Below are 54,740 nucleotides of genomic sequence, written 5' to 3' on the forward strand. Positions count from 1 at the left end.
TGGGGCCTGGCAGGGGGTGATGATCTTGGGCCCGTCGGGCGCGGGTAAGAGCGATCTGGCGCTGCGGCTGATCGCGCGCGGCTGGCGACTGGTCAGCGACGACTACACCCAGGTCTGGGCCTCGGACGGGGCCGTTCATGCGTCGGCACCGGCCTCCATCGCCGGTCGGATCGAGGTGCGCGGCCTCGGAATCGTGGCCGCCAGAACACGGCCGGTCTGTCGCGTGGCGCTGGCCGTCGCCTGTATGGCGGAAGGGGTCGAACGGCTTCCGGAGCCGCAGACACAGGCTTTCGCGGGGGTCGATCTGCCCCTGCTGGCGCTCGATCCCCGACCGGCCTCGGCAGTCGATGTGGTCGCAGCGGCGTTGGAGACGCTTTGAAACCCCGAAAGACGGGTCTATGACACGCCCCTTGCGGTCCATAGAGGGCGGCGTCCGGCCTCCCTTGCCGGGCGGGGGAATGCCTGGGACGGTTCGGGGCGGGATGCGAGTGAAGTCCTCATGATCGGTCTGGTGATCGTCACCCACGGCGGGTTGGCGTCCGAGTTTCTCTCCGCCATGGAGCATGTGGTCGGCCCGCAGCGCGGCGTCGCGGCCATCTGCATCGGGCCTGACGACGACATGGAGCGTCGGCGTCGCGACATCGTGGACGCGGCCGCGGCCGTGGACGACGGCGAAGGGGTCATCCTGCTGACCGACATGTTCGGCGGCACGCCGTCGAACCTGGCCATCTCGGTGATGGAACAGACGCGCGCCGAGGTCATCGCCGGGCTGAACCTGCCCATGCTGATCAAACTGGCCAGCGTGCGGGGGCGCGAGACGCTGGAATCCTGCGTGGCCCATGCGCAGGACGCGGGGCGCAAATACATCTCTGTGGCGTCCTGGGTGCTCGCAGGCGAAAAATGACCGTCACCGCGACCCTGAACATCTGCAATACGCGCGGTCTGCACGCCCGCGCCTCGGCCAAGTTCGTCAAACTGGCCTCCAGCTTCGAAAGCGAGATCCACGTCACCCGCGACGGCGTGACGGTGGACGCCCGCTCGATCATGGGCCTGCTGATGCTGGGCGCCGGCATCGGCTGCAGCATCGACGTCTCCGCCGAAGGCCCTGACGCCGAAGAGGCCATGGAAGCTCTGACCGACCTGGTCGCGCGGAAATTCGACGAGGATCAGTAGGGCGTCGTCATCCCCGGATATGGAACCACTTCGATTTTTGAGCGGTCCATTGCCAGGCGGCTGCTTTCAAAACGAATCTACGAAACGGCGGGGATCCAGATCTCGATCCTGGATCCCAGGCGAGCGCCGGTCAAGTAACGCGCCGATCCGCCGTGGGCCTCGGCGATTGCGCGGACCGCGGCCAAGCCCAGGCCGGTCCCGCCGTTCTCGCCTGACCCGTGTTTGAAGGCGGTGAAAACGGATCGGGTCATGGCGTCGGGCAGGCCTGGGCCGCTGTCCTCCACGGCGATGACGGCGAAGCGTTCATCGGTGATCAAGCTGACCGAGACAGGGCCGGGATCGGCGTGGCGACGCACGTTGTCGAGCAGAGCCAGGACAGCCTGCTGAATGCGGTCGCCGTCGCAAACAACCACAGTGGCCGGCGTCGTCCAGGTGATCGGATAGCCCTCCGCCTCAGCTTCCGTGCCGACCAGGGCGCGGACATCGTCCAATCGCTGACCCAGGTCCTGGGGCGTCAGGCGCAGTTGCAAACGACCGCTATCGGCCAGACTGACGACGCGCAAATCCTCGATCAGGCGGCCCAGGGCGTCGACCGGCTTGAGCAAGGTCAGGATCATCTCGCGGTCCAGCGGCAGGACGCCGTCGGCGGCCGCTTGCAGACGGCCTTTGACGATCGTGACGGGCGTTCGCAGTTCGTGCGCGATCGAGGCGTTCCACGTCGTCATGTCGGCGGCGAGCGTCTCCAGCCGCGCAGCCATCAGGTTGAAGTCGTCCACCAGGTCGGCGGTCTCCGAAAAAGACCGATCGCCAGCCAGGGCGCGCGCGGACAGGTCGCCATCGGCGATCGCACGCGCGGCGCCGGACAATGAGGCGAGAGGCATGACAAGGCGGCGGGCCAACTGCAGCCCGGCCACGGTCGCGCCGATCAGGGCCACGACGGCGGCTGACGCCAGAGCGACATAATCCACTGACTGCGGTCGCCAGGCCTGGGGCGAGGCCACCGCATCGGGATAATTTTCGAAGACCCAGCCGTACAGGGCGAATGCGCCGGCGGCGCTAAGTCCAAGCACCCCCAGGATGACCAGAGCCGTACGCACGGCGATGCGACGGCCGAGCGCGCGGGCGGCCCTCACGCCAGGACCTCGAGGCGATAACCCACGCCACGAACGCCGACGAGAACGCCGTCGGCGCCTGCGTTTCGTAACTTGAGCCGCAGCTTGCTGAGGTGGCTATCTACCGTGCGATCGAGCACCTCGTCGCCTTTCAAGCAGGCGTCGGCCAACTCGGCGCGGGAAAAAACCCGCATCGGATAGCGCGCCATGTGGGCCAGCATGCGGAACTCGGTCAGGGTCAGGGGCAGGCGCTGCGGCTTGTCCAGCCCGCACCACTGGACGATGTGCGCCTCCAGATCGATCTCGAGCGGACCCAGGCGGATCACGCCGCCTTGGCCCGATCCGCCGCTGCGTCGCAGTATGGCGTGGGCGCGCGCCACGACCTCGACCGGATTGAACGGTTTGACGACATAGTCGTCCGCGCCGATGCGCAACGCCTGAAGCTTGTCGATGTCCTGATCCAGCGCAGTGAGCATGATGACGGGCGTCTCGCCTCGGCGCCTCAGTTCACCGAGCACGCCCCAGCCATCGACGCGCGGCATGCGCACGTCCAGCAGCATCAGATCGGGCCGAAGGGCGGCGTGCAGGTCCAGAGCGATCTGGCCATCCAGGGCGCGGACGGTGCGAAACCCCTCGCGCACGAGATAGGCGTCGAGCACGGCGGCGATCTCGGGTTCGTCTTCGGCGATGATGACCAGGGCGCTCATTGTGTCTCCACGACATCGCCCAGCGATGGACGGCGATCCAGACCAGATGGGGTGTCTCCACGATTTCTCCATCAAGTCCACACCCAGGCCCCACGGCCCCGTGCGAAGCGGCCCCAAACCGAAACCGCTTTTGAGGTCCAATGAAGTTCAGCGCCCACCAGATCTTCGTCGCCGCCATGACCGCCGTGAACGTCGCCGTGCTGGCCGCCTGTGGCGTGTTCATCCTGGCGATGCTGTGAAGCGGAGGGATCTGCATTGGGCGCGGGTTGCGGCGGCCGCGAGCCTGATCGTGCTTATTGCGGGGTGCGCCAAACCGGTCGAACCGCCTGCGCCGCCCCCGCCTCCGCCACCTTCGATTCAGCTGGACGACAGTGTGGCGCAGACGGCGTCGGTCTATCTGGTCTTCATGCGGGATGTCGCCACATTCGAGGGCGGCTTCGTCGATGCGGAGGCGGTGCAGGCGGCGTTGCAGCGCGGCGCGACCTCCAACGCCGAGCAGTTGGCGCGGGGTCTGGTGGCCTATGGAGCGGTGCTGGCGATGCAGTCGCCGGACTTCGTTGCGGGGGTGCGGGCCTATGCCGCCGATCCAGCGCAGCGACGCGAAATTCTGGATCGTCTGACGGCCGACCCCGCCTATGCCGTGACCTTGCCTGGCGCAGAGGTGGCGGCCGGGCTGATCGCCGAGGTCATGGAGGAGGGCGCCGCAGCCATCGAGGCCGCAGCGGATCGGGTGGAGGCGGATGCCTATACGATCCAGGCGCGTAGCGATCCGCGCCGTCGATGGGCGGGCCAGCCCGTCGCGGACCGACAGGGGCGGCTGGAGCGTGCGAAGGCCGCGTCCGCCGCAATGCAGCTGGCGTCGGACGTCGAGAGCGAGACGCTGCTGAAGGCTGCCCACGCCGAACCCTCTCGGATCCCGACGTCGCCTCTGGCGGCTCCCTATAAACCGGCGGTGGCCCGATCCCTGTCCGTCGCCGCGCGGGCGCTGCTGGGCGAAAGCGTGAAAGATGACGGAAGTGACGGTGTCCTGCAGGATCCAAACGCCACCTTCTGCCTGCAGATGTCCAAGCTGAACCTGTTCCAGTGTCTGGCCGCCGCCAAGCCCAGCTACGAAGACATGTTCTGCATCGGCCGACACATCGTCAGGGACATGGCCGACTGCACCCGCACGGCGCTGAATGCCGTAGGATCTTGATGAAAGAGACGTGATCGAGGGCGACCGCCGCCGAGGGGCCGCTACAGCCCCAGCGCCCGTCGGATGTCGCGCCAGTCGACGTATTTGAAGTTCTGGGTTCCCACGTCGTTGACGTCGTCCTGGATAACGACAAGGCCGTCGGGGAAGGGGCCGACTTGACCGCTGGCGGCCGCCAGGCCGTCGGTGCCGGTGACGCCGTCGACCGCGCCGTCCACGATCTTGAACCGGCCCTTGTACTCCGGCGCCGGGCCGTCGATGCGCCAGACGGGGAAGGTGGAATCGCCTTGGCTGGAGGCGATCAGATAGCGGCCCGAGGGGTCGGTGATCGTGGTCAGGCCTTCCGCGTCGGCGACCAGGATGTCCTTGGCGATGGGCTGGATCAGGGTGCGGGCCGCGCCGGACGCCGGGTTCAGGCCATAGCGCCACAGGCCGACATTCTCCTCATTGATATAGAGGGCGTCGGTCGCTTCGTCGGCGGCGCAGCCTTCGGAGATGGTTCCGATCTCGGCGGTGCGGACCAGGCGCGCCGTGGGCTGGCCGGCGGCGTCCACGCCCAGGATGAACTGGCGAAGCTCGCCATCGTGCCCGACCAGGATGGCGTGAACCTCGGCGCCGCGCCGCGCAAAGCAGAAGCCGTAGGGTTCGACCACGTCGGTGGCGACCGCGCCCCAGTAGCGCACGCCATTCTGGCCGGTCCCGGCCGGGTCGAAGGTGTAGAGGGAGATACCGGTCTTGCCCGGCGTGCGGTCGCTGGCGCCCAGCACCACCTGCGGACGGCCGCCGACCGACAGGCCCTCGACCACATCGACATTGTTCAGCAGGCCCTCGGGCAGGAACTGCAGGATATTGCCGTCGAAGCCGTAGATGTAGAGGCCGGATTTCTTGTCCGTGCCGGCGACGAAGCCGGGCGTGGATTGGCCCATGATCGTGACCGGCGAAGCGCTGGCCCAGACGGCGGGGTCGTCGGCGGCGTCCTGACCCGCCGTGCCGACCGACGGGGTTTCCAGCACGGCCATAACCGGGGCGCCCGGACCGACGAAGCCCGCGCCCTCGCCCTGATAATCAACCTCGTGCGTGGCGCAGGCGGCGAGCAGGGCCAGGGCGGCGCAGGCGGTCAGCGAGCGGGCGAGGGAAGGGCGCATGTCGGTCTCCGGACGATCTGGACGCGTCCCTGTGGCCAAGCCGCGTGTGGGTCAACGGCGCGGGCGTGACGGTTCGGCGTCGGTTCGATGACTGATGTTCCGTCAAGGGATCAAGCGTCGCCGTTCCATCGGAAAACCGCGAACTGGGCGTCGTGGAATCGTCGCGGTCGCGTCGCCCCCAAAGGTTAAGCGGCCCCTCCATCGGCTGAAGCGAAACGTTGCTCGCCGAAGGGGACCTGACATGAAACTGAACCTGCTGATGGGCGCCGCGATCGCGCCGATGATCCTGGCGCCGCTGGCCATGCCCGCCCATGCCGATGTCGACGCCGTGGCCTCGGCGTCAGCTGCGGTCGCCGGCGACGTGATCTACGGCCGGGTGACTAACGCCGCCGGCGCGCCCCTGCCGGGCGCCGAGGTTCTGGTGCGCGGCACTAGCCAGCGGGCCGTGACCAATACCCAGGGCGAGTTCACCCTGCCGACCGCCAGCGGCTCCATGGTGCTGGAGGTCAACTATCTGGGCCTGCCCTCGACCAGCCAGACGGTCGTGACCACGCCGGGCGAAGACGCCAATGTCGCCATCGTCCTGGGCGCCCAATCGGCGACGGACGTGGCCGATGTGATCGTGACCGGCGTCATCACCGACGGCGTGGCCCGCTCGCTGAACCAGCAGAAGAACGCCGACGGCACGGTCAACGTCCTGTCGGCCGACGCCATCGGCCGCTACCCTGACCCAAACGTCGCCGAATCCCTGCAACGCGTTCAGGGCATCGCCATCCAGCGCGACCAGGGCGAAGGCCGCTACATCAATGTGCGGGGCGCGCCGGCCGCCTTCACCGCCGTGTCGGTGGACGGGGTCGCCATCCCGGCCGTGTCGCCGACGACCCGCGCGGTCGATCTGGACACCCTGCCGTCAGACATCGTCTCCAGCGTCGAGGTGTCCAAGACCCTGACGCCCGCCCAGGACGCCGATTCCATCGCCGGGGCTGTGGACATCAAGACCCGCTCGCCCTTCGACAAACGCCGTCTGGCGCTCAGCGGCTACGCCGGCGGCAGCTACAACGATTACGGCGGTTCGGACACACGCGCGGGCGCCACGGCGTCCAACGTCTTCGGCCCGGATCAGACCTTCGGCGCCCTGGTGTCGGTCAGCTATTCCGAAACCAACCGCCGGCCGGACAACGTCGAAAACGGCTGGGTTCTGATCAACCGCAACGCCGCGCAGGGCGGCGGCCAGATCTGGGGTCTAGAGAACACCCTGTTCAAGGACTACGAGACCGAACGGACCCGCAAGGCCGTGACCGGCGCGCTTGAATGGCGGCCCAGCGACGCCATCCGTTTGTGGGTCAAGGGCTCCTACGCCCAGTTCCGCGACGACGAGTTCCGCAACACGCTGAACTTCACCTATAGCGACGGAACGCTGCAGCCGGGTTCGACCGACACAAGCGCGACCTTCACCAACGCCCGCATCTACAAGCAGCTGCGTCACCGCACCCAGGAGAACGACATCTCCACCCTGGTGCTGGGCGGCGAGCAGACGTTCGGCAATGGGGCGGTCTGGGACGGCGCCCTGTCGTTCGCCAACAGCAAACAGACCTATCCGCACCGCGACGAGCTGGTCTATCGCTCCAGCGCGACGACCCTGTCCTACAATACGACGGACCACTATCATCCGACCTATTCGGCCTTCAGCGAGCCGACCGGCTTCTATCTGAACGCCAACAACTACAGCTTCCGCGAAAACACCTTCCGCTCGAACACGACCGAGCAAGACGATGTGGCGTTCACGACCAATCTGTCGCTGCCCACCGTCATCGGCGGCCGCGAAGTCGAGCTGAAGTTCGGCGCCAAATATAGCACCCGCGACGTCACGGCCGATGAAGAGCGGTTCCGCGACCGGAGCGCGGCCGCCAGCTCTGGCACGCTGGCCCCGCTGCTGAGCGATCGTCCGTCGCAGAACTACGACTACAATCTGGGCTTCAAGTTCGATGCGGGCTTGGTAACCGACTATTTCGATCGCGTCCGGGCCGGCTCGACCAATCCCGACCCGGCCGCCGGCGTTCGCCGCATTCCGCAGTCGATCACCGCCGACTATACTGCGCAGGAAGATATTCTGGCGGGTTACGGCCAGGCTCGGTTCGATATCGGCGCGACCAATGTGCTGATCGGCCTGCGTGTCGAGAAGACCGACTTCGAAGGGTCGGCGACCAGCGTGGCCCTGTCCGGCGGGCAGACTCCGGTCAAGGTTGAGCGCGACCAAACCGATTTCTTCCCGAACCTGACGCTGCGCCACAGCTTCAGCGATCAGCTGGTCGGTCGTTTCGCCCTGACCCGCGCCATTTCGCGCCCGGACTATACCGACATCGTTCCGCGCGTTCTGGAAACCACCGACAGCGGCCGCACGACGGTCACGCGCGGCAATCCCGATCTGAAGCCGACCCTGTCGAACAACATCGATGCGGGACTGGAATACTATCTGCGTCCGCTGGGCGTGATTTCGGCCAACGCCTTCTACAAGGACCTGTCGAACTACCGCTTCACTCTGGTGACGGACGGCGTGCCCTATGTCACCCCGACCACCACGGTCGCCCAGGTCACCGAGGCCCGCAACGCCCCTGACGGCCATATCGCCGGCATCGAGTTCAACTGGCAGCAGACGTTCGACTTCCTGCCGGGCTGGGCTTCGGGCTTCGGCGTCTTCGCCAACTACACGCTGACGGATGCGGAGATCAAAACCAGCCGCGCCTTCGCCGGTCGCGACACTTTCGTGCTGCCGGGTCAGTCGGACGAGACCTATAACGCCGCCCTGTTCTACGAACGGTACGGCTTCAGCGCGCGCGTCTCCTACACGCACCGCAGCGACTTCCTGGAGGCGATCGACGCGACCAACCCCGGCAAAGACCTCTATGTCGAGGGTCGCGGCCAGCTGGACTTCACCGCCAGCTACGACTTCGACAACGGCGTGGAAGTGTTCGGCGAGGCCAAGAACCTGACCGACAGCGCGGGCGTCCGCTACTACGGCGTCAAAGAGCGGACCTACGAGTACGAGAAGTTCGGCTACAACGTCTTCCTGGGCGTGCGCTTCAAGCTCTGAGCGCGCGGTTCAGACATGATCGAAGGGGCCGGGCGGCGACGTCCGGCCCTTTTTCATGGTTTCCGCCTCTGCAATTGCTCGAAACGCGGCCCCATATGGGGTCCAGCGGTTGACCCGTGCGGGGTCGGCGCTAGTGTCCGCGCGCCTTTCCCCGCGCGCCAGAAGACCAGAGGATACCATGGCCGAAGCCACCGCCGCCTACGACGTCGTCATTATCGGCGGAGGCCCTGGCGGCTATAACGCCGCGATCCGGGCGGGCCAGCTGGGCCTGAAGGTCGCCTGCGTGGAAATGCGTTCGACGCTGGGTGGCACCTGCCTGAACGTGGGCTGCATGCCATCCAAGGCTCTGCTGCATGCCTCGGAACTGTGGAACGCCGCCAATACCGAATTCGCCAAGATCGGCATCGAGGTCCAGCCCAAGCTGCACCTAGACCAGATGCACAAGGCCAAGGACGACAGCGTCACCGCCCTGACCAAGGGGATCGAGTTCCTGTTCAAGAAGAACAAGGCCGACTGGATCAAGGGCAAGGGCAAGATCGTCGGAAAGGGCAAGGTCGAGGTGATCGCCGCCGACGGCTCGGTCCAGACGCTGGACGCCAAGAACATCGTCATCGCCACCGGCTCCGAGCCGACCCCGCTGCCGGGCGTCGCCTTCGAAGACGGCAAGGTGATCGATTCCACCGGCGCCCTGTCGCTGCCGGCCGTGCCCAAGAAGCTGATCGTCGTCGGCGCCGGCATCATCGGCCTGGAGCTGGGTTCCGTCTGGCGTCGTCTGGGCGCCGAGGTCACCGTGGTAGAGTTCCTGGACCGGATCACGCCCGGCATGGACACCGAGGTCGCCACCGCCTTCCAGCGCACCCTGACCAAACAGGGCATGAGCTTCAAACTGGGCGCCAAAGTCACCGGCGCCAAGTCGGGCAAGGACGGGGTGGAACTGACTGTCGAGCCGTCCGCCGGCGGCGCCGCCGAGACGATCAAGGGCGACGTGGTGCTGGTCGCCATCGGCCGTCGTCCGTACACGGACGGTCTGGGCCTGGAGAGCGTCGGCGTCACGCCGGACAAGCGCGGCTTCATCGACCATGACCACTTCAAGGTGGCGGATGGCGTCTGGGTGATCGGCGACGTGACCCACGGTCCGATGCTGGCCCACAAGGCGGAAGAAGATGCGGTCGCCGTGATCGACACCATCGCCGGCAAGTATGGCCACGTCGACTATGCCCTGGTGCCCAGCGTCGTCTACACCTTCCCCGAAGTGGCCTGGGTCGGTCAGACCGAAGACCAGCTGAAGGCCTCGGGCGTCGCCTACAAGAAGGGCAAATTCCCCTTCACCGCCAACAGCCGCGCCAAGATCAATCACGAGACCGACGGTTTCGCCAAGATCCTGGCCGACGCCGCCACCGACAAGGTGCTGGGCGTCCACATCATGGGCCCGCAGGCCGGCGAGATGATCCACGAGGCCGCCATCACCATGAGCTTCGGCGGCGCGTCGGAAGACATCGCCCGCACCTGCCATGCCCACCCGACCCGTTCGGAAGCCGTGCGCCAGGCGGCCATGGATGTCGAAGGCTGGATGATGCAGGCCTGATCCGAAACGGATAGACACTCAAAGCAAGGCCCGGACGGCGACGTCCGGGCCTTCGTCACATCAGGCCAGACCCTTCAGCCGATAAAGCGCCTCCAGCGCCTCGCGCGGGGTAAGGTCGTCGGGGTCCACGTCGCGAAGCGCCAGTTCCACGGGAGAGGGGCCGCGCATCGGTTCCGGCTCGGCGACGGCGAACAGGGGCAGGTCGTCCAGGCGGGCGGCGGCGGCCTTTTCGCCTTCCAGCCGGTTCAGCACCGAGCGGGCGCGGGCGACGACGCAGGCGGGGACGCCGGCCAGTTTCGCGACCTGGACGCCATAGGAGCGGTCGGCCGCGCCGGGCGCCGCTTCGTGCAGGAAGACCAGTTCGCCGTTCCATTCGCGCGCGACCATGGACAGGTTGCAGACGTGATCCAGCCGCGTCTCAAGCTGGGCCAGCTCGTGATAGTGGGTGGCGAACAGGGTGCGGGCGCGGTTGGTCTCGTGCAGGGCCTCGGCCGTGGCCCAGGCGATGGCCAGGCCGTCGTAGGTGGCGGTGCCGCGCCCGATCTCGTCCAGAACGACGAAGCTTTTCGGCGTGGCCTGGGTCAGGATGGCGGCGGTCTCAACCATCTCCATCATGAAGGTGGAGCGGCCGCGCGCCAGATCGTCGCCGGCGCCGACGCGGCTGAATAGCCGGTCCACCACGCCCAGCCGCATCGACCGCGCGGGCACAAAGGCGCCCGCCTGGGCGAGGATGACCAGAAGCGCGTTCTGGCGCAGGAAGGTCGATTTACCCGCCATGTTCGGGCCGGTGACGATGGCCAGGCGCGATCCGTCCTGGCCCGACCCGTCCAGCCGGGCGTTGTTGGGGGTGTAGGGATCGCCGCCCGCCTTGACCGCCGCCTCCACGACGGGGTGGCGGCCGGCCTCGACGCAGAAGGCCAAGGTGTCGTCCACCACGGGCCGGGTCGCGCCGACCTCCTGGGCCCATTCGGCGAGAGCCGCATGGGCGTCCAGTTCGGCCAAGGCCTCGGCGACGGCCTGAAGCGGCTGGGCCAGGCGGGCGGCCTCGCGTCGCCAGCCCTCGAAGGTTTCGCCCTCGATGGCCAGGGCGCGGTGACCGGCCTGGCTGATCTTGGCGTCCAGTTCCGACAGTTCGACGGTGGTGAACCGGACCTGGCTGGCCAGGGTCTGGCGGTGGATGAAGGGGCTGTCGGGACCGGCGCGCAGCAGGCCCTCGGCGGCCTTGGCGCTGGTCTCCAGGAAATAGCCCAGGACGGCGTTATGCTTGATCTTGAAGGGCACGCCGGACTCGGCGACGGCGCGGGCTTCCAGGTCGGCGACCACGCGGCGGCTGTCGTCGCGCAGGGTGCGGGCGGCGTCCAGTTCGGGACGATAGTCGGGGCGCACATAGCCGCCGTCGCGCGCCAGATGTGACGGCTCGTCCACCAGACCGTCGATCAGGTCGGCCTTCAGTCGTGAGACGTCGGGCGACAGGGTCAGGCGGTCAAGCGCCGAGGCGATGCGGCGCGGCTGGCCGGTTAGAGGATCGACCTGACCCACGAACAGGCCGGCGACACCCTCGGCGATCGACAGGCCGATGCGCACGGCCGCCAGGTCGCGCGGTCCGCCACGCCCAAGCGCCAGCCTTCCGACGGCGCGGGCGATGTCGGAGGAGGCCTTCAGCGCGTCGCGCAGGTCTCGCCTCAGATCGCGCCGTTCCAGCAGCCATTCGACGGCGTCGAGTTGTTCGTTGATGGCCAGGGGATCGCGCAGCGGGCGGGCGATCCGTTCGGCCAAAGCCCGCGCGCCGCCCGAGGTGACGGTGCGGTCGATGCATGCCAGAAGCGACCCCTCGCGCTCGCCGCGCTGGGTGCGGTCGATCTCCAGACTGGTGCGGGTCGCCGGGTCGATGGCGAGAAAGCCGCTCTCGCCCAGACGGCGCGGCGGGGCCAGGGCGGGCACCTTGCCGGCCTGGGTGGTCTCCAGATAGGCGGCGATGAGGCCGAGCGCGGAGACCTCAGCCTCCTCGAAGGCGCCGAAGCCGTCCAGCGCCGAGACGCCGTACAGGCGTTCGACGCGGGCGCGCGCGGCCTGGGGTTCGGCGATGGCGCCAGCTAGCGCCTGGACCACGCCGCCCGATCCGTCCAGGGCGTCACGTGTCGCCTCGTCCGAATACATCCGGTCGGTGACCAGGACTTCGGACGGGCGGAAGGCGGCGAGCGCCGCGCCCAGATCCTCGATAGCGCAGGCGACAGAATCGACCGCGCCGGACGACAGTTCGACCACGGCGACGGCCGCCCGACCTTTACGCACCGCGACCGCCGCCAGACGATTGGAGCCGCGCGCGTCCAGCAGGCTGTCTTCGGTCAGGGTGCCGGGGGTGACGACCCGGACCACGCCGCGATGCACCACGGCCTTGCCGCCGCGCTTCTTGGCCTCGGCTGGGTCTTCCAGCTGTTCGCAGATGGCGACCTTGTGGCCGATGCGGATCAGGCGGGCGAGATAGCCCTCCATCGCATGGACCGGCACGCCGGCCATTGGAATGTCCTCGCCCTGATGCTTGCCCCGCTTGGTTAGGGTGATGCCGAGCGCCGCCGCCGCGACCTCGGCGTCCTTGAAGAACAGCTCGTAGAAGTCGCCCATGCGGAAGAACAGGATGGCGTCCGGCTGGCCCGCCTTGGCTGTCAGATATTGCGCCATGAACGGCGTCGCGCCTTCCAGCGAGGCGGCGATTTCCGGGGGATGCCCATTTTCGGGGAATTTGGCAGGCGCGTTCATGTGGCCACAGGGTGACGGATCGCGCCCGGCGGCTCAAGGCCGTTGACCGGCTCTTGCACAGGCTTGTCGGCCCTGCGATAGGCCCGTCAGGCGGTTAAGGGAACACGGTGTGACGCCGTGGCTGTGCCCGCAACTGTAGGCGGCGAGAGCGTCGTCCGTCCGGGGTTTCGATCCCGGCGCCACTGGGAAACTGGGAAGGCGAGGACGGCGGTTTACGACCCGCAAGCCAGGAGACCTGGCCGCCGACGTCGCTCGCTTCTGTCCGGGACCAGACAGCAGCGCGGTTTCTCCGTGGAAGCGACCCGACCTTGCGCCGTCCAGACCCCTAAGCGGTCTGGCGGGTCGGTTCGCTCATGACGGTCTCTCGCGCGCATTCGCGGGACCGAACACGGGGGTATCGCTCAATGAAGCGTTCCATTCTTCTCTCGACGGCCGCGATTGCGGTCACCTTCGCCGCGCCTGCCTTTGCCGAGGACGCGACCCAGCTGGACGAGGTGATCGTCACCGCCACCCGCATCCCGGCCATCGTCGCCGACACGCCCGGCGCCCGCGTCATCGACGCCAAGACCATCGAACAGCGCGGCGCGATCTTCGCCGCCGACATCCTGGCCGATGTGCCGGGCCTGTCGGTGACGCGTTCGGGCGCCTTTGGCGGCGTGGCCCAGGTGCGGATGCGCGGCGCGACGCCGGGCAAGACCCTGGTCCTGGTCGACGGCGCGCCGGTCAACGATGCGGCCGAGCCGAACGGAGCCTATGACTTCTCCAGCTTCGAACTGGCCGATATCGCGCGGATCGAAGTGCTCAGCGGGCCGCAGTCGTCGCTGTGGGGATCCGACGCCATCGGCGGCGTGATTTCGTTCACGACGCAAGAGATCGACGGCCTGCGCGCCGAGGCTGAGGCCGGCAGCTTCGACACCGTGCGCGGCCGCGTCTCGGCCGGGGTCGCCAACGAGACCTACGCCTTCAGCGCCTACGCCTCGCGCTTCGACACCGACGGCATTTCAGCGGCAGACGAGGCGGATGGCAACACCGAGGCCGACGGCTTCCGCAGCACGACGCTGGGCGCCAAGGGGCGATATGTCCTGTCCGATGCGGTCAAGGTCGATGGATCGGTGCGCTGGAACAAGTCCAAGGCCGATATCGACGGCTTCCCGGCGCCGAACTATGCGCTGGCCGACACCGCCGACACCCAGGAAAGCGAGCAGTGGTCGGGCTTTGGCCGGGTGACCGCCCAAGCGTTCGGCCTGAACCATCAGTTCAGCGTCTCGGCGTCGGATCTGGACCGCAACTCGGTCAGCGGCGGCTTCGGCTCGACCTTCACCGGCGACCGTCAGGCCTATCGCTGGCAGGCGAACGGTCAGGCGCAGGACATCGACTATGCGTTCGGCGTCGAGCGGAACGAGGCCTCGGCCGCTTTGTCGTCGGGCCTGTCGCGCGACCTGTCGATCTCCTCGGTGTTCGGCGTGGCCCAGTACGACGTCGGCGCGCTGAACCTGACCGGCGGACTGCGTTACGACGACACCGACGATTTTGGGTCGAAGACGACGGGGCGGGTCTCTGCGGCCTATGATCTGGCCGGCGGCTTCATCCTGTCGGGCGCCTACGGCACGGGCTTCAAGTCGCCGACGGTCAGCCAGGCGGTCTGCGACTTCTGCTTTGCGCCGCGGCCCTATCCCGAGCTGAAGCCGGAAACGGCCGACAGCGTCGAGATCGCCCTGGGCTGGGCCTCGGCCGACGGTCGGTTCGATGGGCGGGCGACCCTCTATCGCCTGAACGTCGAAGACCAGATCACCTATTCGGCCGGTCGCTATATCAACGTCGCCAAGACGCGTTCGGACGGGTTCGAGCTGGAAGGCCGCGCCCTGCTGGGCGGCGGGTTCGACCTGACCCTGGCCTATGCCTGGACCGACGCGACGGACCGCACGACGGGCGCGCGCCTGCTGCGCGTGCCGGAACACGCCGGTTCGGCGACCCTGGGCTGGACGGGCGACCGTCTGTCCGGCGCGCTGACGGTGCGGGCGGAAGGCGATCAGGACGATTCGGGCGGCTTCTCGACGGTGGCGCGCGACGGCTTCGTCACCGCCAATCTGAACGCGGCCTATGAACTGACCGACAAGGTCACCCTGACGGCGCGGATCGAGAACCTGGGCGACGAACACTATCAGCAGGTGTTCGGATACGGCGAGCCGGGACGGTCCGGCTATGTCGGGATCAGGCTGCGCTACTGATCCGGGCGCGGGCGTCGGCGGTGAAGGCCGCCGGCGCCTCGAGCGCCAGGGCCGCCCAGTCCAGATTGGGATAGGGGGCGTGGGCGGCGGCCAGGATGGCGCGCAGTTCGGCGGCGGAGGCGACGCTGGCCACGACCTTGTCGACGCCGGGTAGGGCCAGGGCGTAACCCAACGCCGCCTGCATCGGATCGCAGCGCTGCTCGGCCAGACGCCGGCGCGTGCGCGACAGGGCCTGGGCATGACTGGCCAGTTCGGCCGGAAGATCGTCGCCGCCTGCAAACAGCAGGCCGCCGGCGAAGACCGAAGACAGATGAACCGAGGCGCCTGTGTCGGCGATGGCGTCCAGAACGCCGTCCTGCGCCGCGCGCTGGTCCAAGAGGCTGCACGGCACCTGGACCACGTCGGCTTCCAGACGGCGGGCCAGAAGCGCGGGACCATCCTCGATCGTGGCGCAGAAACCGATGCGGCGGAACAAGCCGCGATCCTTGAGGCTGCGGGCGCGATCCCACAGGGCGCGGCCTTCGGCGCCGGCCAGATCGGCGGCGTTGGAAATCAGCAGAACATCGCCGCGCGGCAGGCCCATCCGTTCCAGCGAGCGACGAGCGCGGGCCTCGACCCGGTCCAGACCTTCGCTGAGCGCAACGGTGCGGACCGTGACCTGGAAAGGCGAGGGGAAGGGCCAGGCCTGACCCAGCAGGCGTTCGCCGTCGCCCTCGGGCCGGGTGGCGATCAGCTTGACCCCGGCGTCGGCCCCGGTTTGCAGCAGAAAACGCATGGCTTCTTCGCGGGCGCCGGAGGGCGCGCTCATGAAGGCGCCGGGCGCGCGCTCGGGCTCGGTCACCACGGCGAGGGCCAGGCGATGGATGGGCGACGACGCCGAAGGTGTGGCGGGGGAATACGACACGCCCGACACTATGATCGCCAATGCTTAAGGGACGCTGAGCGAGACCTTAAGCGAACCCTACTTATCCACCGCTGATATGCGCACTGAGGCGAAAATCAGGCGTCGGCGTCAGGCTGCACGTCCGGGTGGGCCGAGGCGAAGGCGGGGTGGGCCAGGGCGGTCTGTTCGACCGCCAGCAGACGCGGCCAAGGCGACAGGTCCATGTTGAAGCGCCGTGCCGAATACATCTGCGGAATCAAATAACAATCGACCAGGGTCGGGGCGTCGCCGAAGCTCCAGCCGGCGCCGTGGCGGGCGACCAAAGCCTCCAGCGCGTCGAAGCCCGGTGCGATCCACCGGGCCGCCCAAGCGTCCACGGCGGCCTGATCGGCGTTGAACTCAGACCGGATGGCCTTCAACACGCGCAGATTGTTCAGCGGATGAATGTCGCAGCCGATCAGCGCGGCCATGGCGCGCACGGTCGCCCGGTCGTTTGCGCCCTTCGGCAGCAGGGCCGGTTCGGGGTGGGTTTCCTCCAGCCATTCCAGAATGGCCGGGCTCTGGGTCAGGACCAAGTCGCCGTCTTGAAGCGCGGGGACCATGCCCTGCGGGTTCAGCGCCACATAGTCGGGCGTCTTCTGTTCGCCCTTGCGCAGGTCGTGAGCGGCGTTGTCGTAGGTGATCCCCTTCAGGTTCAGGGCGATGCGAACGCGGTAGCTGGCGCCCGAGCGCCAGTAGCCGTGCAGGATCACGACTGCACCTCGAAGCTGAGCGTCTCCAGGCCATCGATGGTGACAACGACGCGGTCGCCCGGCTTGACCGGACCGACGCCGGACGGCGTGCCGGTGAAGATCAGGTCGCCGGGTTGCAGCGACCACAGGGCGGCGGCGGCCGCGACGATCCGGTCGGGGTTCAGGATCATGTCGTTCAGGACGCTGTCCTGCCTGGTTTCGCCATTGACGCTGAGGCGGATGGCGCCGTCGGGCGACGGCAGGTCGCCCAGGGTGACGGGGCCGCAGGGCGCGGACTGATCGAATCCCTTGGCGGCGTCCCAGGGGCGGCCCGCCTTCTTGGCCTCGGCCTGAAGATCGCGACGGGTCAGGTCGCAGCCTACGGCCCAGCCGACGATGTTGACCCCGCCGTCCTCGCCCGGCCCGATCGCGGCGACCAGTTCGGCCTCGTAGTGCAGGTTCGCGGTCGCCGACGGATAGGATGGGTTTGCGCCGTCAGAGACGATGGCGTCGCCCGGCTTGGTGAAGAAGAAGGGCGTCTGCTTGTCGGGGTCCGACCCCATTTCGCGCGCATGGGCGGCGTAGTTCTGGCCCACGCACAGGATGCGGCGAACGGGGAACCGCTGGTCCGATCCGACGATCGGCAAGGACGGGGCGGGGCGGGGCGGGAACAGCCATTGGGTCATAGCCATCGTTCTAGTGCGGCGAAAAGCCCGTGGCGAGAGGCGCGCGCCCTTCCCAACTAAAGGAACCTCGTTGCGCATGTGGCGTTGCAACACGGGGTTCTCTATTCTACCGCCAAGCTTTCAACGGAGCGCGCACCATGGCCACCACCAAGGCCCGAGAAGACATCAAGGCCGACCTGAAGACCCTCAAGGAGGATCTGAAGACCGGCGCCCGCGAAGAGACCCAACGCCTGCGCGACAAGGCCGCCGAGGCCGAAGCCAAGCTGCGCGCCAAGAGCGACGAAGTCCGCGAGCAGGCCCGCAGCTATTACGACGAGGCCCGCGTGAAGGGGCGCGAATATTACGACGACGCCGCCGAACGCTTCGACGAGGCGCAACGCTATGTCGTCGAACGCGTGCAGGAGCGTCCGCTGCAATCGACCGCCGTGGCGCTCGGCGTCGGCGTCATCCTCGGCATGCTGCTGGCCGGCCGCCGTCGCTGATGTTCAAGGGCATCATCAAAAAACTGGTGGCGACGGCTGTCGTCGCCGCCAGTGCGTTTCTGGCCGTCGTCTTCCTTGGCGTGGCCATCTTCTATGCGCTCAGCCTGACGCTGACGCCGCTCGGCGCGGCGGCCGTGACGTTTGGTCTGTTCGCCCTGGTCGCCCTGATCGTGACGCTGGTCTTCCTGAAGGGCGACAAGCACGACGACGCCGAAGAGGAAGATGAGCCTGAGGGCCTTTTGGGCAAGGTGATCCACAGCGTTCGCGAGCGGCCGATCGTCGGCGCCGTGGGCGGTCTGGGCGCCGCCTTCCTGCTGCTACGCAACCCGGCTCTGGCGGCGATCGTCGCCAGTATGGTCGCGGATCGCAAGATGGATCAGGGCGGCTATTCGCGTCGTCGCCGTCGATAGGCGATGGAACGGCCGGGTGACCCTGGCGTTGATGATGCAGACCGACGAACGGCTCCCGGGTCGCCGACGGCAACATCAACTCAGGAGAGCTAAACCCATGATGCGCTGGGCAATTATCTTCCTCGTCGTGGCCCTCGTCGCGGCCGTTCTCGGCTTCGGCGGCATTGCGAACTTCTCGTTCGAGATCGCGAAGTTCGTCGCCGTCGTCGCTATCATCTTGTTCGTCATCGCCTTGGTGGCCGGCGGACTGCGTGGACGCGGCGCGCCACGACTTTAGGCTAAATACATAAAGTCGAACGAGGGGCGCAGCCGAAGGCTTCGCCCCTTTTTCATGCGCAGCGTGGCCCAATAAGAAAGAACTTTACAACACAAAGCAAATGGGTGATGTTGTCTCAACGGTTCGAGGAGGAGAGCATCATGACCCGCGAGACCCAAGCCATTCAGGACGACATCGCCTATATGCGCAGCCTGGCCCACGAAGGGCGGCACGCACCCCTTCTGGCCGGGCCGATCCTTATCGCCGCGGCCGTGGTTTTCGGTGGCGCTAGTCTCGGGGAGTGGGCGATTCAATCGGGCGCCGTTCAAGTGAATCCGTGGGCTCAGTTGTGGTTGTGGATCGGCGCAGGCGTCGTCTTCGCAGTCGCCCTGAGTCTCTTGATCGCGCGGATGAAGGGAAAGCCCGGCATCAACTCAGCGGGAAACAAGGCAGTGGGAGCAGCTTGGTCCGGCGTAGGCTACGGAATCTTCGTCACCTGGCTGGCGCTGGTTGCCCTGTCCGTAAAGACCGGAAACTGGTCGTGGATGGCCGTTATGCCGACGACGGTGCTGGTTGCCTATGGCTCGGCCTGGATGATTGGCGCAGCGATGACCAAAACGCGCTGGATGTCGTTCACGGCCCTTGCGGCCTATGCCGGCGCGGTTGCCGTGGCTTGGTTCATCGACAGCCCCATGATCTATCTGGTCTTCACGATTGTCCTCGTCGCCATCGCGCTGATCCCAGGGATCATCCTGATGCGTCAGGAACCGTCGGAGGTGGTCTGAGCATGGCCGACGACTTCGACATCAGCCGGATCGACGACGTCATTCACGGGCGCATCCGGCTGGGGATCATGGCTTTTCTGTCCGGGGCCGGATCGGCCGACTTCACCACCCTGAAGACCCGGTTGCAGACGACGGACGGCAATCTTTCGGTCCATCTGCGAAAGCTGGAAGAGGCGGGGTTTGTCGCCGTCTCCAAGAGTTTCAACGGTCGCAAGCCGCTGACGGAGGCCAGTCTGACCGATCAGGGACGCGACGCCTTCGTCGCCTATCTGGATGCGATGGCTGGCCTGCTGCCAGAGCGGTGAACATAGGCTAGAAACGCGGTCATGACCGACCGCCTTCACGCCTTCGAGGCCATCGACAACTTTCGGGACTACGGCGACTACGCCACGACGGCAGGGCGGCGCGTGAAGCCCGGCCGACTGCTGCGTTCGGCCCACCACGCCCGGGCCAGCGAGGCGGACCTTGAGCGGCTGAAGGCGCTGGACATCGGGACCGTGGTCGATCTGCGCCGACCCAGCGAGCGCCGCGACCAGCCGTCGCGTCGGCCTGAAGGCTTCAGCGGGCAGATCATCGAAGGCGGCGTGGACGACGGCGCGGAGGCGCCGCACATCACCTTTCTGAAAACCGCCGACCTGACGCCGGACTCCGGGCGGCGCTTCATGACCCAGACCTATCGCAGCCTGCCGTTCGACGCCTCGCATCAGGACGTGTTCGGCCGCTATTTTCAGGCCCTGGCGGATGAAGACCGGCCCGTGGTGATCCATTGCGCGGCGGGCAAGGACCGGACGGGTTTTCTCGCCGCCCTGACCCACCATCTGCTGGGCGTGTCGCGCGACGACATGGTCGAGGACTATCTGCTGACCAACGCCGCCGTCGATCTGGCGGGCCGGTCACCCGGCATCGCCAAACAGCTGCACAAGATGACGGGTCGGGTGGCCTCGGACGACGCGATCGTGGCCTTCCTGGGGGTCGAGGCCGCCTATCTGGACGCCGCCCTTGCCGAGGTCGAGGCGCGGCATGGATCGGTGGACGGCTATCTGAAGGAGGCGCTGGGCGTCGATGCGGCGCGCCGTGACCGGATCGTGGAGCGGCTGACCGCGTGAGCGAGGTTTTCAGCCACACCGTCACGCGCGACGCGCCCTGGGTCGATCCGGTCGCGGTGGCGGCGGGTCTCGGCGGCGGCGACGGCGCGCTGGCCCTGCTGTCGGACGGCGGGCCGGGCGGCCGCTGGTCCCACGTCGCCCAGGCGCCGGACGTCGCGCGGGTCGGCCCGGTGGATGACGCCGCGCCGTTCGAGGCGCTGCGGGATCCGCTGTTTGCCGCCGGCGCCGTCGGTCTGGCCGCCTACGACGCGGGCGCCCGGCCGGCCACCGGACGGCGCGAGACGGTTTGGCCCGATCTGATGCTGGCCCGCTATCCCGCCATGCTGAGCTTCGATCATCTTGAGCGCTCAGTGTGCGCCACGGGAAGAGGCGCGACGGCGGAGCAGGCGACGGCGGCGGCCGAGCGGGCCCTGATCTGGCTGGCGACGGCAGCGCCGGTCGTGACCCCCTCCGCACCGGCCGATCGTTTTGAGGCCGAGGCGCCGGCGAGCGCCTACCGCGACGCGGTCGCGAATGTGGTGGAGCGCATCGGGGCGGGGGAGCTGTTCCAGGCCAATATCGCCCGGGCCTGGTCCGGCGCGCTGAAGCCTGGCCGCGATCCGTTCGAGGTCTTCCTGCGGCTGCAAAAGGAGCGGGCGTCACCGTTCGGGGCCTATTGGCGGGTCGGGGATCGGGCGCTGGTGTCGAACTCGCCCGAACTGTTCCTCGCCTTCGATCCCGCCAGCCGCCGCATCGAGGCGCGTCCGATCAAGGGCACCCGACCGCGTGCGGATGACCCCAATCAGGACCAAGTCCTAGCAAAAGAGCTTAGGGCCAGCCTAAAGGATCGGGCGGAAAATCTGATGATCGTGGACCTGATGCGCAACGATCTGGCGCGCGTGTCACGGCCCGGATCGGTCCAGGTGGAGACGCTTTTCCAAGTCGAGCACCACCCGACGGTGCATCATCTGGTCTCGACCGTGACGGGCGAGGCCCAGCCCGCAATGGGTCCGGCCGACTTGCTGGAGGCGACCTTCCCGCCCGGCTCGATCACCGGCGCGCCCAAACATCAGGCGATGAAAGTGATCGCCGCGCACGAGCCGCCGCGCGGACCCTGGTGCGGATCGTTGTTCCTGATCGGCGACGACGGCGCCCTGACCGCATCGGTCTTGATCCGGACCGCCGGTTTCCAACGGAAAGACGGCGTCTGGAACTATCGCACCCTCGCCGGCGCCGGCATCGTGGCGGACAGCGATCCAGTCGCCGAGGAAGCCGAAACAGACGTGAAGATTTCAGCGATGCGACAGGCGCTGGTCGGTGTCTGAGCTCAACAGTTGCTGCAGGTGATGGTGTCCACGGTGCGTGGTCGCAGATAGGACATGCGGCTGAACTTGGTCACATAAGGCGCGACCTGATCGAAGGGGGAACTATAGTCGTAGAAGGCTTCGGCGACGATAACGGACTCGCCCTCTTCCAGCATGTCCGAAGGAATCTTGGCCTCTGCAACGGTCAGTTTGGACGCGACGCCCTTACCAACGCTCCAATCCACCTTATAGGTCGTGGCGTTGACGCGCGTGACGCTGCTGACGCGCTGGGTCAGAGGAGTGGCGGAAAAGGGAGCCATGATCAGGTCGCCGATGGCGAAAATGTCCGTCAGATCGGTCTTGGTCACGCTGTCGCTTTGAGACACCAGGTCGGCGACCATGGACGAGACGTGGCCCGTGCGCTTCAGGGCCATATAGCCCTGACAGAACTCCACCATGCCGAAGTAGAACAGGATCAGGATCGGTGCGAGGAACGCGAACTCGACCGCGGCGACACCCCGAACGTCATGCCGGAGCGCCCGAAGATGGGCGCAGTAAGGCTCCAGAACGCGCCTCATTGCCACGGCTCGTTGCGGAAGGCGGTCGTCGCGGTCATCAACACCTTGCCCGGACCGACGCGCGAAACGGCCTGGCTCAGCAAGGGCGTGACCAGCGGATGGGTGTACCAGACGCGAACCAGGATCAACGACCCTGCCTGACCGCCGTCATAGGTGGTCTTGGAGGGGTCCATGGCGTTGTTGGTGATGGGGTCCGGCACGTTCGGAGATGAAAACTTCGGTACGACGCGCACGTCCACCGTCATTCGGTTTGCGCAGTCGGACTTGAAGACCACCATCTTGTCGCAGACCTGGATCTTGAACTTCTCCTTGTCGAAGTTCTGGTCCTTGGCCTGACCCGTGCGGATCAGGCGGCCGCTTTCCATAGTCGCCGTCTCCAGAACCGAGTCCAGCACGAAGACAACGCCCAGCTCCAGGATGGAGAAGATCATCAGAAAGAAAGGAATGGCCACCATGGCGAATTCCACGGCGGCCGCGCCTTCACGCCTGCGCTTAGAGCGCGCCGTTCGTGACAGCGGTGATCTCAGGGGGGGCATCGGCCGAAATCAGGGCGCGGTGGATGCTGCGGCGGCCGCCGACGAGGATGAGGATCGGACGCTGGGCGTGCAGGAGGCGCCGCAGGCCATTTCTGTGGCCTGGGCTCCGCGCCAGACCCGAACCGAACCGGTCGAGCCGCCGGTCACCACGATTTCGCGTTTGAATAGGGTGCGACCCACTCCATCGACGGCGACCACTTCGGTGACGCCATAGCCCTTGCCGACGATGAACATGGTGTTGGCGTCCACCAGCGAGACGTCGGCGATCTGAGAGTTGCCGACGATGATGGAGGCCGCGGCGCCGCGCAGCTGAACGCGCGCCGAGCGATCGATCTCGACGTTCAGCGCACCGTCCTGGGCGTTGGCTGCAAACGGCGAGGCGACGAGGACGGCGGCGATCAGGAAGGACGGGATGCGAGACATCGGCGGCTCTTGATAGTGGCGCGTGTGAGCGCGGACGCGCGCATGATGCAGCCATGATCCTCAACAAAGGCTGAAGCGCCGGTATGAGAATCTTCTTTGGTAAATCTGCGCGTAACCAAACCTCGTGACTTAGATTTAACGGGCCTCGTGCATTTTGATCCTGCGTTTGGGGGTCAAGCGGGCTACCGGCTCCCCCCGCCAAGTTGCTCGCTAGACCATTTGAAAAAGGAACTACCCATGACCAAGTTCATCTCGCGCTTCGTCAAAGACGAATCGGGCGCCACCGCCATCGAATACGGCCTGATCGCCGCCCTGATCGCCGTCGCGCTGATCACGGTTCTCGGCACCATGAGCACCAGCCTGAAGAACACCTTCACGAAGGTTTCGACCTCGCTGAACACCGCCAACACCTAAGTCTAACGACTGTGTTGCAGGGAAGGGCCGGAGCGAAAGCTCCGGCCCTTTTCGCATGCGGAAACCCAAACTTAAGTCCTGCTGGGCGAGAGTGTCGCCATGGATATTCTGCTGCTCACCCTGCTCGGCGTCTTTCCGGCCCTGGTCGTCGTCGGGGGTCTGCACGACCTGATCACCATGAAGATCCCGAACTGGATCTCGTTGGCCCTGATCGGCGCCTTTTTCCCCATCGCCTTTCTTATCGGCGCCGCGCCGATGGATGTCGCCATCCATGTCGGCATCGGGTTCGCGGCCTTGCTGGTCGGCATGGGCATGTTCGCCGCCGGCTGGATCGGTGGCGGCGACGCCAAGCTGCTGGCCGCCAGCTGTCTGTGGATGGGGATGAGCGGCGTCGCGCCGTTCTTGATCTACACCGGCATTGCGGGCGGCGCCTTCTGCCTGCTCCTGATGACCGCCCGTCAGTATTTTCCGATGGTCGCCCCTTCGGTGTCGCAAGTCTGGGTCATCAATCTGATGCAGCCCAAGGGCGACATTCCTTACGGCGTCGCCATTGCCATCGGCGCCTTGCTGGCCCTGCCCGAGAGCGGGCTTCTGCTGACCTTCGCCTCGGGTCGCTGACACCCCGTTGACCGGCGTTCACGGCGCTTAGGAAGCGTTAACCCGCAGGGCCCATGATCGTTAACGGTAGGCGTCGGGGGATGAATCCGAAACAGAGCGCCTGCTGGAGACATCCTGGATGAAGCCCGCCCGCATCGTCGTCATCTGCATCGCCGCCGTCTCGGCCATCGGCCTAGCCCTGGTGGTCCGGGCCATGGGGTCGTCATCTAACGAGCCCACGACACCCGCCGCCGCCGCTCCCGTCGAAGTCCGCCCGATGGCCAAGGTGCTGGTAGCCGCCAAGGATCTGGAACCCGGCAAGCGTCTGGTGGAAGCTGACCTGGAATGGAAAGATTGGCCCGTCGATGAGGTCAATCCCGTCTTCATCACCGATGGCTCCACCCCGGTTCCGGCCAAGCCCGCTGCGGAAAGCGCGGCAGAGAAGGCGACGGACGCCGTGAACCGCGTGACCAAGGCGGCGACGGAACTGGCCACGACCGGCGCCAAGTCCGACTACATCGGCTCGGTGGTCCGCGAACCCATTCTGGCCGGAGAGCCGATCGTGTCGCGCAAGATCGTGCGCGCCGGCGACAGCGGCTATCTGGCCGCCTATCTGGAGCCCGGAATGCGGGCCATGGCCATCGCCGTGACGGTCGAATCTGCGGCCGGCGGCTTCATCCTGCCGGGCGACCGCGTCGATGTGGTGCTGACCGCCGAAACCAACCGCGACGGCGCCGTCGAGGGCGCGACCAAGTCCAAGTTCGCCTCGGGCGTCGTGCTACAGAACATCAAGGTCCTGGCCATCGACCAGGCGACCCGCGTCGGCGACGACGCCCAGGCCGTCGTGGGCGCCACCGCGACCCTGGAAGTCCGACCGCAGGACTCAGTTCTGCTGGCCCAGGCCAAGTCCGAGGGCGAACTGTCGCTGTCGCTGCGATCGTATGCCGACACCGCCGGACCATCCGGCGCCACACGCCGCCCTGTCGCGGCCGTTTCCCAACCCCAGGCCGTGCGCATCTATCGCGGCGGCGCGCCCGAAGTGGTGGCCGTGCCATGAGAACTCAACCGATGCGCCGACCCACGATGCGCAAGGCCGCCGCCGCAGCCTGCGCCCTTCTGGCCACCTTGGCCGCCGCGCCTGCCGGCGTCGCCCAAACCCGCGCCGCCGTCTCGACGGGTGCGGCGCAGCGCTTGATCAACCTGCCGCGCGGCACCTCGTTCGCGGTGGATTTGCCGGCCGACGCCCGCGACGTGATCGTCTCCAATCCGCAGGTGGCCGAGGCCATGCTGCACTCGCCGCGCCGCATCACCGTCATCGGCATCGCGCCGGGTGAAACAGACGCCGTCTTCTTGGACGCGGCAGGCCGCACCATCCTGAGTCTGCGGGTCCGGGTGGACGCCGGCACCAGCGCGCTTCAGGACACTCTGGATCGCATGATCCCCGGCGGTCAGGTCAAGGCGGAGGCCGTCAACGACAGCATCATCCTGACCGGCGTGGCGGAAAATCCCGGACAATCGACTCAGGCCAGCCGCATCGCGGCCGCCTTCGTCTCGGCGCCCGAAAAGGTTCTCAACCTGATCACCGTCCCAGGATCCGATCAGGTGACCCTGAAGGTCCGCGTGGTCGAGGTTCAACGCAACGTCATCAAGCAGTTGGGTTTCGACACCCTGGCCGTTGCGGGGCAACTGACCGACACGCGGTGGTTGCTGCGCTACGCGCCGACCTGGGGGATAAATGGGTCGCAGCTAGGAGGCATCAGCGCCGGTGCGGCGACGCAAGATCCGACCTCGGGCGGACTTCAGCAGGGCCTCGCCACCGTGCAAGCCTTCGAACGTGTCGGTCTGCTGCGCACACTGGCTGAACCGAACCTCACCTCTGTCAACGGTGAGGCCGCAAGCTTTCTGGCCGGCGGTGAATTCCCCGTTCCGGCCAGCCGTGATGCTGAAGGCCAGATCACCGTCCAGTACAAGCCATATGGCGTGGGCCTGTCCTTCCGTCCCGTCGTTCTGTCGGGCGGCCGCATCAGCCTTCAGGTCAAGGTCGAGGTGTCCGAACTGTCGTCGCAGGGCGGCTTGACGATCGGCGCCGGAACGGCTTCGTCGATAACCCTGCCGGGCCTGACGGTTCGCCGCAGCGAGAACACCATCGAAATCCCCTCGGGCGGATCGATGATGATTGCTGGCCTGCTGCAGGAAAACAGCCGTCAGGCGATCGACTCTCTGCCGGGCGTCACAAATCTGCCGGTTCTGGGTCAGTTGTTCCGGTCGCGCGATTATCTGATGGGCGAGACCGAACTGGTCGTCATCGTCGAACCCTATATCGTCAGCCCGACCTCGCCGTCACGGATGCAGACGCCTGCGGACGGCCTGCGGATCGCCAGCGACAGCCAGACCATCCTCTTTGGCCAGTTGAACCAAGTCTACGGGTTGCCGAACGCGCCCCCCGCCGGTTCGGTCGGCTATGTGATCGAGTGAGCGCATCATGAACCGCACCCCGATTGTCGCCCTTCTCACCACCACGGCTCTGGCGCTGGGCGCCTGCGTCGGCGGGCCGGCCAGCCTAGGCGGAGAGCCGCCTTTGACGCCGACCTCGCGTTATCAGTTGCAAGTCGAACCGGACCTGGATCGCATCGCGCTCGCGGTTCACGACACCGGATTGTCCGCTGCGCAGAATGATGCGCTGCGGGCGCTGGTCGCACGCTACAGCTATGTCGACGCCGTTCCGATGGTGATCGAGGCGCCGGCGGGGAACGACGCCGTCGCACTGAAGACGGCCTATGACGTCAAATCAGCCCTAGCTGCTTTCGGCGTCTCGCCAGATCGGATCAACCTGGTCAGCTACGCGGCGCCGGACCCCCGCGCGCCGGTCGTGGTCGGCTATCAGACAATCCGGGCCGCCGTGCCCCAGTGCGGCGCGGTCTGGGGCAATCTCGGCCGTTCCGGCGACAACCAGTCAGCGTCGAACTTCGGATGCGCGGTCACGGCCAACCTCGCCGCCCAGATCGAGGATCCGCGCGATATCCAGAGACCCCGCGCAATGACGCCGAGCGACGCAGGGCGCCGTACGGTCGTGGTTGACCTGTATCGCGCGGGCAAGCCGACGTCCGCTGAACCCGAAACGCTGATCAGGGATACCGCCATTTCCAAGGCGGTGAACTAAGCCCATGACCACAGCCCCCGCATCCCACGAGTTCAATACGTTCGACGATGTGTTCGACGTGGACATGGAGTTCGCGCCGCCCATCGACGACAGCGAGGTCGATCACGCGAGAACGCCTCTGCAGTTTACCGCCGCTCCGTCGGCGGCGCCGCCGCAGCAGCCGGCGCCAGTCCCCGCCGCGCCCAATGGGTCTTTCCAAGCCGCCGGATTCAATCCTGTCGGTGATGTGGTCGCCCAGGCGCAAGCCAGTCTGGTGGAAACGGGTCTTGCCTTCGCCGGTCTAGCCCCCGCCAGCAACATCGGCGAAGTGTCAGTGCCGCGCATCGCCATCCATGTCTTCGCCGAGCGCCAGGACACCCTCGCCTCGGCCGAGCGTGCGGCCCAGGACCGTCGCCTGTCGCGCGCCACGACCCAGATCCGTGTCGGCGGCGTCGCTGCGGCCGTCGAGACCTATCAGCACGAGCCGACACCTCCGCTGATCATCGTCGAGTGCCTGAAAGATCCCCAGACCCTGCTGTGGGAAGTCGATCAGCTGGCCGAGGTCTGCGACGCCGGCACCAAGGTTGTGGTGATCGGTGCGACGAACGACATCATCCTGTTCCGCGAGCTGATGCGGCGCGGGGTCAGTGAATATCTGGTCGCGCCCTTGCAGCCGCTGCAACTGATCGCGGCTATCGGCGGCCTGTTCAACGACCCGGCTCAGCCTTTCGTCGGTCGCACCATCGCCTTCGTCGGCGCGCGGGGCGGGGCGGGGGCCTCGGCCGTGGCGCACAACACCGCCTATGCGATTTCCGAGCGGATCGGCGCCAATACGGTGATCGTTGACTATGACCTGCCGTTCGGCACCGCCGGCCTGGATTTCAACCAGGATCCGCTGAACGGCGTGGCCGACGCACTGGGCCAACCCGACCGGCTGGATTCGACGTTGCTGGACCGGATGATGGTCCGCTGCACCGACAAGCTGAGCCTGTTTGCGGCGCCCGCCAGCCTGGATACGGACTGGGACATCTCGACCGAGGCGTTCGAGGAGGTCACCAATCAGATCCGCGCCACGGCGCCCTTCGTCGTGCTGGACCTTCCGCACCTGTGGTCGCCGTGGATGCGCCGCACCCTGATCAGCGCTGACGAGGTGGTGGTCGTGGCGACGCCGGACCTGGCGTCCCTGCGCAACGCCAAGAACATGATCGACCTGATCCGTCAGGGCCGCCCCAATGACGCGCCGCCGCGCCTGGTGTTGAACCAGGTCGGCGTGCCGGGACGCCCCGAAATTCCGGCCAAGGACTTCGGCGCGGCGCTCGGGGTGCACCCCAGCCTGATCATTCCGTTCGACGCCAAGACCTTTGGCGCGGCCGCCAACAACGGCCAGATGATCCTGGACGCCGGCGCGAAGACCAAGTCGGCCGAAGCCTTCCAGACCTTGGCCCAGATCGTGTCGCGCCGCGAACTGCCGATGGTGGCGGGCCCCAAGGCCAAGCCGGCAAAGGCTGGCAAGGCGGAGAAGGCCAAGCCGGCCGATGGGGCGTCGAAATCCTTGTTCGCCAATATGTTCAAGAAGCGCTGACGCATGTTCGGCAAACGCACAGGTCAACCGGGCGCCGCCCCTGCGCCCCTGCGGCCGGCTCCGGCCCCCGCTGCGGCATCCGCGCCCGGCGGCGAACCTGTGTCCGTGTTCAGCATGCAGGCGGCCGCCGCCCCGATGGCGGCGACAAGCAAGACGCCGGCCTACGCCTTTGCTGACGAGGAACTGGAGCCGGCGGCCGACGCCTTCGACCGCGCGTCCGCGCCGACCCAGCCCGCGCCGGCCGATCGTCTGGACGCCCTGGCTTCGCGTCCCAAGCCCAAGCCGGCTCCTGAGGCACCGCGTCCCACCGGCAATGTCGCCGGCACGGGCCCGAAGGCCACGGCGGGTCTTGAGCAGCTGAAGAAGGCCCAGGCGGTCGCCGAGATCGTCCGGGAACAGAGCGACTACTATCATGCCACGAAGACGACGATCTTCAACGCGTTGATGAACACCATCGACCTGGCCCAGCTGGCGCATCTGGACCAGAAGGCGGCGTCGGAAGAGATCCGCGACATCGTCGCCGAACTGGTGGCGATCAAGAACGTCTCCATGTCGGTCGCCGAGCAGGAGCATCTGGTTCAGGACATCGTCAACGACGTCCTGGGCTATGGTCCGCTGGAGCCGCTGCTGAGCCGCGACGACATCGCCGACATCATGGTCAATGGTGCGGGCCGCGTCTTCATCGAGGTCGCGGGTAAGGTCCAGCTGACTAATGTCCGTTTCCGCGACAATACCCAGCTGATGAACATCTGCCAGCGGATCGTGAGCCAGGTCGGCCGCCGCGTGGACGAAAGCAGCCCCATCTGCGACGCCCGCTTGCCGGACGGTTCTCGCGTCAACGTCATTGCTCCGCCGCTGGCCATCGACGGTCCGACGCTGACGATCCGGAAGTTCAAGAAGGACAAGCTGACGATGAAGAATCTGGTGGAGTACGCCTCCATCAGTCCCGAGGGCGCGCGCGTTCTCGGCGTCATCGGCGCCTCGCGATGCAATCTGGTCATCTCGGGCGGCACCGGATCGGGCAAGACGACCCTGCTGAACACCCTGACGGCCTTCATCGACCCGACCGAGCGCGTCATCACCTGCGAGGACGCCGCCGAACTGCAACTGCAGCAGCCGCACGTCGTCCGTCTGGAAACCCGCCCGCCGAACCTGGAAGGCCAGGGCACGATCACGATGCGGGACCTGGTCAAGAACTGCTTGCGGATGCGTCCCGAGCGGATCATCGTCGGCGAGGTGCGCGGACCCGAGGCGTTCGACCTGTTGCAGGCCATGAACACGGGCCACGATGGCTCGATGGGCACGCTGCACGCCAACAGCCCGCGCGAAGCCATCAGCCGGATGGAGTCCATGATCACCATGGGCGGCTACGGCCTGCCGTCCAAGACGATCCGCGAGATGATCGTCGGCTCGGTCGACGTCATTATCCAAGCCGCCCGTCTGCGCGACGGCTCGCGCCGCATCACTCACATCACCGAGGTCGTGGGCCTGGAAGGTGATGTGATCGTGACGCAGGACCTGTTCGTCTACGACATCACTGGCGAGGACGAGAACGGCAAGATCATCGGCCGTCACCGCTCGACCGGCATCGCCCGTCCGCGCTTCTGGGACCGCGCGCGCTATTACGGGCTAGAGCGAGAACTGGCCGACGCTCTGGACGCGGCGGAGTAGGACGATGCTTCCAATTCTAGCCGCCGTTCTGGCCTTCATCACCATAGGCGGCCTGGGTTGGGTCTTCGTCGGGGGAGACAATTCCTCGGCCCAGGCGGTCAAGCGCGCCCAAAGTCTGGGCGAACCCAAAAAGAGCGCTGCGCTCGCCCGCAAGGCGGCCGCCGCCAATACGCCAGAGGCGCGCCGCAAGCAGATTCTGGTTCAGTTGCAGGACGCCGACCGGCGCGAGCGCAAGGCGCGCACAACCCTGGCGGCCCGCCTGAAACAGGCCGGCCTGAGTTTGAGCGTCCGCACCTTCTACATCATCTCGGCGCTGGTCGGGCTGGTGACTGGCTTAGGCGCGCTGATCTTCGGACTGCCGATCCTGGTGGTGCTAGGGATCGCCTTGATTTTCGGCCTGGGACTGCCGCGCTGGGTCGTGGGCTTCCTCGGCAAATCGCGGATGAAGAAGTTCTCGCTTGAGTTTCCCAACGCCGTCGACGTGATCGTGCGCGGCATCAAGTCGGGCCTGCCGGTCCACGAATGTTTCAAGATCATCGCCCGCGAGAGCCCTGCTCCGTTGGGGCCGGAGTTTCAGACGCTGGTCGAGGGGTTGGGCGTTGGCCTGACTCTGGAGCAGGCGCTGGAGAAGATGTACGGCCGGATGCCGACGTCCGAACTGCGCTTCTTCACCATCGTCATCGCGATCCAGCAGAAGACCGGTGGCAACCTGGCCGAGGCGCTGGGCAATCTGTCGGCCGTGCTGCGCGCCCGTCGCATGATGGGCGAGAAGATCAAGGCGTTGTCGTCCGAAGCGCTGGCTTCGGCCGGCATCATCGCCTCTCTGCCGCCGGCGGTCATGACAATGGTCATGTTCACCACCCCCTCCTACATGATGCCGCTGTTCACCGATTTCCGCGGTAACTTCATGCTTCTGATGGCGGCGCTGCTGATGGCGACCGGCATCTTCGTGATGAAACGCATGATCTCGTTCAAGTTCTGAGGCCGGGATCATGGAAAACTTCATCCGTTTCATCACCGATCCGCAGAACCTGCTCAGCATCGGCGTGGGTGTGCTGGTCTTCGCCACGGTCGTCACCCTTTTGTCGTCAATGACGGGCGGCGTTGCGCTGGACAAGCGGATGAAGGCCGTCGCCGAACGCCGTGACGACCTGAAACGCCGGTCACGCGCGAACATGGCCGGCGGTCAGGGGGCGCTGCGTCACACCGACGACGGGTTCAAGAAGCGGATCGTGGATCGGCTGAACCTCAGCAAGCTGCTGGAAGATCCCAAGGTCGCGGGTCAGATGGTGCAGGCGGGCTATCGCGGGCCGCGTCCGCTGACGACCTTCTACTTCTTCCGTTTCACCTCGCCCTTCATCTTCATGATCGTAGCGGCCTTCTACCTTTTCGTGATCAAGGTCGTGGACTGGCCCACGATGAACAAGGTGACGGCGACCATGGCGGCGGCGGTTGCGGGTTTCTATGCGCCGAACCTCTATCTCAAGAACCGGATCGACAAGCGCCGCGCCTCGATCATGCAGGCCTTTCCGGATGCGCTGGACCTGTTGCTGATCTGTGTCGAGGCGGGCATGTCAATCGAGGCGGCGATCGCCAAGGTCAGCCAGGAGATGGGGCCGTCGTCGATCGATCTGGCCGAGGAGCTTTCGCTACTGTCGGCGGAGTTGAGCTATCTGCCCGACCGTCGCATGGCCTACGAAAATCTGGGCAAGCGCACCAACCATCCGGGCGTGAAGTCGGTCGCGACCGCCATGACGCAGGCCGAAACCTACGGCACGCCGCTGGCCACCGCTTTGCGTGTGATGGCGAAGGAAAATCGCGATTTGCGGATGTCCGCCGCAGAGAAGAAGGCCTCGGCCCTGCCGGCCAAACTGACTGTGCCCATGATCCTGTTCTTCCTGCCGGTCCTGTTCATCGTCATCCTGGGGCCGGCGATCTTGAACGTCATCGATATGATGAAGGACGGGCGTTAGGCGCGCTCCGCCGCCGCCTTCAGCCCCTCGGCGGCGCTTTCCAGCGCCTTCTTCATCGCCGGGCGGTGCTTGTCATGGAACAGCTCGCCGCGAATGCCTGAAAAGCGGATGCCGATGGCGACGATGCAGTTGCCGGGCGCCAACTCCTCGATCTGGATATAGCGCAGGCTTTGGAACAGGAAGCCGCGCCGTTCGGCCCAGACCAGCCGAGCGCGCGGTTGCCATTCCACCACCTGGGCGGCCGACTGGCGCTCTGCCATGTCCGGCCACGCCTCGGTCATGGTCAGACGGCCGCCATAGGCGATGGCGCCCTCGACGTCCTTGTCGATCGGGTTCCAGGCGCCCCAGCCAGACAGGTCCGCGACCAGATCCCAGATGCGGTCCGAGGTCGCCTGAACGCCGACGCGTTTTTCGATGCGAGTGTCATCCATGGTTTCGCTCTGACACGGCTGGCCGCCGGAAGAAAGGCGCCGAGCCTCAGTCGGCCGCTTCGATCCGCTTCAACCGCCGTCCGTCGTCCAGCGCCAGCCGCGTTTTGACCTCGAACAGATCGGCGCCGGCCGGAATGATCAGCAGCTTCTTGGGCTGGGCCGTGTTGACGGCGACGACGGCGCCCTTTGGACAGATGTCGAAACAGTCGGCGCCGACGACCGTCAGCTCGCCCTTGCGACCCTGTTTGCCCTTCTTCAGGTGCAGATATTTTCGCAGCGCCTTCTTCAACGTCAGATCGCCGCCGGGGCCGAAGCCGCCGTCCAGCTTCTTGGAGCATTTGCGGCAGACTAGAACGACGTCGCGCCATTCGGTCTTTGCGCTCTTGAAGGCCTTCTCACCCATGCGGACAGAAATCGCCGTTCGCGACGGCTTGCACAAGCGGGTGCGGCGCCGTCACCTGTCGTCGGGCTGAAAATTTCACGGGACCTTCACATGCGCCGATTGTTCGCCGCCTCCACACTGGCGCTGTTGCTCGCCGCCGGCGCCGCTCAGGCTCAGGTCGATACGGCCAGCGTGGACGCCGCCGTGCAGCGCGTCATGCCCGAGGTCGTCGCCTGGCGGCGCGACTTCCACCAGCATCCCGAACTGGGCTTCGCCGAGACCCGTTCGGCCGGGGTGATCGCCGACCATCTGCGGTCGCTGGGGCTGGAGGTCCGCACCGGGGTCGGCAAGACGGGGGTGATCGGCATCCTGCGCGGCGCCCGGCCGGGTCGGGCCGTGGCCCTGCGCGCCGACATGGACGCCCTGCCTGTGCAGGAGGCGACCGGCCTCGACTTCGCCTCGAGCGCGACGGGGACCTATATGGGCAATACGGTGCCGGTGGCCCACGCCTGCGGCCACGACATGCATATGGCCATGCTGATGGGCGCGGCCGAGGTGCTGGCGGGGATGAAGGACCGAATCAGCGGCACGGTGGTCTTCGTCTTCCAGCCGGCCGAGGAGGGCGCGCCTCCGGGAGAGCCGAAGGGCGGGGCGGCCCTGATGATCGCCGAAGGGGCGCTGAACGATCCCAAGCCCGAGGCCATCTTCGGCCTGCACGTCGTGCCGGGCCGTCCGGGCAGCGTCTTCTATCGGCCCGAGGGGTTCATGGCCGCCTCCGACCGCGTGGATATCCGCCTGAAGGGCAAGCAGACCCACGGCGCCTGGCCCTGGCGTGGCATCGACGTGATCGCGGTGGCGGGCCAGGTGGTCGAGACGGTCAACACCCTGACGGCACGCACGGTCGATCCGACTACGACCCCGACCGTCTTCACCATCGCCACGATCAACGCCGGCGTCCGCTACAACATCATCCCCGACAGCGCGACGCTGTCGGGCACCTTGCGCACCTTCGACACGGCCCAGCGCGACGCCCTGGTCGCCCGCGCCGAGACCGCCATCGACCATGTCGCCGAGGCCTACGGCGCCACCGCCGAGTTCGGCGTCAAACAGAACGCCGCCCTGGTCTTCAACGACCCCGACCTGTCCGCCTGGCTGGCCCCGGTTTTGACCGAGGCGGCGGGCGAGGGCAACGTCAACCCCGCCACACCCCCGACCACGGTGGCCGAGGACTTCAGCTATTTCCAGCAGGTCATCCCCGGCGTCTTCTACCACTTGGGGGCCAGTCCCGACGGCGTCGATCCCGCGACCTCCGCGCCCAACCACTCGCCGGAGTTTTCGCCGAACGAGAAGGTGCTGCCGCTGGGCGTGAAGACGCATGTGCTGACGGCGTTGCGGTTCCTGGAGCGGAGCTAGGCGCTCTCATGATTGCGCGTAGGTTGTCTTTGGCGTTCGCTGTCGCGCTGGCGATATTGAGCTACTGGGTGATGGTATCAGCTCCGGGCGTCGTCGATCCGGAATTCGCCAGCACCATCTATGTGTTCTTTGCACTAACCCTGACCGTCATCTTCGGACTGAAATTTCTGGCGCTGCGTTTCGCCACGGCGGGTTCACATATCTATTGGGGCTCAGGTTCAGGCTCTCAACAGGTCGGGCGGATCGCACTCCTGATCGCAACAGCGCTCACCATCCATCTGTGCGTGGGTTGGCTGTTTGACCTTCAGGGGCGCCTTGATGAAACGGCGGGCGTCGTCGGTCTTATTGTGTGGACGACGATTCCGGCAGTTTTTCTGATTTTCGGTCTTGTGAAGTGGCCGGTGCGACTGAAATCCGCGTCCAAGGCCAGGCTCGTCGCCGTAGGCGCAGCATCATTCGGCACTGCGGTGGCCATAAGCTATTTGAAGTTCGCCAATGCACCGGAAGAATACAGCATTCCGCCACTCAACGATCTTTTGATCCAGCTTGCGGGATTGGTCGGTGCCGCTGCCGCAGAAGAAGTCGTATTTCGAATTCTGCTGCTGACGGCATTGCTAAGTCTGACGCGCTCTCGGTTCAACGCGGTCTTTCTGTCGAGCGTGTTTTTCGGACTGACTCACGCGCCGCTTGCTCTTATGCATCCCGTTGTACACGCGGATTGGCCGATGCTGGCATATGCAGCCCAAAGCTATTTGCCGGAGTTCCTGATGCAGACGCTGTTTGGATTGTTCTTGGGGGTCGTCTGGCTGCGAACTGGCTCAATCGTCCTCATTGTCGCAACTCATGCCATAATGAATGTAGGTCCGAGTATGCTTAGCGGCTTTTGATTGTCGGCGCTGGCGGTAAATGCCTGGCGGCCACACCGTCAGGCTTTCTGCATTCGCTCGAACACCGTCTCGATCACCCGGCGATAGACCGCCGTCAGCGTCTCCAGCTCCGCCGTCGGCACGCGTTCGTCGATCTGGTGCATGGTCTGGCCGACCAGGCCCAGTTCCAGCACCGGGCACAGGGCGCGGATGAAGCGGGCGTCGGAGGTGCCGCCGGTGGTGGAGGCTTCGGGGCGGCGGCCCGCCACGGCCTCGACCGCGTCCTGAACCGCCTCCACGAAGGCGCCCGGCTCGGTCAGGAAGGCCTCGCCCGAGCACAGGTGCTCCAGGGTGATCTGAAGTCCGGTCTCGGCCTGCATGGCCCCGGCCTCGCGGTTCAGCCAGTCGATCAGGGCGTCGCCGGTATGGCTGGGGTTGAAGCGGATGTTCAGCCGCGCCGTCGCCTGGGCCGGGATGATGTTGGTCGCCGGATTGCCGATGTCGATGGTGGTGATTTCGAGGTTGGACGGGGGGAAGTTCTCGTAGCCTTCATCCAGAACGTGGTCGTTCAGGCGGGCCATCAGCTTCGCGATCACCGGGGCCGGGTTGGCGGCGCGCTCGGGATAGGCGACGTGGCCCTGTTTGCCTTGGACGGTGATCCAGGTGTTCAACGAGCCGCGCCGCCCGACCTTGATCATGTCGCCCAGCTGTTGCGACGAGGAGGGTTCGCCGACCACGCAGGCGTCGATGACCTCGCCCTCGGCGGCCAGGGCCTCGACCACCCGTTTGGTGCCGTGCAGGGCGGGGCCTTCCTCGTCGCCGGTGATCAGGAAGGAGAGCGAGCCGGCGGGCTCGCCCTCAGCCAGCACCTGGGACACGGCGGCGACCCAGGCGGCGATCCCGCCCTTCATGTCCACCGCGCCGCGACCGTACAGGACGCCGTCCTTGACCTCGGCGTTGAAGGGTTGCGACGACCACTGATCCGACGGGCCGGTCGGGACCACATCCGTATGACCGGCGAAACTGAGGTTGGGCGAGGCGGTCCCGCGCCGCGCATACAGGTTCTCGATCCGCGCATGGACGCCCTCGCCGCCCGGTCCCTCGAAGGCCAGGCGGCGGCAGGTGAAGCCCAGCGCCGTCAGATGCCGCTCCAGCACATCCATCGCCCCTTCGTCGGCGGGGGTGACGGACGGAATGCGGATCAGGTCGCGGGTCAGTTCGACAGGATCGATAACGGGAGTTGATGCGCGGCTCATGCGGCTATGCTTTACGGAAATCGTGCGGAGGCGAGAAGGCCCATGCCCAAGATCGACATCGACACCGCGCCGACGACGAACGGCACCACCTATCCCGAGGAATACGCCGGCCCGTGCAAGCCGCGTCGCCGCTGGCGGCTGGGCGATGCGGCGGGGTTGAGCCAGTTCGGCGTCAATCTGCTGCGCCTGCCCGACGGCGCCTGGTCCAGCCAGCGCCACTGGCACGCCGAAGAAGACGAGTTCGTCATGGTGGTCGAGGGCGAGGTGGTGCTGATCGAGGACGATGGCGAGACGGTTCTGCGCGCCGGCGACTGCGCCGGGTTCAAGGCCGGCGTGCCGAACGGCCATAAGCTGGAGAACCGATCCGGCCGCGAGGCGGTTCTGCTGGAAGTCGGCACGCGCAGCCCGACGATCACCCCCGCCGACTATCCCGACATCGACATGGTGCTGCACGCCGGCGTCGACGGCTATTTCCACCGCGACGGCTCGCCCTATCCGAAATACCCAAGAAGAACGTGACCACAGAATCCATCGCTGCCGGCCCCGCCGCCCCGCCCGTTCCGCCGTCTCCGTCATCTGGGGGGCCAGAAGGCCCGTCCAGCCCGTGGGGCATTCGCGACTTCCGCCTGTTGTGGTTCGGGCGTGTGGTGGCGGTGCTGGCGATCCAGATCCAGTCGTCGGCCCTGTTGTGGCAGGTCTATGAGATCGCCCGGCGGGATCATCCGATCGAGGAGGCCAGCCTGTATCTGGGGCTGGTCGGGCTGTGTCAGTTCCTGCCGCTCTTGGCCTTCACCCTACCCGCCGGGGCGATGGCGGATCGGCGCGACAGGAAGCGCACGGTGTGGATCTCGATCCTGGTCGAGGCGGCCTGTGCGGGATCGTTTCTGGCCATGGCCCTGCATGGAAACCCGCCGCTGTGGGGTCTGTTGGCGGTCGCGGCCCTGTTCGGCGCGGCGCGGGCGTTTCTGGCGCCGGCCAGCCAGGCCTTCCTGCCGATGGTGGTGGGGCGCAAGGCCCTGCCGCCGGCCATCGCGGCCCAGTCCATCGCCTTTCAGACCGGCGCCATCGCCGGCCCTGCCCTGGGCGGGGTGATCGTGGGGGTGAACGTGCCCCTGGCCTATGCGGTGTCGCTGGGCATGTTCCTGTTGGCCGTCGCGGCCTTCATCCTGATCCGCACCAGCGGGAGACCTGCGCCCCAGGCCAATCCGCTGTCGCCGGTGGATTCGGTCAAGGAGGGTCTGGCCTATGTGTGGAAGACCAAGATCGTGCTGGGCGCCATTTCGCTGGATCTGGTGGTGGTGCTGCTGGCGGGCTTGGCCCTGCTGACGCCGATCTTCGCGCGCGACATCCTGCATGTCGGACCGCAAGGGTTCGGCCTGTTGCGTGCGTCGTTCGGCGTGGGGGCCATGGTCATGGCCATCTATCTGAGCCGCTATCCGATCCGTCAGAACGGCGGGCGCTGGATGTTCGCGGCGGTGGCGGTGTTCGGCCTGTGCACCATCACCTTCGGCCTGTCGCGCATCGTCTGGCTGTCGGGCCTGGCGCTGTTCATTGGCGGGGCGGCGGACATGATCAGCGTCAATGTGCGCCAGACCCTGATCCAGCTGGCCACGCCCGATCACATGCGCGGCCGGGTGTCGTCGGTGTCCATGCTGTTCATCGGCGCCTCGAACGAACTGGGCGAGGCCTATTCCGGCGTCATGGTCCGGCTGCTGGGCGCGGTCGGCGCGGCGGTATTCGGCGGGTTCGGCGCCCTGGCCGCGACCGGGGCCTGGGCGACGATGTTCCCGGGGCTGAGGAAGGCGGACAAGCTGACGTAACGATCGCGTCTCCTCCCAACAAAGTGGGGAGGGGGCGGCGCAGCGGTGGAGGGGCTCTTAAAGTCCCGCAGGCTCTAGCGATGCGGTAAAAAGCCCCTCCGTCTCTCCGCTGCGCGACGAGCCACCTCCCCATCAGATGGGGAGGAGACGGTCAGGACTGCCTCACCACGCCTTGAAATGCTTCGACAGCTTCAGGCCCTGGTTCTGGTAGTGGCTGCCGCTTTCGCCATACAGGCGGCTGGGGCGTTCGGTCAGGGGTTCATAGACCAAGCGGGCGACGATCTGGCCGTGTTCCAGCAGGAACGGCGTGTCGTGGGTGCGGACTTCCAAGACGCCTTTCGAGCCCGCGCCATGCGCCTCGTCGGTGCCGAAGCCGGGGTCGAAGAAGCCGGCGTAGTGGACGCGGAACTCACCGACCGACGGATCGATGGGCGTCATTTCTGCGGCCTGATCGACCGGGATTTCGACGTCGTCGGACGAGGCCAGGATGTAGAACTCGCCCGGATCCAGCAGCAGTTCGCCACGGCGCAGGCTCAGCGGCTCCCAGAAGTCGCGGGGGTCGTGGCCGTCGATATGGTCCAGATCGACCACGCCCGCATGGCGACGCCCGCGGAAGCCGACGATGTCGCCACCCTGCAGGTCGACGCCGACCGAGCGGGTCTCCAGCTTGGGCGGATCGCCGGCCTTGAGCCGCAACTGGTTCAGGCGCGTGCCGGGACGGACCAGGATGGAGAAGGTCTGGGGCGCGACCTCCATATAAAGGGGGCCGTCATAGCCTTCGGCGACGTCATCGAAGCTGGCGCCCTGATCGGTCAGCAGACGCACGAAGACATCGACGCGGCCGGTCGAGCTTTTCGGATTGGCGCGGGCGATCAACCCTTTCGGCAGTTTCAGCCGCTCCTGAAGGCGCACGATATAGACGCAGCCCTTTTCCAGCACGACGCCCGCCTCGGTGATCTCGATGGCGTGCATGGCCACGTCGGCGATGCGGTCCTCGACCTTGCGCCGGCCGGGCAGGAAGGAGGCGCGCACGCGCCAGGCCTGATCCGACAGCCTCAGGTCCAGGCTGGCCGGCTGAACCTGGTCGTGATCGAAGGGCGTGTCGGACGTGACGGCGCCGGCGGCGATCAGCGTCTCGATGGACTGGGCGGGCAGGATGCCGGGACGGGGCGCTTGGAAGGAGCTCATGGCGTCTGTCTCACACGGTTTTCACGACTTGTCTCCAAGTCGCGCTTGCAGCCCGCGCGCGGCGGGGCGAGCATATAGCCCATGCACGATGGTCCTGCCTATACCGCCGAGACGAACGGCATCCTGATCCGGGTGCGGCCCAGCTATCTGGCGGGCCAGTCGGATCCCGACGAAGGCCGCTGGGTCTGGGCCTACCAGATCGAGATCGTGAACCTGACGGGTTCAACGGTCCAGTTGATGGCGCGTCGCTGGACCATCACCGACGGCCAAGGCCATGTCGAAGAGGTGCGCGGTCCCGGCGTGGTCGGCGAACAGCCCGTGATCGAGCCGGGCGGCAGCTACGCCTACGCCTCGGGCTGTCCGCTGGGCACCGACAGCGGCTCGATGGTGGGCGCCTATTATATGACGGATGCGGATGGGCGCAGTTTCGAGGCGCAGATTCCGGCGTTCTCGCTGGATACGCCGGATGCGCGGCGGGTGCTGAACTGATCCAAGGGCGGATGGGGCTGCGTCAACCCGGATGAACCGCAGCCCCGCCCCTGAAGTCTCGCCGGCCGCTTGCGCGAACCGGCGAGGGGGAAGTCGGCTCCATAAGGAGCATCTTTTTGGCGCTACGTTCGCGACGCGGTCGCTCACGACTTGAGCGCAGTCGTGCGCCCTGCGCGAAACGCCGCGCTCAAGTCGCGCGAAGCGCGGTAGCGCCCTTAGATGTAACGACGCAGGCTGCGGGCCAGGTCGGAGCCGCTTTCCTTGGAGCCGCGACGGACTTGCGGCTGGTAGGCGACGCGGGCGTGTTCAACGCAATAGACGCCTTCCGACGAGCGGCGGCCGCAGAAGCTGAACTCGCGCGACGACGGGTCGCCGATCGGCCATTTGCACATGTGGGCGCCCAGGGTCATCACGGTCGCCGTGCCCGGCAGGTCCGGGATCGGGGCGGGGACAGGCCCGGCGGGTTCGACCGGCTTGGGCTGGACGGCTTCCAGTCGGCGCGGAGCCGAAGGTTGCTGCGCCGGAGCGGCCGGCGCCGGGCGCGGACGCGCGGTGCGGAAGGTCGCGGCGACGGTGCGCGCCGGCTGCGACGGGGCGGCCCGGCCCGACAGGCCCAGACGGTGCACCTTGCCGATCACGGCGTTGCGGGTGACCCCGCCGCCCAGTTGTTTGGCGATCTGGCTCGCGGACTGGCCCTCAAGCCAGAGCTTCTTTAGCGCGCCTACGCGGTCGTCGGTCCAGCCTGCGGTCATGCCACCCTCCAGCGAGTTTGGATTCAATATCTAGGTCCAGGCTCCCCCTCCGGGGTCTTGACCTACAACTAATCGTAAACCAGCCGTTAAGAGACGCAAGATGTGCGAATCATCCTGTCCACAGAAACCAGATATTGAATCATCGTTAAGGTTAAGGCGGCGCCGTCGTTTTCAGGACCATCTCGCCTGATCTCTTGCGAAGCGCGGCGGTCGAGCGCATCTGGCGGGCCATGACCGATACGCCCGATCTGATCTCCACCCGGCCTGCCGGCCTGCCGCAGCCGCGTCGCTATCCGGGGATCAACTGGATCGGGGTGCAGACCCTGTATCTGCGCGAGGTGCGTCGCTTCTGGAAGGTGGGCGCCCAGACGGTGGCGGCGCCGGTGGTCACGACGCTGCTCTATATGCTGGTGTTCGTGGTGGCGCTTCAGAACGCGCGGCCGCCGCTGCACGGCACACCGTTTGCGCTGTTCGTCGCGCCCGGCCTGATCATGATGGCCATGTTGAACAACGCCTTCGCCAACGCCTCGTCCAGCCTGATCCAGGCCAAGATCATGGGTACCGCGACTGACTTCCTGACCCCGCCGCTCAGCCCGCTCGAGCTGACGCTGGGCTTTACGCTGGGCGCCGCGACGCGCGGTCTGGCGGTCGGTCTGGTGACGGCGATCTGCGTGCTGCCGTTCGCGCCGCTGGGCATCGCCAACATCTTCGCCATCGTCTGGTTCGCCCTGGCCGCCTGCTTCATCATGGGCATGACCGGGGTGCTGGCGGGGCTGTGGAGCGAGAAGTTCGACCACCTGTCGGCGGTCCAGAACTTCATTGTCATGCCGATGACCTTCCTGTCGGGGACCTTCTATCTGGTCGAGAACCTGCCCGAGCCGTTCCGGGCGCTGAGCCGCTACAACCCCTTCTTCTATCTGATCGACGGCTTCCGTTACGGCTTCATCGGCCATGCCGAGAGCAATCTGACGGTCGGCGTCATAGGGTCGGCCGTGCTGATGGCCGTCATGGGCGTTGTCTGCTGGCTGGTGTTCCGCTCGGGCTGGCGTCTTAAGAGCTAGATCGCTACCTGTTGCGGATCGCTCCCCCGAGAGGTCCGCTTCATGCTGTTTCGTTCGCTCGTCGCCGCCACGGCCCTGTTCGCCGCTGTACCCGCCTTCGCTCAGGAAGCGACGCCCCAGGCCGGCGACCGCCCCGACATCGCCGCCGGCGCCGCCCAGTTCATCAAGCCCACCAACGCCGAGCGGACCCAGGTCCTGGTCGGTTTCCTGACGACGCTGGGCTTCACGCCCGAAATCCAGACCTTCGAGGGCGGCAACCAAGCCACCGGTCCGATGGAAGGCGCCAATGTCGTCGTGACGGTCGGTCAGGGCGACAAGGACATTGTGGTGACCGCCCACTATGACGCGGTGAAGCTGCGCGACGGGACGCTGTCGCAGGGCATCGTCGACAACGTCGGCTCGGTCATGGCGATGATGGAGGCGGCCAAGACGCTGGACATGGCGCTGGAAGGCCAGCCGGTCGCCCACCGCTTCTTCTTCGTCTTCACCGACCAGGAAGAGCTGGGCCTTCTGGGCGCCAAGGCCTTCCTTGAGAAACACGGCAAGGACCGGATCGCCGCCGTCATCAACGCCGATGTCGCCGCCTATGGTCAGACGGTCATGTATGGCGAGAACAATGGGCCGCAATCGGCCTTCGTGCTGGAGACGCTGCGCGGCCTGTGCGCCGAACGCGGCTTCGACTGCATGCCCTATCCGACCTATCCGCCCAGCGACGACCGCGCCTTCTCGGCCGCGGGCGTGCCCGTGGTGTCGATGGGTACTCAAGATGCGGTCGGCGCCCACCAGATGTGGCTGGCCTTCAACGGCGGCAAGGACAACGGCCTGAAGGAGGGCTTTGTCCCGCCCGTCTTCCAGCGCATCCACTCGACCGAGGACAAGCTGTCGTATCTGAAGGGCGTCGACGTCGCCCGCTTCGGCCTGTTCATCGCCGACCTGGGCTTGGCGCTGGACAAGAAGCTGGTCGAAATCCAGGCCAAGGACGCAGCGGTCGCCGCCGAAACCGCACCGGCGGCCCCGGCCACGACGCCCGGCGGCGAGTGACGGCGGTCATCGAGGTTCGCGGCGTCCAGCCGACGCCGAAGGAAGGTCGGGCGGCCGTCAAGGCGTGGCCCGTCGTCCGGCGCTGGGCGAACCTGCCCGTGTTGTTTCTGGGCGGCGCCATGCTGGCGACCATCGCTGTCTGCCTCGGCCTGCCCCTGGAGCGGACCGGCTGGATCGTCGGCCTGCAGTTGGTCGGGCTGTACGGCTTTATCGGGCTGTCGGTCCTGGCGCATTACAGGGTCATGGCGGCGGCGCGCCGGTCGCCGATCGCGCAGAGGCCAACCGACTGGCGCATCGATGACAGCGGTCTGGCGCTGTCGGGGGCGGATTTCGACACCCGCATCGGCTGGCGCAATCTGGTCGCGGTGGTGGAGGAGAAGGATCGCCTGATCTTCGCAGCCTCGCCCAACACCAACTTCATCCTGCCCTTGCGCGTGCTGGACACGGATCAACGGCAGGCGTTGCGCGTCTTGATCGCCGATGTGCGAGCGCGGGGCGTCCGTGGCGCCGGTGTTGACTAAGACCCTCGCGCGTCCGACAACGCCTGACCGTATTGATCCGGCTCCGTCGCGCTCGCGCCGGGGCCGTCTCGCTTTTGGAGGTCTTGGTCCCGTGTCCACTGAGCATTTGATGGGTGTCTACAATCGCGCGCCGCTGGAAGTGGAACGCGGCCGAGGCGCGCGTCTGTGGGCGACCGACGGGACCGAATATCTCGACTGCGTCGCCGGCATTTCAACCAACGGCCTGGGCCACGCCCACCCCGAACTGGTCCAGGCGGTCAAGGATCAGGCCGAGAAGCTGTGGCACGTCTCCAACATCTTCCGCATTCCGGGTCAGGAAGCGCTGGCTGACGCCCTGTGCGAATCCAGCTTCGCCGACGTGGTGTTCTTCACCAACTCGGGCACCGAAGCCGTCGAATGCGCGCTGAAGACGGCGCGCAAATACCACTCGGCCAATGGCGCGCCTGAGCGGATCGACATCTACGGCTTCGACGGCTCGTTCCACGGTCGGACCTATGGCGCGATCAACGCCGCCGCCAACCCCAGCTATACCGAGGGCTTCGGCCCGCCGATGCAGGGCTTCCACCAGCTGAAGTGGGGCGACCACGAGGCGATCAAGGCCGCCATCGCCAACCCCACGACCGCCGCCATCATCGTCGAGCCCGTGCAGGGCGAGGGCGGCTGCCGCGCCATGCCAGAACAATGCCTGCGGGGGCTGCGCGACCTATGTGACGAACACGGCGTCCTGATCATCTTCGACGAGGTCCAGTGCGGCATGGGCCGGACCGGCAAGCTGTGGGCTCATGAATGGGCGGGCATGGCGCCGGACATCATGGCGGTGGCAAAGGCCCTGGGCGGCGGCTTCCCCATCGGCGCCTGTCTGGCTTCGGCCAAGGCGGCCAAGGGCATGACGGTCGGCGTTCACGGCTCGACCTTCGGCGGCAACCCCCTGGCCATGGCCGTCGGTCAAAAGGCGCTAAGCCTGATCAACAGCCCCGAGACGCTGAACAACGTCAACGAGGTCGCCGGCTATCTGAAGCAGCAGTTCGCCGGCCTTCAGGAACGCTTCCCCGATGTGATCGCCGACGTCCGCGGCAAGGGCCTTCTGATCGGCATCAAGATGGTGCCGAACAATCGCGAGTTCATGGCCCTGGCGCGCGACACGCAGCAGTTGCTGATCGCCGGCGGCGGCGACAACTGCGTGCGACTGCTGCCGCCGTTGAACCTGACGCTGGACGAGGCCCGCGAAGCCGTGGCCCGTTTCGAAGCGGCCTGCGAGGTCGCCCGCGAAGAGCTGGCGGCCTGAGCCCGACATCCGCTCATCCCCGCGAAAGCGGGGACCCACTTCTTTCGAGAACGCGGGATCGACGGATGAAACACCCGACGGGCGGCTGTCGCCCACAGCACTAGGTCCCCGCTTCGCGGGGATGAGCGGAGCTAGACATATGGTCCGGCACTTCCTCGACATCCACCGGCTGGACGCGGCGGATCTGCGTGCCATCTTGGACGACGCCCATGCCCGCAAGGCCGCCCGCAAGGGCTGGCCCCAGGGTCGCGCCGACGCCGATGCGCCCGGCAAGGACCGCGTCCTGGCGATGATCTTCGAGAAGAACTCGACCCGCACGCGGTTCAGTTTCGACGCGGCCATCCGCCAGCTGGGCGGCTCGTCCATCATCGCCACGGCCTCCGACATGCAGCTGGGGCGCGGCGAGCCGGTGGAGGACACCGCCCGCGTCCTGTCGCGCATGGTGGATGCGGTGATGATCCGCGCCAACGATCACGAGGATGTCGAGCGGTTCGCCCGCGTCTCGACCGTGCCGGTGGTCAACGGCCTGACCGACCGGTCGCATCCGTGCCAGATCCTGGCCGACTTGCAGACGATCGAGGAGCATCGCGGGCCGATCGCCGGCAAGACGATCGCCTGGATCGGCGACGGCAACAACGTCTGCCACAGCTTCATGCACGCGGCGCCCAAGTTCGGCTTTCATCTGAACGTCGCCTGCCCGGCGGAATACCACCCTGACCTTCGCGACCTGGCCAAGGGCGGCGACGCCGTCACCCTCACCAGCGATCCGCGCGAGGCGGTCAAGGGCGCCGACGTCGTCGTCACCGACACCTGGGTCTCCATGGGGGATCAGGACTATGAGGCGCGCTTGGCGGCGTTCGAACATTACGGCGTCGATGAAGCCCTTATGGATCTCGCCGATCCCGAAGCGGTCTTCCTGCATTGCCTCCCCGCCCACCGTGGCGAGGAAGTCACCGACGCCGTCATCGACGGGCCGCGCTCTCTGGTCTGGGACGAGGCCGAAAACCGCATCCACGCCCAGAAGGCCGTTTTGGCCTGGTGCTTCGGGGGATGACATTGGAGGACTGGAAGGCGATGTCGACCGCGTCGCGCTTCTGGTTTGTCGTTGTAATGCTTCTGGCTGTTTCGGTCGGCGCCTTCGCGCTCTTCACCGCGGCGGCGCCGACGCTTGATCCGGGCAAGTTCTTTTATGAAGCCTCACCGTTGAAGGTCGCGTCGGCATATCGTCTTACAAGGGGCTGCCGGTGCTCGTGATCACTGACAGAGAGGGCCGCAATCACGCGTCGCGATGCAACCCTTATGATCGTGACCAGGCCTGCGTTGATTTGGCGCTGGTCAGAGGGCTGCGCCAAGGCCAGCAGGTCAACGTCGGATTTATAAGAGCCAAGTTCTGGCCGTCAGCTGACGACGCGATCGTCCGCTTGGCTTCGAACGATCATGTTTTTCTGGAGTGTGCCGATCGGCTCGATGCGTTGGGAGTGGACCGCTCGCGAATATCCGGGGTCGAGCGGATATCTGGCTGCTGACAGTAAAAAGCCGGGGATCGCTCCCCGGCTTTTCCAGATCACCACAGATTAGTAATCAGTCTTCTTACAGCTTCACGTCCGACACGCCGCCGACATCCGGGACGCTCTTGGTCAGGTTGGCCTTGAGAACTTCATAGCCGAAGCCGAGTGCGCCCTTGTCGGACACCCAGACGCGGCCGTCGTCGGCGTCGAAGCGGACGAGGGTCAGGTGGGCGTCGTCCTTGCCGTCCGGGTACCAGGCGGCGACGACGGGGTTCCAGTATTTCTCGATGCGGCTGCGGTCCTGATCGATGGCCAAGCGGCCGTGGATGCAAGCCTGAACCTTGCCGTCCTTGGCTTGGTAGCAAAACATGCCGTTCTGGCCGCCGCCGGCGACGTCACGGGCGAAATCGGTGTCGTCGCGGGTGAAGAACCAGATGGTCCCCGTCTCGTCCTCGCCGAAACCGGTCATGGGTTGGTGGTGATAGCCGGGGCGATCGATGCCCAGCATGCCGGTGTTGGACTCCTTCAGGCTTTTCCAGAATTCCTTCTCGGCCTCGGCGGGGGTCAGTTTGTCGGACACGCGGTCTCTCCTTGAGTGGTTCGCAAGGTTCAACCGACCGGCCCCAATCGGGTTCCCGCCTCTAGGCGCCGGGTATCCAGGGCGCACGCTCGGCGCCGAATAGCGTCGCCAGGTGGATCAGCAGCAGCATGGCGATCGCCGCCGCGCCCACCATCAGGAACCGCCACGGCATCAGGCGCGGTCCCTTGAACGGATCTGGCGGCCGGGCGCCGCGCCATCCGCAAAAGACCATGACGGCGAGGGCGACGCCCAGCAGGACGAGGGTGGTGGTCAAGCTCATGCGCCGCAGGTGGCGAAAGCCGCGCCGCTTGGCAAGCGAACCCTTGCCGGGAGGTTAATCTTCATGCCGCGTTAACCGAGATGATTCACAAATCCGGCTGTCTGGCGTGATGTCCACAGGATTGGGATATCGCTGCTAGATATTGCGGTTAACCATCAGTTTACACCCTCGATATTGACGGTATAGCCTTCGTCGCATGGGCTGGGAGACGAATCAGTGAGCGCTGCAGCGCCGTGGAGCGTTAAGGGAATCGATCCCAAAGCACGCGAGGTCGCCAAGGATTTGGCGCGCCGGTCCGGCATGACGCTGGGCGAATGGCTCAACTCCATGATCATGGAAGACGAGGAGGAGGGCTACGCCACCCTGCCGCGTCGCTCTCAGGCCGCCGAATACGAACGCCGCAACCGCAGCCGCCGTCTGGACGACGCCTATGAGGTCGAAGACAGCCAGCAGCGGATCAGCGCCTCCATCGATGTGATCGCCGCCCGGCTGGAAGCCGCCGAACGTCGCTCGACCGTCGCCATTCAGGGCGTGGATCAGGCTGTCGCGGGGCTTATGCGTCGGCTGGACGGCCAAGAGGTTGAGGCGCAGGGCGCCGCCCGCCGCATCGACGACATCGCTGAGGAATTGCGCGAAGGGCATCGCCGCCTGCGCGCCTTCGAACGCGACACCGGCCCGTCGACCCAGGAAGCCTTCGGCAAGATCGAGACCTCCTTGGGCGCCCTGACCGGGCGCCTGTACGACATCGAGGAACGCCAGCGTTTGGGCGTCAGCGATCTGCGCGAGCGGATGGAGGCGGTCGAGAAGGCCGCCGGCCCCGGCGTCGGCACGGAAATGCTGGCCCAGGTCAGCGCGCGTCTGGACGAGGCCCAGAACCGCACGACCGAAGCCCTGAAGACGCTGGAACGCTCGTTCGCTGCGCTGGACCAGCGGATGCGGACGGCCGAAAGCCGCGTCGAGCCGGAAGGCGCGCGCGACCTGGCCCGTTTCGAGAAGCTGGCCGAAAGCCTGTCGCGTCAGATCGACAACAATCGCGCTGAGATGATGCAGCGTCTGGACGCTGCCGAAACCGGCGCGCGCATCGACCGTATCGAACGCGCCGTCCAGGCTGTCGGCGATCAGTTGAAGGCGTCCGAAGAGAAGGGCGCTATCGGCCTTGAGGCCATGGGCCGCGAGGTCCTGCGCATCGCCCGCAACCTGAATGCGCGCGTCAAGAAGGTCGAGACGGACAACGACGGTCGCACCGACGCCGTCGCCCGCGCCGCCGCCGACGTCGTCAGCCAGACCATCGAAACCGAGGTCGCCCGCCGCGCCGAGCGTCTGGACCAGGAGTTCGCCCGCCACGTCGACCGCGTCGACCAACGTCTGACCGCCAGCGACGATCGCCACGCCATCGCCCTGGAGAAGCTGGGCGGCGAGATCACCCGCATTTCGGACCAGCTGAGCGATCGCATCGCCCAGTCCGAGCGCCGCTCGCAGCAGGCGCTGGAAGACATCGGCCGACGCCTGTCGGAAAGCTCGGACAAGATCGAGCAGCGCTACGACCGCGCCTCCGGCGAACTGGCCGAGCGGATGCGTCTGAGCGAGGAGCGCACCGCCCGTCTGCTGGCCGAGGCTCGCGAAAGCATCGACGCCCGCGCGCCGACGCCGATCCGTGACAAGCCGCTGGACAATGAGCCCGCGTGGACCCCGGCGCGACAGGTGCTGGAACGCGCCGCCTCGGCGACCATACAGGCCCCGATCCAGTCTGCATCCATCGAAGGCGACTGGCGCGCCGCCGCCTTCCCCGATGAGACCTTCACCGACCAGGACGCCTGGTCCAGCGATCCGGTGACGCCCGAAGTCGCGACTGCTGCGCCCTTCCCATCGGCGCCCGTCGGTCAGACCGAGGCCGAGCCCGCCGAGGCGCTGACCGACGAAATGCCGATGCGCCAGGTCGATCCCGACGGCGTCGAACCCATCATCCAGCCCTTCAGCGGTTTCGGCGGCGCCGACGTCGAGGATGCGCTGGAGGCGACGTCGCCGGGCTTCTCGACCGCACCGGCCGAAAAGCGTGACGCCGCCGTCCTAGACGCGGACGACGACGATTTCGGCGGTGAAACCGAGTTCGTGGATCCGCGCCGGCTGCGCTCCAGCATGGAAGCCGCCGCCGCCGCCGGCCGCGCCGCCTCGACCCGCAGCACCATCGACGCCGCCCGTGCTGCAATCACCGCGCCGGCTGAACCGGAACCTGCGCCCCGGTCGGGGTTCGGCCTGAAGCGCGGCGGCAAGTCCAAGCTGCAGGAACGGCTGGACCGGCAGGCGTCCAAGGACGGATCGACGGTCAAGAAGGCCTTTCTGGCTTCAGTCACGGCGGTCGCCCTGACCGGGGGCGTCTATGGCTATCTGTCCCTGACCGACGGCGGTGCGCCGGACTTCGAGATGCCCAGCTTCGGCGGCGGCTCGACGACAAACGGCGCCGTGCCGCTGGCCGCGTCGGCGGTGACGCCGACCGGCCCGAAAGCGACCTTCGACATCGGCGGCCCCGGCGCGGCGGACTATGAGGCGGCGATCGGCAAGCTGGAGGCCGGCGACAACTCTGGCCTGGACGGCATGAAGCGCGCCGCCAACCTAGGCTACGCCCCCGCCCAGACCTATCTGGGTCAGCTGTATCTGGACGGCGCCAATGGCGTGCCCGCCGACCCAGCTCAAAGCCGTCAGTGGGGCCGTCGCGCGGCCGAGGGCGGCGATCCGCGCGGGATGCATCTGTATGGGATGCAACTCTTTGAAGGCGACGGCGGCGCGACCAATCAGGCCGAGGCCCTGACTTGGCTGCTGAACGCGGCCGAGCGCGGTCTCCCGGACAGCCAGTACAATGTCGCGCGCATCTACGAGACCGGCGCCGACGGCGTGGCCAAGAATCCGACCGAAGCGCTGAAATGGTACATGATCGCCGCGCGCGGCGGGGATGCGGAGGCCCAGGCCGCCGTGACGCGCCTGCGTCCGACGGCCAGCGCCACGGCCCAGCGCGCGGCCCGCACCGCCGCCGACGCCTTCGTGGCCCAGTCGCAGGGTCAAGCCCAGGCGACAGGCTAGATTCCTAGGCGCCGGGCGGCTATCGGTCGCCCGGTCGTCCCCGACCTCGCCCGCCTGACGGCGATTCTTGTGTCCGCTCCAGCCGAAGGCGCGTCCTTTGGACATCTATCTGCCGATCGCCGAGGTTTCGGTGAACTGGCCGACCCTGGTGATCCTGGGGGCGGTGGTCGGATTCGTGTCCGGCCTGTTCGGCATCGGCGGCGGCTTCCTGATGGCCCCGATCCTGGTTTTCCTGGGCATTCCACCGACCGTCGCCGTCGCCAGCCAGGCCAGCCACGTCGTGGCTTCCTCGACGTCGGGCGTCATCCGCTATGCGGGCGCTGGTTCGGTCGATTTCAAGATGGGGTCAGTGATGGCGGCCGGGGGGGCGGCCGGCGCCCTGGCGGGGGTCGAGCTGTTTCGCTACCTGCGCCTGCTGGGCCAGGCCGACCTGGTCGTGGCCCTGTCCTATCTCGTCTTCCTAGGCGCGATCGGCATTCTGATGCTGAACGAAAGCCTGACCGAGATCCTGCGCCGCCGCCGGGGGCTGCCTGCGCCGCACAAACAGCGTCGGCGGCCGATGTGGCTGTATGGTCTGCCGCTGAAGATGAAGTTCCCCAAGTCGGGTCTGTATATCAGCGCCTTGCCGCCGTTCGGCCTGGGCGTCTTCGCGGGCGTCCTCTCGGCCATCATGGGGGTGGGCGGCGGCTTCATCCTGGTCCCGGCCATGCTCTATATCCTGCGCATGCGCGCGGGCGCGGTGGTGGGCACCAGCCTGTTTCAGATCATCATCACCACCGCCATCACCACCATCCTGCAAGCCGGACGAAACCAGACGGTCGACATCGTCCTATCCACCATCCTGCTGCTGGGCGGCGTGGTCGGCGCCCAGATCGGCGCGCGGTTCGCCGGGCGGTTCCGCGCCGAGGAGTTGCGCGCGGCGCTGGGCCTGATCGTTCTGCTGGTCGGGATCCAGATGGGGCTGGATCTGTTCGTGCGGCCCAACGACATCTTCATGATCGCGCCGGGGATCGCCGACTGATGCAGGCGCTTCCTCCCCCTCCGCCCCCCGTCGCGGCCCCGCCGCTCGATCGGTCCGAAGCGACGACCGGCGACCTGCGCGTCGCCGCCGCCCTGACCGACGCCCAGGTCCGGGTCGACAGCAGCTTTCGGGGCGCGTCCATCGTCCTATACGGCGCGGTGTTCAATCCGACGCCCGAACCTGCGGATGTCGTGGTCGTGGTGCGCGGGCCGGACGCGCCGATCCGCCTGGTCAAGAAGACGCGCACGTCCGGTGTCTGGCTGAACAGCCGGCCCGTGCTGTTCGAGGGTGCGCCCGGCTTCTACATGACCGCCTCGACGCGCCCGCTCAGTGATATCGCGGACTTCGGCCAGCTGCGCCGCCTCGGCGTCGGCGTCGATCACCTGCGCATCGACGCGCCCGAGGAAAGCCGCACCGTCACCCGCTACGGCGTGCGCGATGTGGTCGTCAGCCGTCTGGGCGACGACTATCTGGATTGGCGCCGCGCGGTGATCCGGCTGAAGGAGGCCGCCGCCCTCTATGACACCGATTCCGAAGGCGTCGAGTTCGTCGACCGGGGCCTGTTCCGCGCCGAGGTCAAGCTGCCGACCGTGGCGCCCACCGGCAAATACTACGCCGAGGTCTGGCTGTTTCAGGACGGCGAGCCGCAGTCGGTGTCGAATCTGACCCTGACGGTCGAAAAGGTCGGACTGGAGCGCGACATCTATGAGTTCGCCCACCGTCGGCCGTGGCTGTACGGCGTGCTGTGCGTCGTCCTGGCCGCCCTGACAGGCTATGGCGCCTCGCGCATCTTCAGCCGGCGGAGCTGAAGCCCAGTTCGGCGCGCAGGGCTTCGGCCGTCAATCCGCCGGCCCTCAGCTCGGCCAGGGTGATTGAGCGATCGCGCTTGGCGTAGCGCCGTCCGTCCGGCCCTGTCAGCAAGGCATGATGACGATAGGTCGGCGCCGGCCAGCCCATCAGGGTCTGGATCAGCCGCTGCACATGCGTGGCCTCGAACAGGTCCTGGCCCCGGATCACGTGTGTGATCCCCTGCAAGGCGTCGTCATGCGTCACGGCCAGATGATAGGCGACGCCCGTATCCTTGCGCGCCAGAACCACATCGCCCGCCGCCTCGGGATCGACGGCGACGACGCCGCTTTCGCCGTTCGGACCCTCGCCCTCCTCGACGAAACTCAGGCCGTTCCAGGTCGCCTCGCCCAAGGCCTCCCGCGCCCGATCCAGCGAGAGCCGCCATGCGAACGGAGCGCCCGAGGCCAGCAGATGCGCCTCCTCGTCGGCTGAATGCGGACCGGGCCTCGCCGCCTCCATCGCCCCGTGCGGCGCGTCGCCGATGGCGCTCAGGATCTCCTTGCGCGTGCGAAAACACCGATAGAGCAGGCCTCGCGTCCGCAGATTTTCGATCACGGCGGCGTACTCTCCAAGATGATCCGACTGGCGCTGGACCGGCGTCTCCCAATCCAGACCTAGCCAAGCCAAGTCCTCGAGAACGCCCGCCTCATATTCCGGCCGGCATCGCGTCGGATCGATATCCTCAATGCGCAGCACGAACCGCCCGCCCGCCGCCTTCGCCGCCGTCCAGGCGGTCAGGGCCGAAAAGGCGTGGCCCTTGTGCAGGCGGCCGGTAGGCGAGGGGGCGAAGCGGGTGGCGAACATCACGACGCTCCTTAGCGGTTTGCGGTCCTCAACGGCGCCCCCGCTCTTTCCGACAAGCGCGACGGGCCGTAAGCATAGCGTATGCCGCTCGCACCCACGCCTGATGATATCGCCGCCGCGCGCCGGGCGCTGGTCACCGCTGATCCGGCGCTCGTTCGCGTGGACGCCCAGACGCCGCCGCTGGAGTGGCGGTTGAGAGTTGGCGGGTTCGAAGGTTTGTTCCGCATGATCGTGGAGCAACAGGTGTCGGTGGCCTCGGCCGCTTCGGTCTGGGCGCGGCTGCGTGAAGGCATGGGCGGCATCACGCCCGAGCTGTTGCTGGCGCACGATCTGGATCAACTGCGCGGCATGGGTCTGTCGCGACAGAAGGCGACCTATGGACAGGTGATCGCGCGGGCGCAGATCGCGGGCGAGATCGATCTGGAGCATCTGGCCAACCTGGATGACGAGGCGGCGATTGCGTCCCTGACGGCGCTGAAGGGCGTCGGCCTGTGGACGGCCGAGGCCTATCTGATGATGTGCGAGGGGCGGCTGGATGTCTTCCCCGGCGGCGACGTGGCCTTGCAGGAGGCGATCCGTTGGGCGGACGGCGCAGAGGTGCGGCCCGATCAGAAGGGCGCCTATGCCCGCGCCGAGATCTGGCGGCCCTATCGTGCGGTCGCCACCCATCTGCTGTGGGCCTGGTACACGGGCGTGAAGCGCGGCGAGATCGCGCTGGATGCGCCGGCATGACCCCGCTCGATCCCGCTCTGACCGAACCGCTGCGCAATCCGCAGACCGTGTTAACCGCGCTGGATTTCGCCGGCGTGGCGGTTTTCGCCGCCACCGGCGCCCTGGCCGCCGCGCGCGAGAAGCACGACGTCGTCACCTTCGCCTTCTTCGGCGCCATCACCGGCGTGGGCGGCGGGACGCTGCGTGACCTGCTGCTCGGCCTGCCGGTCTTCTGGGTGCAGGACTGGCGCTATCTGGCGGTCTGCCTTTTCGCCTCGACGGCCCTTTGGCTGGTGGGGCAGCGCGACTGGCGGTTTCGCGCCCTGCTGTGGCTGGATGCGGTGGGTCTTGCGGCCTATGGCGTGATGGGGGCGGCCAAGGCCGAGGCAGCCGGGGCGCCGGCCCTGATCTGCATCGTCATGGGCACGCTGACGGCCTGTTTCGGCGGGGTGGTGCGCGACACCCTGGCGGGTCAGCCGTCGATCCTGCTGCGGCGAGAGATCAACGTCACGGCCGCGATCCTGGCGGCGACGGTCTATATGGTGCTGAGGGCGCCGGGCGTCGGCGTCTGGCCTGCCGCCATCGTCGCGGCGCTGTCGGGCTTCCTGCTGCGCGCGGCCGCCTTGCGCTGGGGCTGGACCCTGCCGGGGTTCCCGACCCACGCGCGACGGGTCTGAGGCAGGACGTCACGAAAACGCTGCACACTGGTCATGGCGATGATCGGGAATCAGGGGTAGGCTGATCTCACAAGACTAGGGAAGGAGACGTGTCCTCACCTCTGTCGCCTCAAAATCCCCCCGTCCGCGCGGGAGGGCCTGATGCAGGTTCTCCATCGACCACCCTCCGGCTTCCCCGCCCTGGTGTTGAACGCCGACTTCCGGC

At 66.8% G+C, this 54,740-nt stretch carries 56 protein-coding genes, 1 pseudogene and 1 riboswitch (2 of these 58 cut by a window edge); of the genes and pseudogenes, 39 read left to right on the forward strand and 18 right to left on the reverse strand.

Features of this window, described 5'->3' with window-relative positions; all coding sequences use genetic code 11:
• The 3 genes from QRN13_RS01070 to QRN13_RS01080 form a co-directional block, all read left to right on the forward strand.
• A protein-coding gene (locus QRN13_RS01070) for an HPr kinase/phosphorylase (RefSeq protein WP_284876497.1) crosses the window boundary here: on the forward strand, positions 1–379 show its 3' portion. Its footprint begins 50 nt before the window's first position; the window shows 379 of its 429 coding nt (coding positions 51–429); its start codon lies off the left edge, out of view; the stop codon is at positions 377–379.
• A gap of 120 nt (positions 380–499) precedes the next feature.
• Positions 500–904 (forward strand): PTS sugar transporter subunit IIA, encoded by a 405-nt coding sequence (locus QRN13_RS01075; RefSeq protein WP_017506133.1) that lies wholly within the window; start codon positions 500–502, stop codon positions 902–904.
• Complete coding sequence (locus tag QRN13_RS01080; protein ID WP_017506134.1) at positions 901–1,173, forward strand: HPr family phosphocarrier protein; 273 nt, start codon at positions 901–903, stop codon at positions 1,171–1,173. The genes QRN13_RS01075 and QRN13_RS01080 overlap by 4 nt, the downstream gene beginning before the upstream one ends.
• Before the next feature lie 77 nt (positions 1,174–1,250).
• Here QRN13_RS01080 and QRN13_RS01085 read toward each other — a convergent pair whose 3' ends face one another.
• Positions 1,251–2,306, reverse strand: a complete 1,056-nt coding sequence (locus tag QRN13_RS01085) for an ATP-binding protein (RefSeq protein ID WP_055807576.1) — start codon at positions 2,304–2,306, stop codon at positions 1,251–1,253.
• Positions 2,303–2,992 carry a response regulator gene (locus QRN13_RS01090; RefSeq protein ID WP_055807581.1) on the reverse strand — a complete coding sequence of 230 codons (690 nt, stop codon included), beginning with the start codon at positions 2,990–2,992 and terminating at the stop codon, positions 2,303–2,305. Before QRN13_RS01090 ends, QRN13_RS01085 begins: the two co-directional genes overlap by 4 nt.
• A gap of 373 nt (positions 2,993–3,365) precedes the next feature.
• Between QRN13_RS01090 and QRN13_RS01095 the strand changes: the two genes are divergently transcribed.
• Positions 3,366–4,187: a hypothetical protein gene (locus tag QRN13_RS01095; protein ID WP_284876498.1), complete on the forward strand. Its 822-nt coding sequence runs from the start codon at positions 3,366–3,368 to the stop codon at positions 4,185–4,187.
• Between the two features lie 41 nt (positions 4,188–4,228).
• On the opposite strand, the gene QRN13_RS01100 is transcribed toward QRN13_RS01095, so the two are convergent.
• A complete protein-coding gene (locus QRN13_RS01100; protein ID WP_284876499.1) occupies positions 4,229–5,329 on the reverse strand; it encodes a phytase in 1,101 nt (366 codons plus the stop codon).
• 241 nt (positions 5,330–5,570) lie between these two features.
• Here QRN13_RS01100 and QRN13_RS01105 point away from each other — a divergent pair, with 241 nt between their 5' ends.
• Both QRN13_RS01105 and lpdA read left to right on the forward strand, forming a co-directional pair.
• On the forward strand, positions 5,571–8,420 hold the full coding sequence (locus tag QRN13_RS01105) for a TonB-dependent receptor (protein ID WP_284876500.1): 2,850 nt from the start codon (positions 5,571–5,573) through the stop codon (positions 8,418–8,420).
• A gap of 178 nt (positions 8,421–8,598) precedes the next feature.
• Positions 8,599–10,005, forward strand: coding sequence for a dihydrolipoyl dehydrogenase (gene lpdA / locus QRN13_RS01110; RefSeq protein ID WP_284876502.1), 1,407 nt, complete (start codon positions 8,599–8,601; stop codon positions 10,003–10,005).
• 60 nt (positions 10,006–10,065) lie between these two features.
• On the opposite strand, the gene mutS is transcribed toward lpdA, so the two are convergent.
• A complete protein-coding gene (gene mutS / locus QRN13_RS01115; protein WP_502868565.1) occupies positions 10,066–12,684 on the reverse strand; it encodes a DNA mismatch repair protein MutS in 2,619 nt (872 codons plus the stop codon).
• Between the two features lie 128 nt (positions 12,685–12,812).
• Positions 12,813–13,020, forward strand: a riboswitch (cobalamin riboswitch).
• 146 nt (positions 13,021–13,166) lie between these two features.
• Between mutS and QRN13_RS01120 the strand changes: the two genes are divergently transcribed.
• On the forward strand, positions 13,167–14,990 hold the full coding sequence (locus QRN13_RS01120) for a TonB-dependent receptor plug domain-containing protein (protein ID WP_284876504.1): 1,824 nt from the start codon (positions 13,167–13,169) through the stop codon (positions 14,988–14,990).
• On the opposite strand, the gene QRN13_RS01125 is transcribed toward QRN13_RS01120, so the two are convergent.
• The 3 genes from QRN13_RS01125 to QRN13_RS01135 form a co-directional block, all read right to left on the reverse strand.
• A complete protein-coding gene (locus QRN13_RS01125) occupies positions 14,974–15,894 on the reverse strand; it encodes an aldo/keto reductase (protein WP_284876505.1) in 921 nt (306 codons plus the stop codon). The genes QRN13_RS01120 and QRN13_RS01125 overlap by 17 nt on opposite strands.
• A gap of 95 nt (positions 15,895–15,989) precedes the next feature.
• Positions 15,990–16,625, reverse strand: a complete 636-nt coding sequence (gene maiA, locus QRN13_RS01130; protein WP_284876506.1) for a maleylacetoacetate isomerase — start codon at positions 16,623–16,625, stop codon at positions 15,990–15,992.
• Complete coding sequence (locus tag QRN13_RS01135; protein ID WP_284876507.1) at positions 16,622–17,290, reverse strand: fumarylacetoacetate hydrolase family protein; 669 nt, start codon at positions 17,288–17,290, stop codon at positions 16,622–16,624. The genes maiA and QRN13_RS01135 overlap by 4 nt, the downstream gene beginning before the upstream one ends.
• A 137-nt stretch (positions 17,291–17,427) precedes the next feature.
• Between QRN13_RS01135 and QRN13_RS01140 the strand changes: the two genes are divergently transcribed.
• The 7 genes from QRN13_RS01140 (at position 17,428) to QRN13_RS01170 (ending at position 21,633) form a co-directional block, all read left to right on the forward strand.
• The gene (locus tag QRN13_RS01140; protein ID WP_017506144.1) at positions 17,428–17,772 is read left to right on the forward strand and encodes an ElaB/YgaM/YqjD family protein; all 345 of its coding nucleotides are present in this window, start codon (positions 17,428–17,430) and stop codon (positions 17,770–17,772) included.
• A complete protein-coding gene (locus QRN13_RS01145; RefSeq protein ID WP_284876508.1) occupies positions 17,772–18,182 on the forward strand; it encodes a hypothetical protein in 411 nt (136 codons plus the stop codon). Before QRN13_RS01140 ends, QRN13_RS01145 begins: the two co-directional genes overlap by 1 nt.
• 97 nt (positions 18,183–18,279) lie before the next feature.
• Positions 18,280–18,459: a DUF1328 domain-containing protein gene (locus QRN13_RS01150; RefSeq protein ID WP_039243970.1), complete on the forward strand. Its 180-nt coding sequence runs from the start codon at positions 18,280–18,282 to the stop codon at positions 18,457–18,459.
• Between the two features lie 140 nt (positions 18,460–18,599).
• Positions 18,600–19,223 carry a hypothetical protein gene (locus QRN13_RS01155; protein ID WP_284876509.1) on the forward strand — a complete coding sequence of 208 codons (624 nt, stop codon included), beginning with the start codon at positions 18,600–18,602 and terminating at the stop codon, positions 19,221–19,223.
• Between the two features lie 2 nt (positions 19,224–19,225).
• The gene (locus QRN13_RS01160; RefSeq protein WP_066552877.1) at positions 19,226–19,528 is read left to right on the forward strand and encodes a winged helix-turn-helix domain-containing protein; all 303 of its coding nucleotides are present in this window, start codon (positions 19,226–19,228) and stop codon (positions 19,526–19,528) included.
• Between the two features lie 21 nt (positions 19,529–19,549).
• Positions 19,550–20,329: a tyrosine-protein phosphatase gene (locus QRN13_RS01165; RefSeq protein WP_284876510.1), complete on the forward strand. Its 780-nt coding sequence runs from the start codon at positions 19,550–19,552 to the stop codon at positions 20,327–20,329.
• A complete protein-coding gene (locus QRN13_RS01170; RefSeq protein ID WP_284876511.1) occupies positions 20,326–21,633 on the forward strand; it encodes an anthranilate synthase component I family protein in 1,308 nt (435 codons plus the stop codon). The genes QRN13_RS01165 and QRN13_RS01170 overlap by 4 nt, the downstream gene beginning before the upstream one ends.
• Positions 21,634–21,635: 2 nt before the next feature.
• On the opposite strand, the gene QRN13_RS01175 is transcribed toward QRN13_RS01170, so the two are convergent.
• Genes QRN13_RS01175 through QRN13_RS01185 form a run of 3 tightly spaced genes read right to left on the reverse strand, consistent with a single transcriptional unit; the run spans position 21,636 to position 23,149 of the window.
• Positions 21,636–22,190 (reverse strand): TadE/TadG family type IV pilus assembly protein, encoded by a 555-nt coding sequence (locus tag QRN13_RS01175; protein WP_284876512.1) that lies wholly within the window; start codon positions 22,188–22,190, stop codon positions 21,636–21,638.
• Positions 22,187–22,726 (reverse strand): TadE/TadG family type IV pilus assembly protein, encoded by a 540-nt coding sequence (locus QRN13_RS01180; RefSeq protein ID WP_284876513.1) that lies wholly within the window; start codon positions 22,724–22,726, stop codon positions 22,187–22,189. Before QRN13_RS01180 ends, QRN13_RS01175 begins: the two co-directional genes overlap by 4 nt.
• A 9-nt stretch (positions 22,727–22,735) precedes the next feature.
• Positions 22,736–23,149, reverse strand: coding sequence for a pilus assembly protein N-terminal domain-containing protein (locus QRN13_RS01185; RefSeq protein WP_284876514.1), 414 nt, complete (start codon positions 23,147–23,149; stop codon positions 22,736–22,738).
• A gap of 237 nt (positions 23,150–23,386) precedes the next feature.
• On the opposite strand from QRN13_RS01185, the gene QRN13_RS01190 reads away from it, so the two are divergent.
• The 9 genes and pseudogenes from QRN13_RS01190 (at position 23,387) to QRN13_RS01230 (ending at position 32,525) form a co-directional block, all read left to right on the forward strand.
• Positions 23,387–23,563, forward strand: coding sequence for a Flp family type IVb pilin (locus QRN13_RS01190; protein WP_284876515.1), 177 nt, complete (start codon positions 23,387–23,389; stop codon positions 23,561–23,563).
• Between the two features lie 99 nt (positions 23,564–23,662).
• The gene (locus QRN13_RS01195) at positions 23,663–24,181 is read left to right on the forward strand and encodes an A24 family peptidase (protein WP_284876516.1); all 519 of its coding nucleotides are present in this window, start codon (positions 23,663–23,665) and stop codon (positions 24,179–24,181) included.
• A 118-nt stretch (positions 24,182–24,299) separates the two neighbouring features.
• Positions 24,300–25,217 (forward strand): Flp pilus assembly protein CpaB, encoded by a 918-nt coding sequence (gene cpaB / locus QRN13_RS01200; protein WP_066627464.1) that lies wholly within the window; start codon positions 24,300–24,302, stop codon positions 25,215–25,217.
• A gap of 11 nt (positions 25,218–25,228) precedes the next feature.
• Complete coding sequence (locus QRN13_RS01205; RefSeq protein WP_284876517.1) at positions 25,229–26,635, forward strand: type II and III secretion system protein family protein; 1,407 nt, start codon at positions 25,229–25,231, stop codon at positions 26,633–26,635.
• 7 nt (positions 26,636–26,642) lie between these two features.
• Positions 26,643–27,320: a CpaD family pilus assembly protein gene (locus QRN13_RS01210; protein WP_284876518.1), complete on the forward strand. Its 678-nt coding sequence runs from the start codon at positions 26,643–26,645 to the stop codon at positions 27,318–27,320.
• 4 nt (positions 27,321–27,324) lie between these two features.
• A complete protein-coding gene (locus QRN13_RS01215) occupies positions 27,325–28,881 on the forward strand; it encodes a CpaE/TadZ family protein (protein ID WP_284876519.1) in 1,557 nt (518 codons plus the stop codon).
• A gap of 172 nt (positions 28,882–29,053) precedes the next feature.
• Positions 29,054–30,552, forward strand: a pseudogene (locus tag QRN13_RS01220) (TadA family conjugal transfer-associated ATPase).
• Between the two features lie 4 nt (positions 30,553–30,556).
• Positions 30,557–31,534: a type II secretion system F family protein gene (locus tag QRN13_RS01225; protein WP_284876521.1), complete on the forward strand. Its 978-nt coding sequence runs from the start codon at positions 30,557–30,559 to the stop codon at positions 31,532–31,534.
• A gap of 10 nt (positions 31,535–31,544) precedes the next feature.
• Entirely contained in the window at positions 31,545–32,525 is a 981-nt protein-coding gene (locus QRN13_RS01230; RefSeq protein WP_284876522.1) for a type II secretion system F family protein, read from the forward strand.
• Here the strand turns inward: QRN13_RS01230 and QRN13_RS01235 are convergent.
• Entirely contained in the window at positions 32,522–32,956 is a 435-nt protein-coding gene (locus QRN13_RS01235) for an SRPBCC family protein (protein WP_284876523.1), read from the reverse strand. The two genes, QRN13_RS01230 and QRN13_RS01235, sit on opposite strands and share 4 nt — an antisense overlap.
• Positions 32,957–33,002: 46 nt before the next feature.
• Positions 33,003–33,359 carry a hypothetical protein gene (locus QRN13_RS01240; RefSeq protein ID WP_284876524.1) on the reverse strand — a complete coding sequence of 119 codons (357 nt, stop codon included), beginning with the start codon at positions 33,357–33,359 and terminating at the stop codon, positions 33,003–33,005.
• A 90-nt stretch (positions 33,360–33,449) separates the two neighbouring features.
• Here QRN13_RS01240 and QRN13_RS01245 point away from each other — a divergent pair, with 90 nt between their 5' ends.
• Positions 33,450–34,751 (forward strand): amidohydrolase, encoded by a 1,302-nt coding sequence (locus QRN13_RS01245; RefSeq protein ID WP_284876525.1) that lies wholly within the window; start codon positions 33,450–33,452, stop codon positions 34,749–34,751.
• A gap of 8 nt (positions 34,752–34,759) precedes the next feature.
• A complete protein-coding gene (locus QRN13_RS01250; RefSeq protein WP_284876526.1) occupies positions 34,760–35,638 on the forward strand; it encodes a CPBP family glutamic-type intramembrane protease in 879 nt (292 codons plus the stop codon).
• 38 nt (positions 35,639–35,676) lie between these two features.
• Here the strand turns inward: QRN13_RS01250 and dapE are convergent, their stop codons facing one another.
• Positions 35,677–36,873: a succinyl-diaminopimelate desuccinylase gene (gene dapE, locus QRN13_RS01255; protein ID WP_284876527.1), complete on the reverse strand. Its 1,197-nt coding sequence runs from the start codon at positions 36,871–36,873 to the stop codon at positions 35,677–35,679.
• 42 nt (positions 36,874–36,915) lie between these two features.
• On the opposite strand from dapE, the gene QRN13_RS01260 reads away from it, so the two are divergent.
• Entirely contained in the window at positions 36,916–37,392 is a 477-nt protein-coding gene (locus tag QRN13_RS01260; protein ID WP_284876528.1) for a cupin domain-containing protein, read from the forward strand.
• An 11-nt stretch (positions 37,393–37,403) separates the two neighbouring features.
• Positions 37,404–38,693, forward strand: a complete 1,290-nt coding sequence (locus QRN13_RS01265) for an MFS transporter (RefSeq protein WP_502868566.1) — start codon at positions 37,404–37,406, stop codon at positions 38,691–38,693.
• Between the two features lie 162 nt (positions 38,694–38,855).
• Here QRN13_RS01265 and QRN13_RS01270 read toward each other — a convergent pair whose 3' ends face one another.
• Positions 38,856–39,881 (reverse strand): 2'-deoxycytidine 5'-triphosphate deaminase, encoded by a 1,026-nt coding sequence (locus QRN13_RS01270; RefSeq protein WP_045810652.1) that lies wholly within the window; start codon positions 39,879–39,881, stop codon positions 38,856–38,858.
• Positions 39,882–39,962: 81 nt separating this feature from the next.
• Between QRN13_RS01270 and apaG the strand changes: the two genes are divergently transcribed.
• Positions 39,963–40,370, forward strand: coding sequence for a Co2+/Mg2+ efflux facilitator ApaG/CorD (gene apaG, locus QRN13_RS01275; protein ID WP_271042496.1), 408 nt, complete (start codon positions 39,963–39,965; stop codon positions 40,368–40,370).
• Positions 40,371–40,585: 215 nt separating this feature from the next.
• Here the strand turns inward: apaG and gcrA are convergent, their stop codons facing one another.
• Positions 40,586–41,122, reverse strand: a complete 537-nt coding sequence (gene gcrA / locus QRN13_RS01280) for a cell cycle sigma 70 cofactor GcrA (protein ID WP_091750679.1) — start codon at positions 41,120–41,122, stop codon at positions 40,586–40,588.
• Between the two features lie 230 nt (positions 41,123–41,352).
• Between gcrA and QRN13_RS01285 the strand changes: the two genes are divergently transcribed.
• From QRN13_RS01285 to argF, 5 genes are all read left to right on the forward strand, one after another.
• On the forward strand, positions 41,353–42,183 hold the full coding sequence (locus QRN13_RS01285) for an ABC transporter permease (protein ID WP_045810698.1): 831 nt from the start codon (positions 41,353–41,355) through the stop codon (positions 42,181–42,183).
• Between the two features lie 42 nt (positions 42,184–42,225).
• Entirely contained in the window at positions 42,226–43,224 is a 999-nt protein-coding gene (locus QRN13_RS01290) for a M28 family metallopeptidase (protein ID WP_284876530.1), read from the forward strand.
• On the forward strand, positions 43,221–43,745 hold the full coding sequence (locus tag QRN13_RS01295) for a YcxB family protein (RefSeq protein WP_284876531.1): 525 nt from the start codon (positions 43,221–43,223) through the stop codon (positions 43,743–43,745). Before QRN13_RS01290 ends, QRN13_RS01295 begins: the two co-directional genes overlap by 4 nt.
• Positions 43,746–43,836: 91 nt before the next feature.
• Positions 43,837–45,030 (forward strand): aspartate aminotransferase family protein, encoded by a 1,194-nt coding sequence (locus tag QRN13_RS01300; protein ID WP_284876532.1) that lies wholly within the window; start codon positions 43,837–43,839, stop codon positions 45,028–45,030.
• A gap of 139 nt (positions 45,031–45,169) precedes the next feature.
• A complete protein-coding gene (argF, locus tag QRN13_RS01305; RefSeq protein ID WP_017506612.1) occupies positions 45,170–46,084 on the forward strand; it encodes an ornithine carbamoyltransferase in 915 nt (304 codons plus the stop codon).
• Positions 46,085–46,620: 536 nt separating this feature from the next.
• Here the strand turns inward: argF and QRN13_RS01310 are convergent.
• A complete protein-coding gene (locus QRN13_RS01310) occupies positions 46,621–47,118 on the reverse strand; it encodes a pyridoxamine 5'-phosphate oxidase family protein (RefSeq protein WP_091750666.1) in 498 nt (165 codons plus the stop codon).
• Positions 47,119–47,179: 61 nt separating this feature from the next.
• Complete coding sequence (locus QRN13_RS01315) at positions 47,180–47,398, reverse strand: hypothetical protein (protein WP_045810644.1); 219 nt, start codon at positions 47,396–47,398, stop codon at positions 47,180–47,182.
• Positions 47,399–47,614: 216 nt separating this feature from the next.
• On the opposite strand from QRN13_RS01315, the gene QRN13_RS01320 reads away from it, so the two are divergent.
• The 3 genes from QRN13_RS01320 to QRN13_RS01330 all read left to right on the forward strand — a co-directional run bounded on the left by QRN13_RS01320 (position 47,615) and on the right by QRN13_RS01330 (position 52,303).
• Positions 47,615–50,473: a tetratricopeptide repeat protein gene (locus tag QRN13_RS01320; protein WP_284876533.1), complete on the forward strand. Its 2,859-nt coding sequence runs from the start codon at positions 47,615–47,617 to the stop codon at positions 50,471–50,473.
• Between the two features lie 97 nt (positions 50,474–50,570).
• A complete protein-coding gene (locus QRN13_RS01325) occupies positions 50,571–51,494 on the forward strand; it encodes a sulfite exporter TauE/SafE family protein (RefSeq protein ID WP_017506607.1) in 924 nt (307 codons plus the stop codon).
• A complete protein-coding gene (locus QRN13_RS01330; protein WP_091750657.1) occupies positions 51,494–52,303 on the forward strand; it encodes a TIGR02186 family protein in 810 nt (269 codons plus the stop codon). Before QRN13_RS01325 ends, QRN13_RS01330 begins: the two co-directional genes overlap by 1 nt.
• Here the strand turns inward: QRN13_RS01330 and gluQRS are convergent.
• Positions 52,287–53,150, reverse strand: coding sequence for a tRNA glutamyl-Q(34) synthetase GluQRS (gene gluQRS, locus QRN13_RS01335; RefSeq protein WP_284876534.1), 864 nt, complete (start codon positions 53,148–53,150; stop codon positions 52,287–52,289). The genes QRN13_RS01330 and gluQRS overlap by 17 nt on opposite strands.
• Positions 53,151–53,228: 78 nt before the next feature.
• On the opposite strand from gluQRS, the gene QRN13_RS01340 reads away from it, so the two are divergent.
• From QRN13_RS01340 to QRN13_RS01350, 3 genes are all read left to right on the forward strand, one after another.
• Positions 53,229–53,879 carry a DNA-3-methyladenine glycosylase family protein gene (locus tag QRN13_RS01340; protein ID WP_284876535.1) on the forward strand — a complete coding sequence of 217 codons (651 nt, stop codon included), beginning with the start codon at positions 53,229–53,231 and terminating at the stop codon, positions 53,877–53,879.
• Positions 53,876–54,535, forward strand: a complete 660-nt coding sequence (locus QRN13_RS01345; RefSeq protein WP_066552818.1) for a trimeric intracellular cation channel family protein — start codon at positions 53,876–53,878, stop codon at positions 54,533–54,535. The genes QRN13_RS01340 and QRN13_RS01345 overlap by 4 nt, the downstream gene beginning before the upstream one ends.
• A gap of 141 nt (positions 54,536–54,676) precedes the next feature.
• On the forward strand, positions 54,677–54,740 hold the beginning of the coding sequence (locus tag QRN13_RS01350) for an HNH endonuclease (protein ID WP_026108602.1). 497 nt of this gene lie beyond the right edge of the window; 64 of the gene's 561 nt are visible here — the first part of the coding sequence; it begins with the start codon at positions 54,677–54,679; its stop codon lies beyond the right edge, outside the window.

The organism is Brevundimonas sp. MEB006b (assembly GCF_030209705.1).
Taxonomy (GTDB): domain Bacteria; phylum Pseudomonadota; class Alphaproteobacteria; order Caulobacterales; family Caulobacteraceae; genus Brevundimonas.

Excerpts from the sequence above, each read along its gene's own strand:
- QRN13_RS01290 (WP_284876530.1), top strand. The coding sequence starts at position 42,226 with ATGCTGTTTCGTTCGCTCGTCGCCGCCACGGCCCTGTTCGCCGCTGTA.
- QRN13_RS01175 (WP_284876512.1), bottom strand. The coding sequence starts at position 22,190 with ATGAGGCGCGTTCTGGAGCCTTACTGCGCCCATCTTCGGGCGCTCCGG.
- QRN13_RS01185 (WP_284876514.1), bottom strand. The coding sequence starts at position 23,149 with ATGTCTCGCATCCCGTCCTTCCTGATCGCCGCCGTCCTCGTCGCCTCG.
- QRN13_RS01120 (WP_284876504.1), top strand. The coding sequence starts at position 13,167 with ATGAAGCGTTCCATTCTTCTCTCGACGGCCGCGATTGCGGTCACCTTC.
- dapE (WP_284876527.1), bottom strand. The coding sequence starts at position 36,873 with ATGAGCCGCGCATCAACTCCCGTTATCGATCCTGTCGAACTGACCCGC.
- QRN13_RS01345 (WP_066552818.1), top strand. The coding sequence starts at position 53,876 with ATGACCCCGCTCGATCCCGCTCTGACCGAACCGCTGCGCAATCCGCAG.
- QRN13_RS01235 (WP_284876523.1), bottom strand. The coding sequence starts at position 32,956 with ATGGATGACACTCGCATCGAAAAACGCGTCGGCGTTCAGGCGACCTCG.
- QRN13_RS01075 (WP_017506133.1), top strand. The coding sequence starts at position 500 with ATGATCGGTCTGGTGATCGTCACCCACGGCGGGTTGGCGTCCGAGTTT.
- QRN13_RS01225 (WP_284876521.1), top strand. The coding sequence starts at position 30,557 with ATGCTTCCAATTCTAGCCGCCGTTCTGGCCTTCATCACCATAGGCGGC.
- QRN13_RS01140 (WP_017506144.1), top strand. The coding sequence starts at position 17,428 with ATGGCCACCACCAAGGCCCGAGAAGACATCAAGGCCGACCTGAAGACC.
- cpaB (WP_066627464.1), top strand. The coding sequence starts at position 24,300 with ATGAAGCCCGCCCGCATCGTCGTCATCTGCATCGCCGCCGTCTCGGCC.
- QRN13_RS01155 (WP_284876509.1), top strand. The coding sequence starts at position 18,600 with ATGACCCGCGAGACCCAAGCCATTCAGGACGACATCGCCTATATGCGC.
- QRN13_RS01160 (WP_066552877.1), top strand. The coding sequence starts at position 19,226 with ATGGCCGACGACTTCGACATCAGCCGGATCGACGACGTCATTCACGGG.
- argF (WP_017506612.1), top strand. The coding sequence starts at position 45,170 with ATGGTCCGGCACTTCCTCGACATCCACCGGCTGGACGCGGCGGATCTG.
- QRN13_RS01285 (WP_045810698.1), top strand. The coding sequence starts at position 41,353 with ATGACCGATACGCCCGATCTGATCTCCACCCGGCCTGCCGGCCTGCCG.
- QRN13_RS01330 (WP_091750657.1), top strand. The coding sequence starts at position 51,494 with ATGCAGGCGCTTCCTCCCCCTCCGCCCCCCGTCGCGGCCCCGCCGCTC.
- QRN13_RS01230 (WP_284876522.1), top strand. The coding sequence starts at position 31,545 with ATGGAAAACTTCATCCGTTTCATCACCGATCCGCAGAACCTGCTCAGC.
- QRN13_RS01250 (WP_284876526.1), top strand. The coding sequence starts at position 34,760 with ATGATTGCGCGTAGGTTGTCTTTGGCGTTCGCTGTCGCGCTGGCGATA.
- QRN13_RS01190 (WP_284876515.1), top strand. The coding sequence starts at position 23,387 with ATGACCAAGTTCATCTCGCGCTTCGTCAAAGACGAATCGGGCGCCACC.
- QRN13_RS01090 (WP_055807581.1), bottom strand. The coding sequence starts at position 2,992 with ATGAGCGCCCTGGTCATCATCGCCGAAGACGAACCCGAGATCGCCGCC.
- QRN13_RS01080 (WP_017506134.1), top strand. The coding sequence starts at position 901 with ATGACCGTCACCGCGACCCTGAACATCTGCAATACGCGCGGTCTGCAC.
- QRN13_RS01105 (WP_284876500.1), top strand. The coding sequence starts at position 5,571 with ATGAAACTGAACCTGCTGATGGGCGCCGCGATCGCGCCGATGATCCTG.
- mutS (WP_502868565.1), bottom strand. The coding sequence starts at position 12,684 with ATGGCGCAATATCTGACAGCCAAGGCGGGCCAGCCGGACGCCATCCTG.
- QRN13_RS01270 (WP_045810652.1), bottom strand. The coding sequence starts at position 39,881 with ATGAGCTCCTTCCAAGCGCCCCGTCCCGGCATCCTGCCCGCCCAGTCC.
- QRN13_RS01340 (WP_284876535.1), top strand. The coding sequence starts at position 53,229 with ATGCCGCTCGCACCCACGCCTGATGATATCGCCGCCGCGCGCCGGGCG.
- QRN13_RS01180 (WP_284876513.1), bottom strand. The coding sequence starts at position 22,726 with ATGCCCCCCCTGAGATCACCGCTGTCACGAACGGCGCGCTCTAAGCGC.
- lpdA (WP_284876502.1), top strand. The coding sequence starts at position 8,599 with ATGGCCGAAGCCACCGCCGCCTACGACGTCGTCATTATCGGCGGAGGC.
- QRN13_RS01150 (WP_039243970.1), top strand. The coding sequence starts at position 18,280 with ATGATGCGCTGGGCAATTATCTTCCTCGTCGTGGCCCTCGTCGCGGCC.
- QRN13_RS01100 (WP_284876499.1), bottom strand. The coding sequence starts at position 5,329 with ATGCGCCCTTCCCTCGCCCGCTCGCTGACCGCCTGCGCCGCCCTGGCC.
- QRN13_RS01165 (WP_284876510.1), top strand. The coding sequence starts at position 19,550 with ATGACCGACCGCCTTCACGCCTTCGAGGCCATCGACAACTTTCGGGAC.
- QRN13_RS01210 (WP_284876518.1), top strand. The coding sequence starts at position 26,643 with ATGAACCGCACCCCGATTGTCGCCCTTCTCACCACCACGGCTCTGGCG.
- QRN13_RS01205 (WP_284876517.1), top strand. The coding sequence starts at position 25,229 with ATGCGCCGACCCACGATGCGCAAGGCCGCCGCCGCAGCCTGCGCCCTT.
- QRN13_RS01315 (WP_045810644.1), bottom strand. The coding sequence starts at position 47,398 with ATGAGCTTGACCACCACCCTCGTCCTGCTGGGCGTCGCCCTCGCCGTC.
- QRN13_RS01260 (WP_284876528.1), top strand. The coding sequence starts at position 36,916 with ATGCCCAAGATCGACATCGACACCGCGCCGACGACGAACGGCACCACC.
- QRN13_RS01245 (WP_284876525.1), top strand. The coding sequence starts at position 33,450 with ATGCGCCGATTGTTCGCCGCCTCCACACTGGCGCTGTTGCTCGCCGCC.
- apaG (WP_271042496.1), top strand. The coding sequence starts at position 39,963 with ATGCACGATGGTCCTGCCTATACCGCCGAGACGAACGGCATCCTGATC.
- gcrA (WP_091750679.1), bottom strand. The coding sequence starts at position 41,122 with ATGACCGCAGGCTGGACCGACGACCGCGTAGGCGCGCTAAAGAAGCTC.
- QRN13_RS01195 (WP_284876516.1), top strand. The coding sequence starts at position 23,663 with ATGGATATTCTGCTGCTCACCCTGCTCGGCGTCTTTCCGGCCCTGGTC.
- QRN13_RS01145 (WP_284876508.1), top strand. The coding sequence starts at position 17,772 with ATGTTCAAGGGCATCATCAAAAAACTGGTGGCGACGGCTGTCGTCGCC.
- QRN13_RS01240 (WP_284876524.1), bottom strand. The coding sequence starts at position 33,359 with ATGGGTGAGAAGGCCTTCAAGAGCGCAAAGACCGAATGGCGCGACGTC.
- QRN13_RS01135 (WP_284876507.1), bottom strand. The coding sequence starts at position 17,290 with ATGACCCAATGGCTGTTCCCGCCCCGCCCCGCCCCGTCCTTGCCGATC.
- QRN13_RS01215 (WP_284876519.1), top strand. The coding sequence starts at position 27,325 with ATGACCACAGCCCCCGCATCCCACGAGTTCAATACGTTCGACGATGTG.